Consider the following 57255-nt stretch of genomic DNA (forward strand, 5'->3'; position numbering starts at 1 on the left):
TGACGAGGGTCACAGCTCTCCCAGGTAGGACGGGTCGACGCGGGCCGCCACGGGGTGGGGCGAGGGCGGCATGATCGAGCCTAGCCGCGCCTGCGCACCGCAGCAGAGCACGACGACGCGCCGCGACACCCCGCGACGAAGCGGGTACGCGGCGCGCGGACGGGAGTGCGGCGGTCAGCCGAGTGCGCGCAGGCGCTCGGCCAGGACGTCGCGGAAGAAGTCGAGGAACCCGTCCGGATCCGGCCCGGCGTTCTGCAGCACGATGTGGTCGAAACCGGCGTCGACGTACGTGCGGACCGCCTGGACGTACGTGTCCGGGTCGGGGCCGACGGCGAACTGCGCGCGGACGTCGTCCGGGGTGACGGTCCGCGCGGCAGCCTCGAAGTTGATCGGGTTCGGCAGCTCGCTCATCACCTTCCAGCCGGTGACCGCCCAGCGGCTGGTCTCCCAGGCGGCCCGCACCGCCTGCTCCTCGTCGGTGGCCCAGGCCATCGGGACCTCCGCGTAGCGCGGCCCCTGACCGCCGAGCCGCTGGTAGTTCTGCACCAGGTCGGCCACCGGCTCGGTGGCGAACAGCCCGTCGCCCAGCTCGGCGGCGATGGCCACCGACGCGGCACCGCTGGCGGCGACGGCGATGACCGGCGGACGGTCCGGCAGGTCGAACACCCGCGCGTCCTCCAGGTGCAGGTGCTTGCCCTCGTACGAGTGGTAGCCGCCGGACCAGAGCAGCCGGATGATGTCCAGCGCCTCGCGCAACCGCTCGTGCCGCCCGCGTGCGCTCGGAAACCCCTGGCCGACGACGTGCTCGTTGAGGCGCTCGCCGGCGCCGACGCCGAGCGTGAACCGGTTGTCGGAGATGATCGCAAGGGTGGCGGCGGCCTGCGCGATGATCGCCGGGTGGTAGCGCACCGTCGGGCAGGTCACCCCGGTGGCCAGACCGATCCGGTCGGTACGCGCGGCGACGGCGCCGAGCACCGTCCAGGTGAACGAGGAGTGGCCCTGGTCGTCCAGCCACGGGTGGAAGTGGTCGCTCATCTCGACGAAGTCGAATCCGACCTGTTCGGCCCGGACCGCCTGTCGGATGATCTCGGTCGGCCCGAATCCCTCGCTGGCCAGCTTGTACCCGATCCGCATCGACTCCCCCGCCCCCGACCCGTGCCCTCCCGACCACTGTCGCACTGTCCGGCCGCCCGGGTGGAGGAATCGGAACACCCCTCGGAGACCGGCGACCGGCCCGTGCGGTGCTCCCGACGGGTGGGGAAACTCCGGATTCCTCCGCGCCGAGCGGACTCTACTGTCGATCGCACCGCCGCTGACCCGACCTGACCGGACCACGCCACCGCTCGGCGGCCGGAAGGGCGGGTCGTACCCCCGGCGGCGAGGAGTCCCTGGTGCGCAAGCTTGTCTCGGCCGTCCTCACGGTGGTGCTGCTGCTGACCGCCACGGCCTGCACCGGCAGGTCACCGGTCGACGCGTTGCGCGTGCTGGACGAGGACCCGTACAGCGAGTCCGCGCTGCGGTACGGGATGGCACCCGTGCCGCACCCCGATCTGACGTACCAACCGGACGTGGTCCTCGTCGGCGGCGGTGGCCGCGCGGTGCGCTCGGTCACCGCCGACGGCCTCACCTGGCGGATCGACGCTGCCGCGCCCCGCGCCGACGACCTCGCGCCCGGGAAGGTCATGTTCGTCACCGGCCGTGGGGTCGGCCGGGTGCTCGACCTGCGGCGCGAGGGTGGGGACCTGCTGGCCACGATCGGGCCGGTGACCGTCACCGACGTGATCCGCGACGGCACGCTGGCCCGGCAGGACATCGCGCTCGACGATCCGGTCGCCTACCAGGCCGGTGAGCCGATCTGGACGCTCGACGAGGAGGAGGCCGACGCGGCGCTGGCCACCCCGTCGGGCCGGGCCGGTCGCCACGGACCGCTACGGGTCGCGCCGACGCCGCCCCGGCCGGCGCAGCCGGCACCGGTCCGGGGTGGTGGCGAGGTCAGGTCGGTCGTGGCGAACTTCTCCACCGGAGTCAGCCTGCGCAGCGGGGCCGAGGTGAGCTTCCACTACGACCGCGACGGCACCAAGCTGTCCGGCCGGGCGGCGCTCACCTTCGACCAGCCCAAGGCGAGCTTCCATCTGGACGTCAGGGGTGGCAGCGTGACCCGGGCCGAGCTGTCGATCACCGGCAGCTTCGGCATCCGGTACGCGTTCGAGGCGGGCATTCAGGGAGGGCCGAACATCAAGGCGGTGCTGCCGATCCCGGTCGAGTTCGCCATCCCGATGGGCACCGTGATCGGCGTGCCGCTGGCGCTGACGATCAGTCAGACGGTCAAGGTCACCACCGCGTTCGGCGCGAAGGCCGGGACGCTCAAGGGCAACGGCGAGTTCTCCCTGGCCGGCTCGCTCGGGTACGGGTACGCGGGCGGTACGTTCGACCCACAGGTCAGCAAGAACTTCCAGCGCACGGAAAGCCTGATCAACTCGCTGCGCGGAGTGCCGGTCGGCGTGACGGGCCTGCTCACCGAGCACCGGGTCCGGTTCGACCTGGGGTTCAGCGCGTTCGTGCTCAAGGCCGGCCTCTTCTTCGAGGTATCGACGGCGTACGGGACGACGATGGGGTCGGCGCTGGGCGCGCCGCTGGCGGTGTGCCGTGGCGTGGGCATCGGCATCCGGGCCTCGTACGGCGTCGGCTACACGATCCTGGCCCCGGTGGCGAAGGTGATCAACAAGTTCCTGCGGTTGCTGAACGTCACGCCGATCGACCCGTCCGGCCGGTTGGGGCCGCCGCCGTACCGCATCCACAGCGCCGAAGAGGTCATCCCGCCCGGCACCACGCTCTGCGGCACCCCGAAACCGTCCGCCGACTGAGCCGCCTCCGACATCTGTCGAGGCATCGGAAACAATTGCGGGAAACTGCTCCGACAATCGCCGAACCACTTTCCGACAATCGTCGGACCATCTCCCGACAACTCCTGGCCGTGCGCGCGAAAATAGTCGGCCACACGTTCGGAGTGCAGCTTCCCGGTCGACTGTTGAGGAATTCTTGAGACTTCCCGCCGCCACCCGGCGAGCCCTCCCGAAAATCGGTCGGAATGCTTTCGGAAACACGGTTCCGACATTCGGCCGCAAACGGTGGCCGATCTCTCCGCCGTGCATTGCTACCGGCTCTGACCTGTGCTTAGGTGACGGACTAGATCCACCCGATCACTGTGGAGGACATTCATGCGCTCAGCTATGGCGGCATCGCCAACACGTCGGGTCAAGCGTTCTGTCGCGGTCGCCGCCGCACTACTCATCGGCGCTCCCGGTGCCGTGGTGGCACTCACCGGGCCGGCGGTCGCCCAACCCCTCGAATCGCACTGCGGAAACGAGACCGGCAACAAGTCGGTGCAGGGCTTCATCAGCCACGAGGAACTCCGTCGGAGCCTTCGGCAGATCGAACACACCAGCAACGGCAAGGTCCGCGTCGACGTGGCCGGCCATTCGAACCACGGTCGCGAGATCTGGACCGCCCGGGTCGGCGAGGGCGACCGGGTCGTCCTGATCCAGAGCCAGATCCACGGCAACGAGATGCACGGTACGGCCGCGGTGCTCGACGCCCTGCGGACGCTGGGCAACAACTCGAAGCGGTCCGAGGAGATCCGCAAGGCGGTCACCGTGGTGGCCATCCCCAAGCTCAACCCGGACGGCAGCGAGTTGGACACCCGGCAGAACGCCCGTACCTGGGCCGACGTCGTCGCCGACTTCCCGCAGTTGGCCGACGCCCGGACCGCCTGGAACTACAACACCCGGGTCGGCGGGTTCGACGTGAACCGCGACTTCAACCCCAACCTCGACTACGTGCCCAGCCCCGGCGACTTCCCGGGCAACAGCGCCTCCGTCGGCTGGTACATCACCCCGGAGGCCCAGACCGCCCGGGACGTCTACCGATCGCTGGAGCGGGAGTTCGGCACCGTCGACGTCTTCGCCGACCTGCACAACCAGGCCGCCTGCTACACCGGTGTGGGGATGGACGACTACACCACCCTGTCGATCTCCGGACGCTTCATCACGGACCCGGCGCAGCACGGCAACTGGCCGAAGTTCGACTACGACGCGTCGCGCCGGGTGAACGTCGCGGTCTACGACGCGCTCCAGTCCGGCAACTCCCCGCAGAGCAAGGTCACGCTCTACCCGCAGAACACGAACCTGCCCGGCACCGCGCTGGGTTCGTTCGCGCTGCGCGGTAGCGCCACCATCCTGTTCGAGACGCGTGGCCAGACCCAGTCGTGGGGCCAGAAGCAGCACGGCATGCTGACCAAGCAGGTCGAGGACGGCCTCTTCGGCATCGTCGACTCGATCACCGACGGCACCCTGGACAACATCGACCCCGCGCGCTACGACCTCATCCCCGCTCGGATGAACGTCCCGCGGAGCTGACCCCGCCGAGATGACCGGCGTCGTCCCGACCCAGAAGGCCGGGGCGACGCCGGACGCGTGTGGCGGGGGCGACGCCACGCGCCCATGGCCGGGGCCGACGCCGAGGGCGCGTGGCCGAGGCGACGCCGGGCGTGCATGACCGGCCGCCGCGCCGGAAACCGGGCTGCGGTCGACGCGGTGGACGGGAAGACTGGCCGCCGTGAACGTGTCCAGCGTGGCGGAACTGATCGACCTCGTCTCCTCCGGGGCCGACCTGCGGTATCTGCGGTTCTGGGGTCACCAGCCGCAGCGGGACGGCAGCGTCGGGGTCGGCTGCCTGAGCCAGTGGTGGCCCGCCCGGTTCACCGTCGACGGACACGAGTTCGCCACCGCCGAGCACTACATGATGTGGTCCAAGGCGACGCTGTTCGGCGACGACGACCTGGCCGACCGCGTCCTGACCGGGGCCGATCCGCGCCGGGCCAAGTCGCTCGGGCGGCAGGTCCAGGGCTTCGACCAGGCCACCTGGGAGGCCCATCGGTTCGCGATCGTGGTCGACGCCGGCGTCGCGAAGTTCGGCCAGCATCCCGACCTGCGCGCCTTCCTGCTCGGCACCGGCGACCGGATCCTGGTCGAGGCCAGCCCCGTCGACCGGATCTGGGGCATCGGGCTCACCGCCGACGATCCCCGGGCCGCCGACCCGGCCCGATGGCAGGGTCTCAACCTGCTGGGCTTCGCCCTCGGGTCCGCTCGCGAGCGCCTGCGGACCGAGTTCCCCCGAACCTCGCGTGGACGTGCGTCCCCGTCGATGGGTTGACCCAACTGTAAGACATCTTTACAGTCCTGTTTCGACGCGTGTCGGCAGCTACCCCACGACGACAGAGGGAGTGGAATGTCCAGACTGCGTACTGCGGTGTCCGGAGTCCTCGCCGCCACACTCGCCATCGCCGGCGTCCTGGTCGCCGCCCCCGGCGCACAGGCCGCGACCGCGAACTTCGCCAAGGTCCAGGAGTGGGGTGGCGGCTACGAGGCCCGCTTCACCGTCCGCAACGACACCGCCACCACCATCACCAGTTGGCGGGTCGACTTCGACCTGCCGGCCGGCTCCACCCTCGGCAGCTACTGGGACGCCCTGCTGACCAGCAGCGGCAACCGGCACAGCTTCACCAACCGCACCTGGAACGGCACCCTGACCGCCGGTGCGTCGACCACGTTCGGTTTCATCGTCACCGGCAGCGGCACGCCGACCAACTGCACCGTCAACGGCGGCTCGTGCAGCGGGGGCAGCGCCGACACCCAGGCGCCCAGCGTGCCCGGCAACCTCCGGGTGACCGGCACCAGCACGTCGAGCGTGGCGCTGGCCTGGAACGCCGCGACCGACAACGTCGGGGTCACCGGCTACGACGTCTACCGGGGCAGCACGCTCGCCACCAGCGTCGTCGGCACCACCTCGGCCACCGTCGGCGGCCTGAGCCCCGCCACCGCGTACACCTTCTCGGTCCGGGCCCGCGACGCCGCCGGGAACGTCTCGGCGGCGAGCACGACGGTCTCCGCGACCACCGCACCCGGTACGGTGACCGGCACCCCCGCCTCGATCAACGGTCAACTGCGGGTCTGCGGCGTGCAGCTCTGCAACCGGTACGGCCGGCCGATCCAGTTGCGCGGCATGAGCACCCACGGCATCCAGTGGTACTCGCAGTGCGTCAACAACGCCTCGCTGGACGCGCTCGCCTACGACTGGAACGCCGACGTGCTGCGCATCTCCATGTACATCCAGGAGGGCGGCTACGAGACCGACCCGCGCGGCTTCACCGACCGGGTGCACGACTACATCGAACGGGCCACCGCACGCGGCATGTACGCCATCGTCGACTGGCACATGCTCACCCCGGGCGACCCGAACCACAACCTGGCCCGGGCCCGTACCTTCTTCACCGAGATCGCCCAGCGCCACAAGGACAAGACCAACATCCTGTACGAGGTGGCCAACGAGCCGAACGGGGTGAGCTGGGCGTCGATCAAGAGCTACGCCGAGCAGATCATCCCGGTCATCCGGGCGCAGGACCCGGACGGCGTGGTGCTGGTCGGCACGCGCGCCTGGTCGTCGCTGGGCCTGTCCGAGGGCTCCTCGGAGACCGAGATCGTCAACAGCCCGGTGAACGCGTCGAACATCATGTACACGTTCCACTTCTACGCCGCCTCGCACGGCACGACGTACCTGAACGCGCTGTCCCGGACCGCCGACCGGCTGCCGGTCTTCGTCACCGAGTTCGGCACCCAGACCGCCTCCGGTGACGGGGCGAACGACTTCACCCGTGCCCAGCAGTACCTGGACCTGATGGCCACCAAGAAGATCAGTTGGGTGAACTGGAACTTCTCCGACGACTTCCGCAGTGGTGCCGTCTTCAACGCCGGCACCTGCAACGGCAGCGCGTACACCGGCACCGGTGTGCTCAAGCCCGCCGGGGTCTGGGTCCGCGACCGGATCCGTACCCCGGACAACTTCCCGACCAGCTGACGACGGCGCGAGGGCGGGGCGGCCCGACCGGGCTGACCCGCCCTCGCGATCGCCCGGCGTGTAAGGAGGGGTCCCCTGCTAACGCCTGGTGTATAGCAGGGGACCCCTCCTTACATCTCGGTCAGCCGCCGACGCCGGAGCGGGCGGCCGCCGACACGATCGGTCCACGCTGGCCCGGCGTGAGCACCCCGGCGGTGACCAGCCGGTCCACCACCTCGTTGACGTGCCGCACGAACTGACCACGGTTCGGCCACGGCTCACCGTCGAGGATGTGGTCGTTGATGGTGCAGGTGCCGGCCAGCGCACGGTTGGCCACCCGGCTGTCCACGCCACCGACCACCACGGTCGCCCGGGTGTCGGTGCCCACGCAGATCGGCATGGCGAGCGGCCCGCCGACCACCGGCAGCCGCAGCCGCGACGCCGCCAGGTCCACGCCGAGCACGGTGCCCGGGGCCGGTTGCAGGGTGAACTCCCGGTCGGTGGAGAAGACCATCAGGCCGATCCGGTAGCCCGCGGGCACGACCTGGTCGTCCGGCTGCAACGGTACGGTCACCTCGACGAACTCCCCCGGCACGAGCGGCTCGCCGCGGGTCAGCGAGTGGCGGTTCTGCGGGTCGGCCCAGCCCCGGGTGATGATGCTGGTGGTGCTGCCCTGGGTGCTGGAGGTGCAGCCCGACGCGCTGGTCCAGGGCAGGCGTACCAGCGCCACCGACAGGTTGACCGCCGGCTTGCTCGACCGCATCCGCAGCGTCACGGTGGCGGTGCCGGAGATGTGCACCGGGGCGGTGAGTTCCGGCGTCACGTAGAGCAGCCGCTGGTCCGAGACGGTGGTGGCGAGGGCGCCGGCGTTGCAGGCGGTGTCACCGGCGTCCACGAGCGACTCCACGCCCGTACCGGCCAGAGCCAGCGAGGTCAGCCCGCCGCTGGTGTCGCCGCCGGGCTGGAGGACCATGGTCACCGGTTGCGCGGCCGGGTTCGGGTAGTCCGGGTACGGGGTGAGCGTGCTGGTCCCGGTCTCGTTGCGGACCACCCAGGCCCGCGCGTCGTCCTCCACGCCGTTGCGGAGGTCGTACAGGTAGCGGCTGAACCACTTGTTGCGCATCTCCAGCGGCGGCGCACCACCGTGTCCGCCCTGGTGGAAGTACATCTGCACGGGAGTGCCCTGGGCCTTGAGCGCATCGGTGATCCGCACGCTGTGCTCGGGCATCACGTTCCAGTCGTTGAAGGCGTGCGCCATCAGGGTCGCCGCGCGTACGCCGCCGACGGCGTGCAGGTAGTCGCGCCCGGCCCAGAAGTCGTTGTAGTCGCCGTTTCGGCGGTCCTGGAAGCGGTTCAGCTCGTTGACCCGGACCTGCTCGACGCAGTACGCCCGGCGGTCCGGGTAGCCACTGTGGACGTAGTCGAACAGGTAGTCGATGTCCTCGCCGACCCAGCCACCCGGGTTCCGGACCAGGCCGTTGGCGCGGTAGTAGTGGTAGTACGAGGTGTTCGGCGCGATCGGGATGATCGCTTCGAGTCCGTCCACGCCGGTGGTGGCGGCGGCCAACGGCAGCGTGCCGTTGTACGACGTACCGGTCATGCCGACCTTGCCGGTGGACCAGCCGGTGGCCGCGACCTCCACGTCACCGTCGACGCTGGTGTAGCCCTTGGCCCGCCCGTTCAACCAGTCGATGACCGCCTTGGGCGCCAACGACTCGTTGCTGCCGCCGATTGTCGGGCAGCCCTGCGACAGGCCGGTGCCCGGCGAGTCGGAGTGCACCACGGCGAAGCCACGCGGCACCCAGGTGGCGACCTCGCTGGTGGAGACCGCCGTCCGGGTCGCGCGGTGGGCGATGCCCGGCGGCGAGGTCCGGGCTGGTGGCTCCTCCCCCAGCTCGTGCCGGACGGTCCAGAAATACTGCGCCTGGGTGGAGGCGGTGCCCGCGTAGTAGGGACTGGTCTCGTACACGATCGGCACCTTGAGGCCGTCGTCGGTCTGTCCCGGTCGGGTGACGTCCACGTGCATCCGGTCGCGCCGGCCGTCGCCGTCGGAGTCGAACTCCGTCTCCACCCACAACTGCTGCCGGACCCAGCCGGCGGAGTCGGCGAACTCGGGCACGATCTGGGCCTGGCCGTCGACGAAGACCGGCCCGACCTCCTCCGGGGCGGCGACCGCAGGTGTCGCGACCGTCAGGGACAGGACGAGTGCCGCCGCGCATGGCACCGCCACCAGGGCGGTGACCCGTCGACGCCCGCTTCGTCGCACCATCGTGAGCCCCTCTCCGTTGCTCGTCCGGGCGGCCCGAACGAGCGACGGAGCACCCGGCGCGGTCGGCGGTCCCGGCCGACTGTCGTCGACGGCACGCACCGACTCGATCCTTTGGTGAGCAGACGGTAACGGTCCGTGGAGAGTGGACGCTTGAGACACCTGACGGAACTCCGCAGGTCCGAGTACGACAGAACGTCGCCCCTCAGGGGTTGAGGTACGCCAATACGGCGAGGACCCGCCGGTTGTGGTCATCGGAGGGCGGCATGTCGAGCTTGGTGAAGATGTTGTTGATGTGTTTGCTGACGGCCTTCTCGGTGATGTGCAGCTTGCCGGCGATCGCGGCGTTGGAGCGGCCCTCGGCCATCTCGCCGAGCACCTCCCGCTCCCGGACGGTGAGCGCCGCGAGGGGCTCCCGGCGGGCCAGCAGTCGAGAGATCACCTCGGGGTCCATCGCGGTGCCACCCTGGGCGACCCGACGGACCGCGTCGACGAACTCGCCGACGTGGGACACCCGGTCCTTGAGCAGGTAGCCCACGCCGCCGTGCGGGGTGCTGAGCAGTTCCCGGGCGTACAACGGCTCGACGTGTTGGGACAACACCAGGATCGGCAGCCCGGGGATGCGGGTACGGGCGGCGATCGCGGCGTGCAGGCCCTCGTCGGTGAACGTCGGCGGCAGCCGTACGTCCACGACCGCCACCTCAGGCCGGAGGCTGACCAGGGCGGGCAGCAGGGCAGGTCCGTTGTCGACGGCCGCGACGACGTCGAAGTCGAAGGCTCGCAGGATCCGGGTCAACCCGTCCCGAAGGAGTGCGTGGTCCTCGGCGATGACAACACGCACGGCAACTCCATGGTGACGACGGTGGGCCCGCCGACCGGGCTCGACACGGTCATCGTGCCATCGAAGGCGGCCAGGCGGCGTTCGATGCCTCGGAGGCCGGAACCGGCGCCCGGGTCGGCACCACCGATCCCGTCGTCGGCGACCACCATGGTCAGCGTGCCGTCGGTGTGCCGCAGGGACGCCGCCCCGGTCCGCGCCCGACTGTGCCGGACCAGGTTGGTCAGCGTCTCGGCCACGGCGAAGTAGGCGGCCGACTCGACCGGCGTGTCGAGTCGGCCGGGCAGGTCGACATCGACCGTGATCGGGACGGGAAGGCCCAGCGCCAACGCCCGCACCGCGCCGTCGAGCCCACGCTCGGCCAGCACCGGCGGATGGATGCCGCGGACGAGATGGCGCAGCTCCACCAGGGCGGTACCGCTGGACTCCCGCGCCTCCGCGAGCATCTCACGAGCCGCGCTCGGGTCACGGTCGATCAGCTCGTCGGCCAGGCCGATCATCATGCCCAGGGAGACGAGACGAGCCTGGATGCCGTCGTGCAGGTCACGCTCGATGCGACGCAGCTCGGCGGCCTGGGCGTCGACGGTGTCGGCCCGTGTGACGGTCAGTTCGGTGACGCGCAGTCGCAGCTCCGCGGCCTTGGTCGGGGCGAGCAGCAGCCGGGTGAAGTACGCGTCGACGCGGCGCAGCCACGGGGCCAACCAGAGCCCACCGGCGAGGATGGCGGCGCCCTGCGGCACACAGACCAGCCCTTCCACGACGGTGTCGACGGACCAGACGAGGCCGTAGCCGTACCAGTCGGTGCCGAGCCAGATCCACACCGGCACCAGCGTCAGGCCCAGCACGCCGTAGAGCGGCACGGCCAGGGAGATCAGGCCGAGGGCGGTGGACACCACCGCGCCGGGCAGGAGCCAGGCGAGATCGCGCCAGGTGGCCGGGTCCGTGACGATCCAGCGGAACCGCCGCCACCCGCCGGGGACACCGCGTGCCGGGGGCGGACGGTAGGGCCGGGACACCGGGACACCGGCGCGGGCGGCCAGCCGGCGTTCGAGATCCGCGCGGTGGCGGACCAGCGTCATCGTCCACGGCAGCAACGCCATGCCGAGGAACGGCACCGGGACCAGGGCCAGTGCCACCAGCGACACGCCGAGCAGCACGAGGTTGGTCACGGCCAGACCGACGGCGGCCAGACCGGCGAGTACGGCACGCAGGCCCCGCCACGCCCACGCGTACGCCCGCTCGTCGCCGTCGACCCGGTCCATCGTCACATTGTGCCTGCGTGTCAGGCGCTTCTCGGTGGTGCTAGCACCCCGTCGTAGGGTGGGGGCAGAACTCCTGACGGGTGCGTCCCGTATGCGGTCTGCTGGGACCATGACGACCGCCACGACGCCACCGCGCCCGACGAGCGGCAGCGATTTCGCCGTCCTGTCCCGCCGGATCACCGACGCCGGGTTGATGCGACGCCGGCCCCTCTACTACGCCCTGAGGTTGGGTGTCGTCGGGCTCATGTTCGTCGGTGGTTGGACGGCCTTCTTCGCCCTCGGTTCGTCGTGGTGGCAGATGACCACCGCAGTCTTCCTCGCCGTCACGTTCGCCCAGGTCGCGCTCGTGGCACACGACCTGGCACACCGCCAGGTGTTCCGGACCAGGCGTCCGAGTGCGTTCGCCGGGCTGGTGGCCGGCAACCTCGGCGTCGGGATGAGCTACGGGTGGTGGATGGACAAGCACACCCGCCACCACAACAACCCCAACCACGACGATCTCGACCCGGACGTGGCCCCGGAGGTGCTCGTCTGGGCCGCGGAGGCGTCGCTGGGCCGCCGTGGGCTGCGCGGATTCATCGTCCGGCACCAGGCCGTCCTGTTCTTCCCCCTGCTCACGCTGCTCGCCGTCAGTCTCAAGGTGTCCAGCGTCAAGGCGTTGCGAGACGGCACGGTCAAGCGGCCGGGTGTCGAGGCCACCCTGCTGCTCCTGCACGCCGCCGGCTACCTCACGGCCCTGCTGCTCGTCCTCACCCCGCCGCAGGCCGTGGTCTTCCTGCTGCTGCACCAGGCGATCTTCGGCGTTTACCTCGGGATGACCTTCGCGCCCAACCACAAGGGGATGCCGCATCCGACCGGTTCCGAGGACTATCTGCGCAAGCAGGTGCTGACCTCGCGCAACGTCCACGGCAGCCGGCTGGTGGACGCGGCCCTCGGCGGCCTGAACTACCAGATCGAGCACCACCTGTTCCCCGGCATGCCGACGCCGAACCTGCGCCGGGCCCAGCCGATCGTGCAGGCGTACTGTGCCGAGATCGGTGTCCGCTACGAGCAGACCGGCCTGGTCGACTCGTACCGGCAGGCGCTGCGCCACCTGCACGAGGTGGGTGCCCCCGCCCGGGCCGCACACGCCTCCCGGTGACTCCCCGGCCGGGGCGTAGGCGTCGGGGGGCGGGGTAAGCAGCGGGTTCGGAGATTCCCCGACCATCGGGCCACTGCCCGCCGGGAGGAGAGATGGTGTCTCAGGACTACCGCAAGAGCCCCGACGTGATCTCGGACCTGACGCCCGAGCAGTACCGGGTCACCCAGGAGTCCGCGACCGAAACGCCCTTCGCCAACGAGTACTGGGACAAGTTGGACCCCGGTCTCTATGTCGACGTGGTGTCCGGTGAACCCCTGTTCGCCTCCGTCGACAAGTACGACAGCGGCACCGGTTGGCCGACGTTCAGCAAGCCGGTCGAGTCCGGGAACCTGGTCGAGATCCCGGACCGCAGCCTCGGCGTCACCCGCACCGAGGTCCGGTCCGCGCACGGCGACAGCCACCTCGGCCACGTCTTCGGCGACGGTCCGATCGAGACCGGCGGGCTGCGCTACTGCATGAACTCGGCCGCGCTGCGCTTCGTGCCCCGCGACGACCTGGAGCGCGAGGGCTACGGGGCGTACCTCGACCGGTTCGCTGCCCGGCGGTGAGCTGACCCGGCACGAGGACATCCCGTTCGCCCGCGACAGTGGGAACAGGAGGCAGAGATGGCCGTCAAGACCGAAGCCCGACCGCGTACCGCGCAGATCCGGCCGTTCACGGTCGAGATCCCGCAGGCGGAGCTGGACGACCTACGCCGCCGGATCGCCGCCACGCGGTGGCCGGAGAAGGAGACCGTCGCCGACCAGTCGCAGGGCGTGCCGCTCGCGACGATCCAGACGGTCGCGCGCTACTGGGAGCGGGAGTACGACTGGCGTGGCGTCGAGGCACGGCTGAACGGCGTCCCGCAGTTCATGACCGAGATCGACGGGCTGGACATCCACTTCATCCACGTCCGCTCGAAGCACGAGGACGCGCTGCCGCTGATCATCACGCACGGCTGGCCCGGCTCGGTGATCGAACAGCTCAAGGTCATCGGCCCGCTCACCGATCCCACCGCCCACGGCGCAAGCGCCTCGGACGCCTTCCACGTGGTGATCCCGTCCATGCCCGGGCACGGCTTCTCCGGCAAGCCGACCATGCCGGGCTGGGGTCCGGAGCACATCGCCAGCGCGTGGACCGAGCTGATGCGGCGTCTCGGGTACGACCGCTTCGTCGCCCAGGGCGGCGACTGGGGCGCGATCATCTCGGACCTGATGGGGGTGCAGGCCCCGCCGGAGCTGGCCGGTATCCACACCAACATGCCGGGAGCCGTACCGGCGGATCTCGACAAGCTGTTCCAGTCCGACATGAGCGGGGCGAACGACGCCCTCGGCTCGCTGCCGTCGAACCTCTCCGCCGAGGAGCGGCGCGCCTGCGAGCAGCTCGACTTCGTGTGGAAGCACGTCGCGTACGCCCTCATGATGGGCACCCGGCCGCAGACCCTGACCGCGCTGGCGGACTCGCCGGTCGGGTTGGCCGCGTTCCTGCTCGACCACGACGCGCGCAGCCTGGACCTCATCTCGCGGGTCTTCGCGGGTGGGCCGGGCGGCCTCAGCCGGGACGACGTGCTGGACAACATCACGTTGTACTGGTTGACCAACACCGGTGTCTCGTCGTCCCGGCTCTATGCGGAGAACGCACTCTCGTTCTTCGCCACCAAGGGAGTACGGGTGCCGGTGGCGGTCAGCGTCTTCCCGGACGAGTTGTACGAGGCGCCGCGTAGCTGGGTGGAGCAGGCGTACCCGGACCTCGTCTACTACCACCGGCTCGACCGGGGCGGGCACTTCGCCGCCTGGGAACGGCCGATGGCCTTCGCCGAGGAGCTGCGCGCCGGATTCCGGCCGTTGCGCTGATCGACCGTCGTCCCATCGCCGCGACCGGTGCCCTCGGGCGCCGGTCGCGCGCGTACGCCCAGCCCGGGCCCGCGGCTCGACTCAGGCCGGCAGGGCCTGGCGGGACGGCCAGGGCCGGGTCGGCGGGTACGCCAGGCTCGCGACCGGTCGTGTGCGGACGCCTGCGCCCTCGGTCATCCGCGCCGCCTCGGCCGGTGGCGTCCCTTGCCCGGCGGTCGGGTCAGTGGCCGGGGCTCGCGGTGCAGGGGTCAGACTCGGCGTCGGCGCGCAGGCGTGCCACCGCTCGGGCGAGGAGTTCGTGCCGGCGGCGGTCTCGACGCACGTGCACGACGATGCGACGCCGGACGACGGGACGGACCACCGGTCTCGACACCGCGCCCTCCGGCAGGTCCACCACGGCCAGGCGCGGCAGCAGCGTGACACCGACACCGGCCGCCACCAGTCGCAGGGCCGCCCGATGGTCGTCCAGCCGGGCGGCGAACCGAGGCGTGAACCCGGCGCTGCGGCAGGCGCTGGAGATGATCTGCCCGATCGGGCTGTCGTAGATGTCGTGGTCCACCCACGGCTCGCCCCCGAGATCCCGCAACGCGATCTCGGGGGCGTCCACGAGCGGGTGCCCGGCCGGCAGCACGGCGACGAGTTCCTCCACGGCGAGTTCGTGCCGGTGGTAGCCGTCGAGCCGTACCTCGACGCCGCCGGCCGGCTCGGTGCGGATGTCCAGGTCCGGCTGCCGGCGGCCCCGACCGTCGACCGGCTCGTTGAGGCTGATCTCCACGGTGAGGTTCGGTCGGTACTGCCGAACGGTCCGCACCAGCTCCGGGATCCACCGCTCGGCCGCCGAGGCGAAACAGGCGATCGCCAGGTGCTCCCCCTGGCCGCCGCGCAGGTCCGCGACGACCCGTTCCAGCCGCTCGAAGTCGGCGACCAGCGTCTGCGCCTGGTCGGCGAGGTGGCGGGCGGCGTCGGTGGCGACGATGCCCCGTCCCTGTTTCACGAAGAGGACCAGGCCGGTCTCCCTGGCCAGCTCGGTCATGTGCTGACTGATCGTGGCCGGAGCGTAGTTGAGGTTCCGGGCGGCCTGGTTGATCGATCCGGCGGCCAGGACCGCCCGCAGCACCACCAGACGTCGAGGGTTGAGCATGGGCCGACCGTACGGCGACGACGAATGATCAGCGATCTTTGTCTGCTTGTCGCCCGCACGGGGCCGTCGCAGGATGACCGGCAGGGACGGCTCCGCCGCCCGGTGCGTACGAGAGGACCGCTGATGGACACGACGTTCTGGGACCAGGCGGACCGCCTGCTGATCCGTTACGGGGCCAGCTTCACCCCCCGGATCATCGAGCGCGCCCGTGGGGCGTACGTCTTCGACCGCGAGGGCAGGCCGATCCTCGACTTCACCTCGGGACAGATGAGCGCCATCCTGGGCCACGCGCACCCGGACATCGTCTCCACCGTCTCGTCCGCGGTCGCCTCACTGGACCACCTCTACAGCGGCATGCTCAGCCCGCCGCTGCTCGCACTGGCCGAGCGGCTCGCCGCCACACTGCCTCCCTCACTGGGCAAGACGCTGCTGCTCACCACCGGCGCCGAGGCGAACGAGGCGGCGATCAAGATGGCCAAGCTCCACACCGGCCGGTACGAGATCGTCTCGTTCGACCGGTCCTGGCACGGCATGACGCAGGGGGCGGCGTCGGCGACGTTCTCCGCCGGGCGGCGCGGCTACGGTCCGCCGATGCCGGGCAACCTCGTCCTGCCCACACCGAACGCCTACCGGTCGCCGTTCCGTACGGCCACCGGCGCACACGACTGGGAGGCCGAACTCGCGTACGGCTTCGCCCTGGTCGACCAGCAGTCCGCCGGAAGCCTCGCCGCGTGCCTGGTCGAGCCGATCCTCTCCTCGGGCGGCATCATCGACCTGCCGCCCGGATACCTGCGCCGACTCCGGCAGATGTGCGACGAGCGCGGGATGCTGCTCATCCTGGACGAGGCACAGACCGGGCTCGGCCGCACCGGCGCGATGTACGCCTTCGAACGCGACGGCGTCGCCCCGGACATCCTCACCCTGTCCAAGACCCTCGGCGCCGGACTGCCGGTGGCCGCCGTAGTCACCAGCGCCGAGATCGAGCAGGTCTGCCACGAACGGGGATTCCTCTTCTACACCACCCACGTCTCCGACCCGCTGGCGGCGGCGGTCGCGCTGACCGTGCTCGACGTCATCGCCCGGGAGGACCTGGTCCGGCGGGCCGCGCAGCTCGGCGAGCAGCTCACCGAGCGGCTCCAGACCCTGCGGGACGAGCACGAGGTGGTGGGCGACGTCCGGGGCCGGGGCCTGCTCCAGGGCCTCGAATTGGTGACCGACAAGGTGAGCCGGACGCCGGCCGACGCGCTGGGCACCCGGGTCACCTCAGCCTGCCTCGACCGGGGTCTGCACATGAACATCGTCCAACTGCCCGGCATGGGCGGCATCTTCCGGATCGCCCCGCCGCTCACCATCAGCGACGACGACCTGCACGCCGGCCTGGACATCCTCGACGCCGCGCTCACGGCGGCCCTACGCGAGCGGTGAGGGCGCGCCGCCAGCGACCGCACGAGACCGACAGGCCGCGCTGGCGGTCGGGACACCGTCCACAGCGGCGGGAACGTCGGCGCTGGACTCCGAGCACGGCGGGCAGGACGCCGAACAGGGCGAGGAAAAGCCTGCGCACTAGGCTTGCCGGCATGTCTGAGCCAACGCCCGAGCCGCGCAGGGTCGGCCAGCTGGTATGGGCCCCCGACGAAGTGACCGCCGGCATCGGAAGTCAGGTGCAACCGCAGGTCGGTCGGGGGCGCCGGGCGTTGCAGACCGGGCTGGCGGCCTTCCTCCTGACGTGGGTGCCCACCCTCTTCATCCTCCTGGCGGCCACCTTCGCCGCACCGTCGCTGACCGACGACGCCGGCATCGGTCGGGTCGCCCTCTGGGCGTTGCTGATCGCCGTACTGTTCGCGGTCACGGCGGCGGTGAGCACCCTGTGGTCCAAGCCCGACCAGGCCGCGGAGGAACCCTCGGGTCTCGTCGTCGCGCTGCGGGTCGCACGCGGGGCGTTGCTGACCGGTGTGGGCGCGGGTGCCGTGCTGGCGTGGCAGGGTCTGTCGGTACGGCAGGCCCTCACTCTTGCCGTGGTCCTGGCGCTCATCCTGCGCGTCCTGCCGGTGGTCGCCGCGCGGACGCTGCAACGACGCCGCGCCTCTGAGCCCGAACCACCCGCCGCCTCGACGCCCTGACCACCCGGCCGCCCCGAGCGCACCAGCCCAGTTGCAGGATGAACTGCGCGAAGCCGACCGAGAGCGCGTCGCCAGCCGCGTGAGGCGAAGCGCCATGAGGCGGCCCGCAGTAAGCCGGGCCGCCGTGAGCCCGGCCGCCGTGAGCCGGGCCGCCGTGAGCCGGGCTTCTAGATCAGTCGGCACCCGGTCGGCCTGGGAGAGTGTTCAACCGGCTGGCACGGTTGCCTCGCCGCTGAGCCCGCTTCGCCGTGTGAGTTGATCGGTCGGACCAGCCGCTGTGGTGGTCGGGCCAGCTCCGAAGTTACAGCCTTCACCAGAACGGACAAAGTTCCCGAACTGGCGACTGGCGGGAAAGACCCACACAGGCACGTTCGCAGGTGGGTCGATTTGTTGCTGCCATAGCGACAACAAATCGACCCACCTCCCGATCTCTGCATCCCCCGGCCCGCCCAGACGCAAGGAAGGGTCCCCTGTTAACACCACCAAGCGTTAACAGGGGACCCTTCCTTGCACGCCCGGCGCTCTTGCTCGGCGGAGCGCGACCGGCGGTCGATCATCGGCGTGGAGCACGCGTGGCGGCCCACGCGGGCAGTCGACACATCTCGCGGGGCAGGACGGTGCCGTGGTGGATGCGTGTCGACGTCTGCTGAGCGGGAAGGCGCGAGGTACCGCGTCGCGACACGCGCCGACGAATCCGCAAGCCCCTTGACGACGTACAACCGATCAGTTGTATATTGGGTTTGTGACGGAGGCGAGTGAGGATCGGGCGGACGCCCTGTTCCACGCGCTCGCCGACCGCACCCGGCGGGACATCCTGCGCCGTGTGCTGGCCGGGGAGCACTCCGTCTCCGCGCTCGCCGCCAATTACGACATGAGCTTCGCCGCCGTGCAGAAACACGTCGCCGTGCTGGAGAGGGCCGGCCTGCTGACCAAGCGACGCAGCGGTCGCGAGCAACTGGCCAGCGGCGACGTGCAGGCGGTGCGGTCGGTGGCGTCCATGCTCACCGAGCTCGAACAGATCTGGCGCGGACGCATCGCCCGCATCGACATGCTCATCGCATCAGAAACCGACCAGGAGGACTGAAGAGTGCCCGTCACCGACGTCAAGCAGGACCTCGACAACCTGAGCCTGACCATCACCGCCGACTTCGCCGCGCCCGTGGAGCGGATCTGGCAGGTGTACGCCGACCCACGCCAACTGGAGAAGATCTGGGGGCCGCCGACCTATCCGGCCACCGTGGTCGACCACGACCTCACACCCGGCGGGCGGGTGACCTACTACATGACCAGCCCCGAGGGCGAACGCTTCGCCGGGTACTGGCTGGTCACCGCCGTGGACGCGACCCGCAGCTTCGCCTTCGAGGACGGCTTCGCCCACGACGACCTCACCCCCAACCCGGACATGCCGGTCTCCAAGAGCGTCTTCACCTTCACCGCGCACGACGGCGGGACCCGGGCGACGTACGTGAGCACGTACCCGTCCGCCGAGGCGCTCCAGCAGGTGCTGGACATGGGCATGGTGGAGGGCGCGACCGGGGCGATCAACCAGATCGACGGCCTGGTCGCCTCCTGACCGACGCGGGGAGCCGGCACCGACGCGGGAGCCGGCACCGACGCGATCCGATGTTAGGAGGGGTCCCCTTCTATACCGTAGGCGTTAGCAGGGGACCCCTCCTTTCACCAAGGCCGCGTGGTTCACTACTCCCCCGGGGGTACGAGTGCGAGGGGGTAGCGGGTGCGGGTACTCATCCTCGGGGGCACCGCCGAGGCACGTGATCTCGCCGCTCGGCTCGTCGACCGACCGGGGCTGTCGGTGATCTCCTCGCTGGCCGGGCGGGTCGCCGATCCCCGCCTGCCGGTCGGTGCGGTACGCGTCGGCGGGTTCGGCGGCGCCGACGGGCTGGCCAGGTGGCTCGACACGCACCGCGTCGAGGTGCTGATCGACGCCACCCACCCGTACGCGGCCCGGATCCGGACCTCCGCCGTCACCGCCGCCGCCCGGGTCGGCGTACCTCACCTGCGGCTGGAACGACCGGGCTGGACGGCGCGGCCGGGCGACCGCTGGCACCGCGTACCCGACGTGGCCGCTGCGGTCCGGGAACTGCCGGCGCTCGGGCGGCGGGTCCTGCTCACCACCGGACGGCAGAGCCTCGCGGCGTTCCGCCCGTCGACCGGGCTGTGGATCCTGGCCCGGGTGGTGGACGCGCCGGACGAGCCGCTGCCGGAGCACATCCGGCTGCTGCGCAGCCGGGGCCCCTACACGCTCGCCGGTGAACTGGAGCTGATCCGCACCCATCGCATCGACGTGGTGGTGACCAAGGACAGCGGCGGCCGGCTCACCGAGGCGAAACTCGACGCGGCCCGGCAGCTCGGACTACCGGTCGTGATGATCGACCGGCCGGTCCCCGCCGTCCACCCGACGACGGTGTCCAGGGTGGACGAGGCGGTGGACTGGGTGTCGACGCTGCCGATTCAGCCGGGATAGGTGCGGGGCGTCCAGACCACCACGGAGTCGTCGCCCCGGGTGCTGACCTGGGTGGTCGACGAACCGATGATGAGCAGGCACCGCATGTCGACCGTCTCCGGGTCGAGATCGCCGAGCGTGACCACGGTGATCGACTCGGTGGCCCGGCCCACGTCCCGGGCCAGGACCACGGGCGTCTTCGGGTCACGGTGGCGCAGCAGCGTCTCCCGGGCCGCGCCGACCTGCCAACGACGGCTGGCCGAGGCCGGGTTGTAGAGCGCCAGGACCAGGTCGGCCGCAGCGGCGGCGGCCAGCCGCGCCTCGATGACCGGCCACGGCTTGAGCCGGTCCGACAGCGACAGCACCGCGAAGTCGTGTCCGAGCGGGGCACCGACCCGGCTCGCCGCCGCCTGCGCCGCAGTCAGGCCCGGCAGCACCCGCACCGGCACCCCGGCGAATCTCGCCTGGCCGGTCGCCACCTCGTAGACCGCGCTGGCCATGGCGAACACGCCGGGGTCGCCGGAGGAGACCACCACCACCCGGGCCCCGCCGAGCGCCAGTTCCAGGGCGTGGGCGGCCCGTTCGGTCTCCACCTGGTTGCCCGAGGTGTGCCGCTGCTGACCGGGACGCACCGGCACCCGGTCCACGTACGGGCCGTAGCCGACCAGGTGCTGGGCCTCGCGCAGCGCCCGCGCCACCTCGGGGGTGAGCCAGCGGGGTCCGGCCGGGCCGAGCCCGACCACGACCACCTCCCCCGCCGACGCCGGTGCCGGGGCAGGTAGGTCGTCCCGGCTGGCGGCACTTGTCGGGCTCGGCAGCAACGCCAGCGAGAAGTACGGCACCTCGTCGGCGGACACGTCGGCCAGCGGGGCGTGCCGTCCGCGTGGTGAGGTGGCCCGTTCCACGTACCACGTCTCGGGCAGCCGACCCGCGTCGTCCAGGGCGGCACGGACGTTGTCGAAGGTCCGGCCCAGCTTGAGGACGGCGGCGGCGTCGGTGTCGGCGAGCCGTCGGGCGAGTTCCTCGGCGGGCAGCGTGCCGGGCAGGACGGTCAGCACCTCGTCGCGTTCGACCAGCGGCCGACCCAGCACGGCGGAGGCGGCGCTGACCGAGGTCACCCCCGGCACCACCTCGGCCGGGAACCGGTGCGCGAGCCGTTCGTGCAGGTACATGTAGGAGCCGTAGAACATCGGGTCGCCGGCGCAGAGCACCACCACGTCGCGTCCGGCGGCCAGGTGGACGGCCAGCCGTTCGGCGCTGTCGTCGTAGAAGCGGCGGATCACGCCCTCGTAGCCGGCCGGGTCGTCGGTGCCCTCGGTGGTGACCGGGTACACCAGGGCCTCGTGCACGTGGTCCTCCCGCAGCAGCCCGGCCACGATGGAGCGGGCGATGCTGCGGCCGTGCCGGGCCGAGTAGTACGCGACCACGTCGGTCTCGGCGATCAGCCGGGCCGCCTTGACCGTCAACAGTTCCGGGTCGCCGGGTCCGACCCCGACGCCGTAGAGGGTGCCGGGCTCCACCATGGTCACTCCACCTCGCTCGCGATGCCGTTCACCGCCGCCGCGGTGACGGCGCTGCCACCCCGACGACCCTGCACGACCAGGTACGGAATCCCGGCCGAATGGTCGGCCAGCGCCTGCTTGGACTCGGCCGCGCCGATGAACCCGACCGGTACGCCCACCACCGCCGCCGGCCGACCCGCGCCCTCGTCGATCAGCTCCAGCAGCCGGAACAGGGAGGTCGGGGCGTTGCCGATGGCGACCACCGCGCCGTCGAGCCGGTCCCGCCACAACTCCATGGCGGCGGCGCTGCGGGTGGTGCCCAGCTGCCGGGCCAACTCCGGCACCGCCGGATCACGCAGCGTGCACACCACCTCGTTGTCGGCGGGCAGCCGGCTGCGGGTGACACCGGCGGCGACCATCGCCGCGTCGCAGAGCACCGGCGCACCGGCGGCCAGTGCCGAGTACCCGGCGACGACCACTTCGGGGTGCGCGTCCACGTCGTCGACCAGGTCGACCATGCCGCAGGCGTGGATCATCCGCACCACCACCCGGGCGACGTCGGCGGGGAACCGGGACAGGTCGGTCTCGGCGCGGATGGTGGCGAACGAGCGGCGGTAGATCTCGGCGCCCTCGCGGACGTAGTCGTAACTCATCGTGGTCTCCGTGCCTGTGCCACCCGCTCGGACAGCGGGCCGTGGTGATCCTCTCGGGGACCGGCGACACGGTAACCGGCGCCGGTGGCCACCGCCAGAGCGACCGGGCCGGAGGGGCGGCCGCAGCACCGGTCACAGCCGGCCCAGTGCAGGGGAAGCGCGTCGGCGGCGGGCGGCGCGGCGGCGGTCAGGGCGGCGGTGGCGTCGGCGCGGACGTCGGCCAGCGCGCTACCGCAGCCGGGTCGGCCGGCGCAGGCGGTCACCCCGACCCAGGGCGAGGCGGGGTCGACGACCAACCCGGCCCCGCTCAGCGCCGGCACGGCCGCCTCGGGTGCGGCGACCACGACGACGGTCCGCCACGGCGTGACCACCACCGGTCCGTCGGTCAGCGTCGCGACCGCATCGGCCTGCGCGGCGGTGAGCCGGCCCAGCGGTGCGGCGGCCACCACGAATCCGGCCGGATGTGGACCGACCGGCGGCGGGCCGCCATGCGGCGGGCCCACCGGCTCGGCGTGCGGCCCGCCCAGTGCCGCGACGACGGCGGCGGGTGCCTCGGGCAGGTCGGCCACCCGCCACACGTCCCGCCGCCCGGCGCGCTGACGCAGGAAGGCTCGGGCGGCGGTGACGATCGTCGCGGCGACCTGGTCGGCGTCGGCCCGCAGCCCGACGTCGCGCCCCGCCACCAGCAGCGCGCCGGTCTCGGCCAGCCAGCACAGGTCCGCGCCGAGGGCGGCGACGTCACCCCGGCCGTCGTCGACGGCGATCAGGAAACGACCGCTGAGGTCGGCCAGCTCGGGACAGGCGCAGAGGGCCTCGTCGACCCGGGCCACCACCGGCCGTACGTCGGGCCGGCCACTGTGGTCCAGACCACTCAGCGGCGAGGCGACGATGTTGCGGACCGTCTCGTGGCTGGCGCTGGGCAGCAGCCCCGAGTCGACCAGGACGGCGGCGACCCGGTCCACCGCCTGCTGGTCGCGGATGCCGCGGAGCTGCACGTTCGCCCGTGAGGTCAGCTCCAGCGTGCCGTCGGCGTCACCTCGGGCGGTGGCCGCCAGCCGGCGTAGTTGTGACGTGCTCAGTCGACCGCCGGGGAGCCGTACGCGCACCAGCAGTCCGTCGGCGGCCTGGTGGGCCCGAAGCGCCCCGGGACACCGGTCGGCGCCGGAACGACCGGGCGGGGTGGAGACAGCAGGCACCCGTTCATCGTAGAGTCGGAGTCTCGGCACGGAACGCGCCGAGATCAGCATCACGCGGTCGGCGCGGAGGAACCCGGTGCGAGTCCGGGGCGGTCCCGCCACTGTCACCGGTCCGGCCCCGTGCCGGCCCGCGAGCCAGACACTCCGGTCGACCGCGACCGACGGCCACGGGCGCGGACCCGGGGAGGAGTCAACCATGCCCGGTGACGGCGTGATCCTACTACTGTCCACCTCGGACACCGACCTGCTCAGCGCCCGGTCCAGCGGTGCGGCGTACCGGCTGGCGAACCCGGCCCGCGTCGGCGAGGAGCCGGAGGCGCTGGCCGACCTGACGGCCGGCGTGGACCTCGTGGTGGTCCGCATCCTCGGCGGTTACCGGATGTGGCAGCGTGGCCTGGACACGCTGCTCGGCGGCGACGTGCCGGTGGTCGCCCTCGGCGGTGAACAACTGCCCGACGCCGACCTGATGGCCCGCTCCACGGTCGCCCAGGGCATCGCCGCGCAGGCGCACGCCTACCTCGCGCAGGGCGGTCCGGACAACCTCCGCGAGTTGCACGCCTTCCTCAGCGACACGGTGCTGCTGACCGGTCACGGCTTCGCGCCGCCGCTCACGCACCCCGACTGGGGCGTCATGTCGCGTCCGGCACCGACGGTGACCGGGCCGATGGTGGGCATCCTCTACTACCGGGCCCACCAGCTCAGCGGCAACACCGCCTTCGTGGAGGGGCTCTGCGCAGCCGTCGAGCAGGCCGGTGGCGTACCGCTGCCGGTGTTCTGCGCGAGCCTGCGCGCCCCCGAGCCGGACCTGCTGGCCACGCTCGGCCGGGCCGACGCGCTGCTGGTCACGGTGTTGGCGGCGGGGGGCACCCGGCCGGCGGAGGTCTCCGCCGGAGGCGCCGATGAGGCGTGGGACGTCGGCGCGCTCGCCGAGCTGGACGTGCCGATCCTCCAGGCGCTGGCGCTGACCCAGGACCGGGCGTCCTGGGCGGAGAGCGACGACGGGCTCAGCCCGCTGGACGCGGCCACCCAGGTGGCGGTTCCGGAGTTCGACGGACGGCTGATCACGGTCCCGTTCTCGTTCAAGGAGACCGACGCCGACGGGTTGCCGCACTACGTCGCCGATCCGGAGCGCGCCCGCCGGGTCGCCGGCATCGCGGTCCGGCACGCCCGGCTGCGGCACGTTCCGCCGGCCGAGCGGCGGATCGCGGTGGTGCTGTCGGCGTACCCGACGAAGCACGCCCGGGTCGGCAACGCGGTCGGTCTGGACACTCCGGCCAGCGCCGTACACCTGCTGCGGACGCTGTGCGGACAGGGGTACGACGTCGGACCGGTCGACGGCCCGGACGCGCTGCCCGGTCTGCTGCCCAGCGGAGAGGGCCAGGACGCCGACGGGGACCGTCTGATCCACGCCCTGATCGCCGCCGGCGGCCAGGACCCGGAGTGGCTCACCGAGGAGAAGCTGGCCGGCAACCCGGTCCGCGTCCCGGCCGCCACCTACCGCCGCTGGTTCGACGCGCTCCCCGACGACCTGCGGGAGGCGATGACCGAGCACTGGGGTCCCGCCCCGGGTGACCTGTTCGTCGACCGGTCCGCCGACCCGGAGGGCGAGATCGTCCTGGCCGGGCTGCGGGCCGGCAACGTGCTGCTGATGATCCAGCCGCCCCGTGGGTTCGGCGAGAACCCGGTGGCCATCTACCACGACCCGGACCTGCCGCCGACGCACCACTACCTGGCCGCCTACCGGTGGCTGGACGAGGAGTTCGGCGCGCACGCCGTGGTGCACCTGGGCAAGCACGGGTCACTGGAGTGGCTGCCCGGCAAGAACCTCGGCCTCTCCGCGAGCTGCGGGCCGGACGCGGTCCTCGGCGAGCTGCCGCTGATCTATCCGTTCCTGGTCAACGACCCGGGCGAGGGCGCGCAGGCCAAGCGGCGGGCGCACGCCACCATCGTGGACCATCTGGTGCCGCCGATGGCGCGGGCGGAGAGCTACGGCGACATCGCCCGGCTGGAGCAGTTGCTCGACGAGCACGCCAACATCGCCACCATGGACCCGGCCAAGCTGCCGGCCGTACGGGCGCAGATCTGGACGCTCATCCAGGCCGCCCGGCTCGACCACGACCTGGGGATGGAGCAGCGCCCACACGACGCCGAGTTCGACGACTTCCTGCTACACGTCGACGGGTGGCTCTGCGAGGTCAAGGACGCGCAGATCCGCGACGGCCTGCACGTGCTCGGGCACGCCCCGACCGGCGAGGCGCGGATCAACCTGATGCTGGCCATCCTGCGTGCCCGTCAGGTCTTCGGCGGGCAGGCCGACGCGGTGCCCGGTCTGCGGGCCGCGCTCGGCCTCGACGAGGGTGGCGCCGAACACACCGCCGAGGTGGACCGGATCGAGGCGGTGGCCCGACGGCTGGTCGAGGAGATGGAGCGGCACGACTGGTCCGTCGAGGCGGTCGACCGGGTACGCGTCGAGGTGCTCGGCGACGACCACCCGCACGGCGCGGAGGTCGGCCGGGTGCTGACGTTCGCCGCCACCGAGGTCGCGCCACGCCTGGCCGGCACCACCGGCGAACTCGACGCCGTCCTGCACGCCCTCGACGGGGGTTACGTGCCCGCCGGACCGAGTGGGTCGCCGCTGCGCGGACTGGTCAACGTGCTGCCGACCGGCCGCAACTTCTACACCGTCGACCCCAAGGCCATCCCCAGCCGACTGGCCTGGGAGACCGGGCAGGCGATGGCCACCAGCCTGCTGGAGCGCTACCGGCGGGACACCGGCGAGTGGCCCCGCTCGGTCGGCCTGTCGGCGTGGGGCACCTCGGCGATGCGGACCTCCGGCGACGACATCGCCGAGGTGTTGGCGCTGATCGGCGCGCAACCGGTCTGGGATCCGGCGTCCCGGCGGGTCACCGGCGTCGAGATCGTCCCGCTGGCCGACCTGGGACGCCCCCGCATCGACGTCACGTTGCGCATCAGCGGCTTCTTCCGGGACGCCTTCCCGCACGTGGTGCTCCTGCTGGACGACGCGATCCGGGAGGTGGCGGCGCTGGACGAGCCGGACGAGGAGAACTACCTCGCCGCGCACGCCCGTGCCGACAGCGCCCGGCACGGCGACGACCGGCGCGCCACCACCCGCATCTTCGGCTCCAAGCCCGGCGCGTACGGTGCCGGGCTGCTGCCGCTGATCGAGAGCGGGAACTGGCGCGACGACGCCGACCTGGCCGAGGTCTACACCGTCTGGGGTGGCTTCGCGTACGGCCGTGACCTGGACGGGCGGCCCGCCCGAGAGGACATGGAGTCGGCGTACCGGCGGATCGCGGTGGCGGCGAAGAACACCGACACCCGTGAGCACGACATCGCCGACTCCGACGACTACTTCCAGTACCACGGCGGGATGATCGCCACGGTGCGGGCGTTGACCGGGCAGGCGCCTCGGGCGTACATCGGGGACAGCACCACCCCGGACGCCACCCGGACCCGGTCGCTGACCGAGGAGACCGCGCGGGTGTTCCGGGCCCGGGTGGTCAATCCACGGTGGATCGCCGCCATGCGTCGACACGGCTACAAGGGCGCGTTCGAGATGACCGCCACCGTGGACTATCTGTTCGGGTACGACGCGACGGCCGGCGTGGTCACCGACTGGATGTACGAGCAGCTCGCGGAGAGCTACGTCCTGGACCCGGAGAACCAGCAGTTCCTGCGCCGGTCGAACCCGTGGGCGCTGCGCGGGATCGTCGAGCGGCTCACCGAGGCCGCCGACCGTGGGCTCTGGGCCAAGCCCGATCCGACGCTGATGGACGCGCTGCGGCAGGCGTACCTGGAGGTCGAGGGCGACCTGGAGGAGTCCGGCTGAGCGTTGCCGCCCCGGGGGACCACGCCGGTTTCCCGGGGCGGGCTCAGTCGTCGCGCCCGGACGGCTTCAGGCGTCGTGCCCGGGGCGGGTGCTGGCGTCGGCGAGCGGGGTGACGTCGGCGAACGCGGCGACCGCGCCGATCACGGTGACGGCGGGCGCGCACAGGTGGTGGGCGGCGGCGACGGCGGCGATGTCGGCCAGGCTTCCCCGCAGTACGCGTTGCCGATCGGTACCGCCGTTCTCCACGCTGACCGCCGCCGTGGCCGGGTCCATGCCGTGTCGCAGCAGCGCGGCGGTCACCTCGGGCAGCGTCTGCACCGCCATCAGCAGCACGATCGTGGTGCCGGAGCGGGCCACCCCGGCCCAGTCGACGGTGCTGCCCGGGTCGTCGGGCGGCAGGTGGGCGGCGAGCACGGTGAAGCCCTGGGTCAGACCGCGATGGGTCACCGGCACCCCGGCCAGCTCGGGTACGGCGACGGCGCTGGTCACCCCGGGCACCACCTCCACCGGCACCCCGGCGGCCCGGCAGGCCAACATCTCCTCCATGCCCCGGCCGAAGACGAACGGGTCGCCGCCCTTGAGCCGGACCACCCGGTGTCCGGCGCGGGCCTCGGTGACCAGGATCTGGTTGATCTGCTCCTGGGGGACGAACACGCCGCGCGGCACCTTCGACACGTCGACGACCCGGACGCCGGGCCGCAGGTCGCGCAGCACCGCGTGCGGCACGAGCCGGTCGGCCACCACCACGTCGGCCTCGGCGAGACGGTCCAGCGCCCGGCGGGTGAGCAGACCCGGATCGCCGGGGCCACCCCCGACCAGGGTGACCCGACCGACGGCAGGCGATTCGGCCGGGACGGGACCGGTCGCCCGGGACCCACGCGGGGCCGGAATCTCGCCGGCCGCCGGGCCCGCGACAGCCGAGCCAGTGGCAGCGGAGCCCGCATCAGCCGGGACGGTGGCGGAACCACCGGGTTCCGGGTCCGCGACGGCCGAGGCGGTGGCGGGAGTCCGGGCTTCCGGGTGCGGGTTGGCCGGGACGACAGCGGGGGTACGCGGTGCCGCGCCGGTGGTGTGCCGGTGCACGGCGGTGGCGAAGCGGGCCGCCAGGCTCGGGTGTCCGGCCCAGTGCACATGCAGGTAGGAGGCGTGCACGGTGCCGGACACGACGCCGTCGGGCACCGGCGCGGCGGTGCCGTGCGCGGCGGACGGTCGGGGCCGGAACCGCCACGCGGGCGCGGTGTCGGGTTCGGCGTCGACCCGGGTGCGGTGGAACTCGTGGCCGGTGACCTGCTGGTCGGCGCCGGTGAGCACGCTGTCCGTGGCGGCCCGTGCGTCCCGGTAGCCCAACGTCAGCCGGTCGGTCATCCGGGCACGCACCGGCAGGACCCCGGTCATCGGCGCGCCGTCGAGGTCGCGGGCCAGATAGAGCAGCCCGGCGCACTCGGCGACGGTCGGGACGCCACGCGTGGCGGCGTCGGCCACCGCCCGGCGCAGAGGTGCGTTGTCGGTCAGGCCGGCGGCGTACACCTCGGGGAAGCCGCCGCCGAGGTACAGCCCGGTGGTCCGCTCGGGCAGCGTCGTGTCGTGCAGCGGGTCGACCGTGGCCAGCCGCAGGCCGGCCGCCGCGAGGAGTTCGTCGGTCTCGGCGTACCGGAAGGTGAACGCCGGTCCGGACGCGACCGCGACGGTCCCGTCGACGGTGAGACCGTCAAGCTCGGCCGCCGGGTCCCAGGCCGGGCCGGGCAGCGCGGGTGCCCGGCGGGCCACCGCGACCACCCGGTCGAGGTCGACACCGGCGGCGACGTGGGTGGCGAGCGCGTCGACGGTACGCGCGGCGGCGGCGGCCCGCTCGGCGACCGGCACCAGGCCGAGGTGCCGGCTCGGAGTGTCCAGGGTGGCGTCCCGGCCCAGCGACCCGAGCACCGGCACACCGGTGACGGCCAGCGCGTCACGGATCTCCGCCTCGTGGGTCACCGAGCCGACCTTGTTGAGGACCACTCCGGCGACGGCGAGCTGCGGGTCGAAGGTGGCGAAGCCGTGCACCAGCGCGGCGATGCTGCGCGAGGCGCCGGAGACGTCCACCACGAGCAGCACCGGGGTACGGGTCAACCGCGCCACGTGGGCGGTGGAGGCGAACCCGGCCCGGCCGACCGCGCCGTCGAGCAGGCCCATCACGCCCTCGACGATCGCGATGTCGGCGGGTGCCCCGACGGTGGTGCCGTGCCGTAGCAGCGGCAGGATCCGGTGCTCGCCCTGGAGGAACGGGTCGAGGTTGCGGCCCCGGCGGCCGGTGGCCAGCTCGTGGTAGCCGGGGTCGATGTAGTCCGGGCCGACCTTGTGGCCGCTGACGGTCAGGCCGCGTCGTCGCAGCGCCGCCATCAGGCCGGTGGCCACCGTGGTCTTGCCCTGTCCGGAGGCGGGAGCGGCGACGATCAGCCGGGGCGGGAGGCTCACCATTCGATGCCCCGCTGGCCCTTCTGGCCGGAGTCCATCGGATGCTTGATCTTGGTCATCTCGGTTACCAGGTCCGCCGCGTCCACCAGCCGGGGGTCGGCGTCCCGCCCGGTCACCACCACGTGCTGGTGGCCGGGGCGTTCCCGCAGCGTCTGCACCACCTCGTCGACGTCCACCCACCCCCACTTCATCGGGTAGGTGAACTCGTCGAGCACGTACAGGTCGTGGGCGGAGGTGGCGAGACGACGCTTGATCTCGGCCCAGCCCTCCGCGGCCTGTGCCGCGTGGTCGCTCTCGGTGCCCTGGGTGCGGCTCCAGCTCCAGCCGGCGCCCATCTTGTGCCAGGAGACCGGGCCACCCTGGCCGGTCTGCTCGTGCACCGTGCCGAGGGCGCGCAGCGCGTGTTCCTCGCCGACGGTCCACTTGGCGCTCTTGACGAACTGGAACACCGCGATCGACCAGCCCTGGTTCCAGCCGCGCAGGGCGAGCCCGAAGGCGGCGGTGGACTTGCCCTTCGACGGTCCGGTGTGGACCATCAGCAGCGGCCGGTTGCGGCGTTGCCGGGTGGTCAGCCCGTCGTCCGGCACGGTGACCGGTTGGCCCTGTGGCATCAGGCGGCACCCCTCTCGGTGCGGACGACGGTGTGGGCGCGGACCGCGTCGGTGAGCGCGTCGGCGGCGACCCCCTCCAGCGGCAGGTACTGCGCGCCGAGCGTGGTGGCCAGGTCGGCGGCGAGTCGCATGCGTACCCGGCCCTGCTCGCAGTCGACGACCACGGTGCTGGTGCCGGCGGCGGCGAGCAGCCGGGCCGCGTGCCGGGCCCGGGCCACCGCGTCCGGGCCGGTGGTGGCGCGGCCGTCGGTGACCAACACCAGCAGGGGACGCCGTCGCGGGTCGCGGATGCGTTCCACCCGTAGCACCTCGCGGGCCCGCAGCAGCCCCTCCGCCAACGGGGTGCGGCCCCCGGTCGGCAGCGTGGCCAGCCGGGCGGCGGCCACCTCCACGCTGGCGGTGGGCGGCAGCGCCACCTCGGCGTCGGTGGCGCGGAACGTGACCAGGCCGACCTTGTCCCGGCGCTGGTAGGCGTCGAGCAGCAGGGACAGCACCGCGGCCTTGACCGCGCCGACCCGCTGGCGGGCGCCCATCGAGCCGGAGGCGTCCAGGCAGAACAGGATCAGGTTGCCCTCGCGGCCCTGCCGCACCGGCAGCCGCACGTCGCCGGGGTGGACCAGGATGCCGGGACCCTGGCGGCCCCGGGCCCGCTGGTGCGGCGCGGCGGCCTGCAGGGTCGCCACCAGGTGGGGCCGTCCGGTCGTCGCGCCGTCCGGACGCCGCGCGCCGACCGTGCGGCCGGTGGTGGTGCGGGCCGGCGAGCGGCGGCCGGCCACGCCGAGGCCGCTGCCGGGGACCTGTAACAGCCGGGCCCGGTACGGCGCGCCGGCCGGCACCGGGGCGGGTACGGTCCGCTCCCCCTCGGTGCCCGGGGCGGGCGGGGTGTCCGGGCGGGAGCGGTACGGGCGCTCGTCGGCGGATTCACCCTCGGGGTCGCCCGGGCCGCCGCCGTCGGGCGGGCTGTCCGGGTCGTCGGGGCCCGGTGGACCGTCCGTGGGCGGATCCGGCTCGTCCTCGGGCGGCCTCGGCTCGTCCAGCCCGGCGTCGTGCAGCGCCCGGTCGAGGTCGGCGGCGTCCTGCTGGGGCGGGTCGAAGGGGTTGCGGCGGCGGCGGTGCGGCAGGGCCAGCCGGGCGGCGACGCGGACGTCGCCGACGCCCACCTCGGTGCGCCCGCACCAGGCGGCGTGGGCGATGGCGGTCCGCGCGATGACCAGGTCGGCGCGCATTCCGTCGACCTCGGCGGCGGCGCAGAGGGCGGCGATGCGGGTCACCGTCGCGTCGTCGAGGCGGACCGTCGGCAGCAGCGTGCGGGCCCGGGCGACCTGTGCGCCCAGCGCCGCGTCGGCGTCGGCGTACCGGGCGGCGAAACCGTCCGGGTCGGCCTCGTACGCCAGTCGTCGGCGCATCACCTCGGCGCGCACCTGCGGGTCCCGGCTGGCGGCGACCTCGACGGTCAGGCCGAAGCGGTCCAGCAACTGCGGGCGCAGTTCCCCCTCCTCGGGGTTCATGGTGCCCACCAGCACGAACCGGGCCGCGTGGGTGACCGAGACGCCGTCGCGCTCCACCGTCGCGCGGCCCATCGCCGCCGCGTCGAGCAGCACGTCCACCAGGTGGTCGTGCAGCAGGTTGACCTCGTCGACATAGAGCAGGCCACGGTGGGCGGCGGCCAGCAGACCCGGGTCGTACGCGGTGACGCCCTCGCGCAGCGCCCGTTCCAGGTGCAGCGCGCCGAGGAGGCGGTCCTCACCGGCGCCGACCGGCAACTCCACCAGGCGGGCCGGACGCGTACGGGCCGGCGGGTCGGCCGGGTGCGGCCCGTCCGGACAGTCCGGGTCCGGTGCCACCGGGTCGCAGGAGAAGCGGCAGTCGGTCACCACGTCGACCGGGGGCAGGAACGCGGTCAGGGCCCGCACGGCGGTCGACTTCGCGGTGCCCTTCTCGCCTCGGACCAGCACACCGCCGATCGCCGGGGAGACCGCGCACAGGTTCAGCGCCAACGCCATGTCGTCCATGCCGACGACGGCGGAGAAGGGGTACGACCGCACGGCCACACCTTTCACCTCGCGTGGGTCCTCGCCCACGGCCGGTCACCGACCACGTCGACGCAGCGGCCGACGTGGCACGACGCAGCGAGTGTCTGGCTTCCGGTGGCCGGCGCGGTGCCGGACCGGTCACAGTGGCGGGACCGCCCCGGATTCGCCGACCCCGTTCGGGCCGACTCACCGGTGTTCCCCACCGCGCCGTCGTCGCCGATGATGTCACACCGACCCCCCGGGGCGGCAGGGTCGCGGATTGCTGGACTACCGTTGCGCCGCGTGAGGTCCATGACATCCCCGGTCGCCGTGGTCGGCGTCGGCGCGGACGGCTGGGCGGGGCTCGGCGAGCGTGGACGCCACGCGGTGCGGCAGGCAGAGGTCGTGCTGGGCGGCCGGCGGCACCTGGACCTGCTGCCGGAGAGCGTGCCGGCGCAGCGGGTCGCCTGGCCGACGCCGCTGCTGCCGGCCCTGCCCGACCTGCTCGCGACGCACGCCGACCGGCGGATCTGCGTCCTGGCCAGCGGCGACCCGATGTGGTTCGGCATCGGCACGCACCTGGTCCGGCTGCTCGGCGCCGACCGAGTGCGCGTGGTCAGCCATCCCTCCTCGATCACGTTGGCGTGCGCGCGGATGGGCTGGCCGGTGGAGCGGGTCATCGTCCGCAGCGCGGTCGGCCGTGACCTGGACGAGGTCCGCCGCGACCTCGCCCCGGGCCGGCTGCTGCTGGTGCTCAGCGCCGACGCCGCCACTCCCGCCGCGCTGGCCCGGCTGCTCACCGACGCCGGGTACGCCGACAGCGAACTGACCGTGCTGGCCGCGCTCGACGCCGACACGGAGCAGCGGGTCGACGGCCGGGCCGGGCAGTGGTCCGCCCCGCCCGGCGCGCCGCTGAACGTGGTCGCGGTGCGGGTCGTCGCCGTACCCGGCACGCGGGTGCTGTCCACCGTGCCCGGTCTGCCGGACGCCGCCTTCGCGCACGACGGTGCCCTGACCAAGTGGGAGGCCCGCGCGTTGGCCCTGTCCCGGCTCGCACCCACCGGCGACGACCTGCTCTGGGACGTCGGCGCCGGCAGCGGCAGCGTGGCCGTCGAGTGGCTGCGCAGCGACCCCAGCACGTCGGCGGTGGCGGTGGAGGGGCGTGACGACCGCGCCGACCGGATCGTCGCCAACGCCCGGAATCTCGGCGTACCCCGGTTGCGGGTGGTCCGGGGCCGGGCACCGCAGGCCCTCGCCGACCTGCCCGCACCCGACGCGGTCTTCGTCGGCGGTGGGCTGACCGCACCGGGGGTGTTCGACGTGGCCTGGGACGCGCTGCGTCCCGGCGGGCGACTCGTCGCCCACGCGGTCACCCTCGAAGGCGAACGCGAACTCACCGACCAGATGGCCCGGCACGGTGGGGACCTGACCCGGTTGTCGATCGAACGCGCCGAGCCGCTGGGCGGTTTCACCGGGTGGAAACCCGCCCGCGCGCTGGTGCAGTGGGCGGTGAGCAAGCCATGACAGTGCACTTCATCGGCGCCGGACCGGGCGCCGCCGACCTGATCACCGTACGCGGGCAACGCGTCCTGGCTCGCGCCCAGGTCTGCCTGTACGCCGGCAGCCTGGTCCCCGCCGACCTGCTCGCCACCTGCCCGCCCGACGCCCGGCTGGTGGACACCGCCGAACTGACGTTGGACGAGATCGTCGCGGCGATGGTCGAGGCGCACCGAGACGGGCACGACGTGGCCCGCCTCTGCTCCGGTGACCCGGCCGTGTTCAGCGCGGTCGCCGAGCAGACCCGGAGGCTGGACGCGGCCGGGGTGCCGTACGAGATCGTGCCGGGTGTGCCGTCGTACGCGGCGGCGGCGGCCACGTTGCGCCGGGAGCTGACCGTGCCGACGGTCGGGCAGACGGTGATCCTCACCCGGACCCAGGCCCGGTCGACGCCGATGCCGCCCGGGGAGACCCTGGCCGAGCTGGGCCGCAGCCGCGCCACGCTGGTGCTGCACCTGGCGGTGGCGCGGACCCGGCAGATCGCCGGGGAACTGGTCGAGCACTACGGGTCGGACTGCCCGGTGGCCGTGGTCGCCAACGCCAGCCGACCCGACGAGGTCGTGCTGCGCGGCACCCTGGCCGACATCGCCGACCAGGTGGAGGCGCACGGCATCCGCCGGACCGCGGTGATCATCGTCGGTGCCGCGCTGGCCGCCGACTCCTTTCCGGACAGTTACCTCTACTCCCCCGGCCGGGACCGCAGCGCCAAGCGTCCGACCGGGTCGGCGGAATGAGCGGGGTGAGCGCGGTGCGGACGATCCTGGTGATCGGCATCGGGGCGGGCGACCCGGGTCAGCTCACCCTCGCCGCGGCCGAGGCGATGCGCCGGGCCGACGTGTTCTTCCTGCTCGACAAGGGCGCGGAGAAGCACGACCTGATCGCGTTGCGGCAGGAGTTGCTGGCCCGTTTCGCCCGGCCCGAGCACCGGGTGGTCGAGGTGCGCGACCCGGACCGGGACCGGACCGCAGACGGGTACGTCACGGCGGTGGACCAGTGGCGACGGGACCGCGCCGACCTGCTGGAGGAGGCCGTCGCCGCGCACCTGCCCGACGGGGGCTGCGGCGCGTTCCTGGTCTGGGGCGACCCGGCGCTGTACGACAGCACGCTGGCGGTGGTGGAGGAGATCCAGGCGCGCGGGCGGGTCGCGCTGGAGCACACCGTGATCCCGGGGGTCAGCAGCGTGGCGACGCTGGCCGCACGGCACCGCGTCGGGCTCAACCGGGTGGGTCGGGCGTTCCTGGTCACCACCGGCCGACGGCTGGCCGAGCGGTTGCCCGCAGACGTCGACGACATCGTGGTGATGCTGGACGCGAACTGCTCCTTCACCCACTACCTGGACGAGGACTTCGACATCTTCTGGGGCGCCTACCTGGGCACCACCGACGAGATCCTCGTCGCCGGACGGCTGTCGGAGGTGGCGGAGCGGATCGTGGAGACCCGCCGGGAGGCCCGCCGCCGCAAGGGCTGGATCATGGACACGTACCTGCTGCGTCGCCGAGACCCGGCCGCCGAGGCGTGACCGGGCCGCCGAGGCGTGACCGGGCCGCCGAGGCGTGACCGTGACGCCATGCGACGGGCCCGGGCGCGGGTGCGAGGGTGCCTCTCGCCGACCCACGCCCGGGCGGTCACGTCGTCACCGGCAGGTCAGTAGCTGACCGTCGTGGCGGTGGCGGTGTCCGTGACGATCGCGATGCCGGCGCTGGTGCCGAGCAGTTCGGCCCCGGCCCGCAGCAGCCCGACGGCCTGCGGGTAGGACTTGATGCTGCCGGACGCCTTGACCCGGCTCCGGCCGGCGGCCCGGGACACCAGGTAGCCGATGCTCTCCGGGTTGGCGACCTCGACAGTGCCGCTGCTGGCGTTCTTCAGGTACGCCGCACCGGCCTCGATGGACAGTTCGACGGCCGCCTCCCGCTCGGCCTCGGTCAGCAGCGGCAGCTCCAGCATCACCTTGATCGGCACGCCGGAGGCGCGGACGACACCGGCGATGTCCTCGCGGAACTCGTCGTACATGCCGCTCTTGAGCCAGCCGACCTGCACACCGATGTCGATCTGGGCGGCACCGGCGCGGACCAGGCTCTCCGCCTCGAACGCCTTGCCGGCGCTGGTGGTCACGCCGACGGTCGGGAAGTCCAGGGCGGAGGCCACCTGCACGTCGGTGCCGCGCAGCACCTCGGCGACGACCGGCACCCAGGAACCCGGCACCATCGCCGCGTTGAAGCCGTGCGCGAGCGCCTCCTCGGCGTGCGTGATCATGCGGTCCCGGGTGGTGCCCACCTCGATCAGGGTGTGCTGGATGTACGGCGCGAGGGCGGCCGGGGTCAGGTCGGCCGGCAGGGCCGTCGTGGCGGACGTCATGGCGGGGATCTCCTTTGTGCGGACGTGCGGCACCCGGCGGCCGGCGTCGCGCGCCTCGGCCGCCGCAGTGGCGGATCTGGGGATGGTCAAGGACCGGGTGAACGGGAGCGGCACACCGCTCGGTCGGGTCACGACCAGTCGATCAACACCTTCCCGACGTGGCCGGCGTCGGCCGCGGCCAGCGCCTCGGCCGCCTGGTCGGCGGGGAAGGGCGGGGCGAGCAGGTGCGCGAGCGCGGGCAGGCCACGGGCGGCCCGGAGCACGGCCGGGAACTCCGGCTGGGTGAAGACCCAGCTACCGAGCACCCGCAACTCCTTGCGGATCACGTCCACGCCGGGGTCGATCTCCATGCTGTTGTTCGCGCCCAGCAGCACCACCGTGCCGTGCGGCCGGGCCAGCTTCATCACCTGCGCCTGCGCGGCCGGGTTCGCCGAACACTCGAAGACGATCTCCGGCCCACGGCCCTCGGTGACCGCCGCGACGGTGGCGACCGGGTCCTGACCGCGCGGGTCGACGACCACCGCCCCGAGCGTCTTGGCCAGGTCCCGCCGCCCCTCGATGGGGTCGACCGCGTAGACCTCGGCCCCGGCGGCCACCGCGAGGGCCACCACGCAGCAACCCACGGGTCCGAGACCGAACACGGCGACCCGGTCGCCGACGCCGACGCCGGACTTGCGGACCGCCGAGTACGCGGTGCCGAAGTTGCAGGCGATCAGCGTCGCCAGCCCGTCGCCGACGTCGTCGGGCACCGGCAGGACGCCGGTCGCCGGAGCGGTGACGTACTCCGCGTCGGCGCCGCCCCGGTGGTTGCCGAGCGTCCGGCGGTCGGCGCAGAACATCGGCTCGCCGCTGCGGCAGAAGACGCACTCGTCGCAGCCGGAGTGCTGGTAGACGATGACCCGGGTGCCCTCGGCCGGTCCGACGCCGGAGGCGGCGGCGGTGGCGATCACGCCCACCGCCTCGTGGCCGGGCACCGTGTGCAGGCGGTTGTCGAGTTCCGCCGCCGGCTTGCGGTAGTGCGGCAGGTCGCTGCCGCAGACCGCCGACGACGTCACGCGTACCAGCACCTCGTCGGGGGCCGGCACCGGGCGCGGCACACTGCGTACGACCGAGGTGCGGTCACCGGTCAGCATCAGTGCCCGCATCGACGGTTCTTCCGTGGGGTGGGCTTCCATCTCGCGTTCTCCTCGGATGTCGCGTGTCACGCCAGGTCCGCCAGGTCGAGGTACCGGCGGTACAGGGCGTCGTAGACAGGGACGGTGGTGGGGTCGGGCAGGTGGCGGCGGGCGGCGGGCCGGGACCCGGCGGCGTGCGCCAGGTCCGGGTACCGGCCGAGGCCCACCCAGGCGGTGAGGGCGGCACCGCGCAGCGGTGCGGCCTGCGGGTCGCCCGCCGGTACCTCGATGACGCGGCCGGTGACGTCGGCCAGGATCTGGCCGAAGACGTCCGAGCGGGCACCTCCGCCGATCGCGGTCAACGTCGGTCCGGCCAGCTCCGGCGGCAGGTGTCGCAGCACGTCACGGACCTGGAGGGCGATGCCCTCCATAGTGGCCCGGACGAGGGCGCCCGGTCCGTGGGTGAAGTCGAAGCCGTCGATCCGGCCGCCGGCCGCCGTCCAGTGCGGGGTGCCGACGCCGGCCATGGTGGGCGCGAAGAGCAGGCCGCGCGCGCCGGGTTCGACCTGCCGGGCGTCGGCTGACATCCGCTCGTACGCCGGGTCGTCGTCGCCGTAGCGCAGCAGTTCCCGCAGCCAGCGCAGGGCCGACCCGCAGGCCGGGATGGTGCCCTCGACCGAGACGCAGCCCTCGACGACGTGGGCGGCGCGGACGAACCCGGCGGGGTCGGCGACGTCGCCGACGGCGGCCGGGAAGACCATCGTCGCCGAGGTGCCGAGGTTGACGGTGGCGGCGCCGGGACGGACTCCGCCGCCGCCGGCCGCCGAGCACTGCTGGTCGCCGCCGCCGACGTAGACGGGCAGCCCGCGCGGCAGGCCGGTGGCGTCGGCGATCTCGTCGCGCAGGGCACCCGCGACGTCGGTGGCCGCGCGCAGCTCGGGCAGGCGGTCGCCGTCGAGGTCGAAGGCCGCCAGCAGGTCCTCGCTCCACCGTCCGGCGTGCAGGTCGAGCAGGCCGTACCAGGAGGCGCAACTGCGGTCGACCTGCGGTCGGCCGCCGGTCAACCGCGTCAACAGCCACTCCTGGACGCCGACGAAGACGGCCGACGCGGCGTACGCCTCGGGGGCGTGTGCCCGCAGCCAGACCAGGGTGGCCAGGGCCGGCATGGTACTCAGCGGCATCCCCGACACCCGGCTGTAGGTCTGCGCGTCGACGGCCGCCCGCATGGCGTCCAGCTCGCTCGCGCCCCGCTGGTCCATCCAGAGCACCAGCGGGGTGACCGGCCGCAGGTCGGCGTCGAGTCCGGCGACGGAGGCCCGCTGGGTGGACAGGGTCAGCGCGACCACCCGGTGCCCGGCCTGGTCGGCCATGGCCCGCACGGCGCGCAGCTCCCCGACGGTCACCTCCCAGATCGCCGGAAGGGACTGCTCGGCCCGGCCCGGCTGCGGGTGGTCGACGGCCAGTTCCCGGCTGTGCTGACCGTGCACCTCGCCCCGCTCGTCGACCAGGGCGCAGCGGATCCCGGTGGTGCCGGCGTCCACCACACACACGACGTCGGTCATCCCTTGACCGCCCCGAAGCTCATGCCGGTGACGAGTTGCTTCTGCGACACGAAGAGCACGACGGCCACGGGCAGCACGGCCAGCGTCCCGGCGGCCATCATCGGGCCGATCGCCACCGACTGGAACTGCATGAACCCGAGCATCGCCACCGAGACCGTCTTCGCCTCGCCGCTGGCCAGGGTCAGCGCGAAGACGAACTCGTTCCAGGAGAAGATGAAGTTCAGCACCGCCGCCGCGGCGACGCCGTTGCGCACCATCGGCCACGCCACGCTGACGAACTTCCGGGTCTCCGAGCAGCCGTCCAGGTCGGCGGCCTCGAAGACCGCCGCCGGCAGGTCGGCGAAGAAGCTGCGCAGCAGGAAGAACGTCACCGCGAGGTTGACCACCGTGTGCATCACGGTCAGCGCCCACACCGTGTCGATGCCGCCGAGTTGGCGGAACAGCACGAAGTACGGGATGACCACGACGACTGCGGGGAGCATCCGGGTGGACAGCACCCAGAACTCGAAGTCGGCGCGGCCCCGGAACTTCATCCGGGCGCAGGCGTACGCGGCCGGGGTGGCGGCGGCGATGGCGATCGCCGAGGACACCACGGCGACCAGGACGGAGCGGCCGATCGCCGACATGAAGTCCGCGTCGCCGAACAGGTCGACGAAGTTGAACATGTAGAGCGGGGCCAACCAGTCCGGCGCACCGCCACGGATGTCGCTGGGTGCGGCGAAGCCGACGCGGAGCATGAAGGCGAACGGCAGGACCGACCAGAGGATGAGGCCCCAGATCGCCACGGTCCGCAGGACCCGGCCTTTGCGCGTCTCGTGCACTAGTGCTCCAACCGTTGCAGCGCGGGCGCGGCGAACCGCTTGCCGAGGATGAAGAGGACGACGAGCAGCAGCAGGCCGAGCGCGGACGCCTCGCCGATGTGCAGGTCGTTGAAGGCGGTCCGGTAGATGCGGACGACGAGCGTCTCGGTCGCCGCGCCCGGTCCTCCCCCGGTGATGATCCAGATCGAGTCGAAGGTGCGGATCGCGTCGATCGCGCGGATCGTCACGACGAAGGCCACCAGCGGCTTGAGCATCGGCAGCGCGATGCGGACCAGCCGCTGCACGGCGTTCGCGCCGTCCAGGGCGCCCGCCTCGAACGTCTCGTCCGGCAGCGACTTGAGCCCGGCGAGCATGACCAGCGTGATGAACGGCGCCCACTGCCAGATGTCGACCACCACGAGGGCCACCACGGCCAGCATCGGCTCGGACGTCCAGCCCGGTGTGGGCAGCCCGAGCGCACCCAGGGTCGCGTTGATCTGCCCACCGTCCGGGTTGAGCATCAACCGCCAGGACAGGTACGCCGCCACCGGCGTGGCGCCGAAGGGCAGCACCAGCAGGGCCAGGTAGAGCCGGCTGCCGCGCAGTGGCCGCCAGAGCAGCGAGGCGGCGAGCGTACCCAGGGCGAACTCGGCGACCACCGCGACCACCACCATGCCGACGGTGAGCAGCACCGCCCGCAGCAGACCGGGCTCGGAGAGCGCGTCGGCGAAGTTGGCCAGGCCGGCGAACCCCTGCTCGTCCGGGCGGGTCAGGTCGTTGCGTCGCAGCGACCCGACCAGCACCGACACGAACGGATAGAGGGTGAACGCGAGCAGCAGCACGGTCATCGGCGCGAGCATGCCGACGAGGAAGAGTCGCCGGCCCCGGTCCTCGCGGGGGCGGCGCGGCGGGCCGCCGGTGCGACCCGGACGCGTCGGCGGCGTCGGGTCGGCGGCCTGCCGTGCGAGCACGGCTGTTCGATCTGCGGACATCACAACCTCGTTCGGCCTGGACTGCTCCGGCAGTCGTCCACGGAAGTGGGGCGGGACGTCATCGGCCGGCCCGGGCCATCGCCGCCGCCGCGTCCGACATGGCCCGCTTCGGGTCCTTGCCGTCCACCAGCACCTTGATCAGTTCGAGGGAGAGCGCGTCGGCCTCGCTCGGGAAGGTCGGCCGGGCGTAGGGCACCCGCTCCGGCTGTACGGCCTGGAGGTTGGCGACGATCTCCTGCGACATGTCGCCCGGATAGAAGGAGAGGAAGTCCTCGTTCGACCAGACCGACTCGCGGGCCGACGGGCTGCCCGACTCAGCGCTGACCGCGGTGGCGGTCTCCTTGCTCATCGCCCAGGCGTAGAAGAGCGCCGCCTGCTCCTTCTTGCGCGACGCCTTCGGGATGCCGGCCATCCAGTACCAGTAGTTCGGTGCGGCCGGGGCGGACGCGCTGCCGGGCCAGCGGGACACCGCGATCTGGTCGGTGTGCTGGCTGCTGCTCTTGTCCAGCACCACCGACAGCAGTCCGCTGGCGTCGGTGTAGAGAGCCGCCCGACCCTCGTTGACCGAGCCGGTGGCCTCCAGCCAGCTCATGTTGGACGCGCCCTTCGGGCCGTACCGGTTGAGCAGTTGCTGCACGTACAGTTCGGTCGCCGCGACCGCCTCGGGGCTGTCCACCGCCGGGGTGTCGCCGGCGTAGAACTCGCCGCCCTGGGTGAGGAAGTAGTTCGTCCAGGTCCAGACGATGTCGAGTCCACGGCGACCGCGCCCGGCGAACGGGCGCTCCATGCTCGTGGCGAGCTTCGCGCTGGCGTCGACCAGGCTCTCCTGGGTGGGGAAGCCAGTGATGCCGGCCTGCGACGCCAGGTCCTTGCGATAGATCACCACGCCGGCCTCGGCGGAGAGCGGCAACGCCATCAGCTCACCGTTGAGGCTGCTGGCCCGGCGGGCCGGCTCGAAGAAGTCGTTCGGGTCGAACCAGCCGGTGTTGACCAGGTCGCCGCCGCCGAAGTACGCGTCCAGCGGTTCCAGCCAGCCCGCGTTCATGTACTGCCCGGCCTGCAGGTTGCCGACCATCAGGGCGTCGTAGGTGGTGGCACCGGAGGAGAGGGCCACCAGGGCCTGCTGGTAGTAGCTGTCCTCGGAGAGCGTGTTGGCCTTGAGCGTCATGCCGGTCAGCGCCTCGAACTCGGCGAAGCGCTTGCTGACCGCGGAGGTCCACCAGTGCTCGCAGAGCAGCAGGTTGAGCGTCTCGCCCTTGAAGCGGTCCCAGGACATGCCGGAGCCGTCGAAGGTCGCGCCGGCCGCTGCGGCGTTTGCGGTGCCGGTCTCGCCCTCGCGGCCGGCGCAGGCGCCGAGCGCCACGGCGCCACCGATCCCGAGCACGCCGGTCAGCAGGCCGCGCCTGGACAGCCGGAAGGGAGCCTCGTTGCGCATGATGTCTCCTCAGGGCAGCGTGCGACGACGGCGGTGGCGAACCACCGTCGGCACGAGTGGGGGTGGGGTGTGGAGGGGGAAGGACGTGGTGGGGCGGGGCGTCCTACCGCTTGATCCAGGAGGAGATCCGTACGCGGTCGCCGCGCACCCAGACGTCGGAGTACTCGACCGAGTTTCCGTTGGCCTGGTAGGAGATCTGCTCGAGGTAGAGGACGGGGACCCCGGGACGCAGCGACATCGCGGTGCTGACGTCGTCGTCGGGAAGTATCGCGGAGAAGGTACGCCGGACCGAGTCGACGGTCACGCCGTAGTCGTGTTCGAGCACTCCGAACAGCGACCGCTCCTGGAGGACCTGCGGTGACAGGTCCGGACACAGGGCGGTGGGCAGGTAGTTGTCCAGCAGATAGACCACCTCGCCGCCGACCGATCGGGTCCGGCGGATGGCCAACACGCTGAGGTCGTCGGCCCGCAGGCCGAGGTGGGCGGCGATGTGCGCGGGGGCCTGCACGACACGGGCGGAGAGCACCTGCGTGTGGTACTCGACGCCCTCGCGGTCCAGGCTCTGCGCGGTGGAGATCAGCTCCTGGGCGAACTCCTGCTCCAGCATCTGTCCCCGGACGAAGGTGCCCTTGCCCCGGGTCTGCTTGAGCAGGCCGGCCTCGATCAGCGTACGGATGGCCCGGCGGACCGTGCCCCGGGATACGTTCAGCGCGGCGGCCAGCTCGGGTTCGGCGGGGAGCTTCAGGTGTTCCGGCCACTCCCCCGACTCGATGCGCTGTCGCATGAGTTGCGAGATCTGCTCGTGCAGCGCCTCGGCCTCGGCGGGCGAGACCTGTCGGGTGAGTGCCCTGAGGGCGGCGGGGTTCAGTTCCTGGGTCGTCGCCACGCCTGCTCCTCGTCGCTTGTTCAGTGATCGCTTGTTCAGTGATGTCCGCATTAGTCTGTGGACATCACTGAACATAGGGCCGAACGATCACGTGGTCAAGCCCCTGACCTGAGGAAACTTGGCGCGGGCCCAGCTCACGGGCCCGGGCGGTGGTACAGAACGACGGACGGGGTGCCGGCCAGTGGCCGACACCCCGTCACGGACGATCACGTCAACTCGCGGAGCAACTCGCGGTCGGCGTGGTGTTGTTGCCGTTCTTGTAGAGCGTGACGCCGAAGTTGTTGCCGTTGCCGTTCGGCCGGGCGGTCAGGGTGCCGCTGGAGCCGCTGATCGAGGCGTTCCAGCTGTTCTGCACGCTCTGGCCACCGTTGGTGCGGATGGAGACGGTCCAGTTGTTGCTGCCGCTGACCGAGAAGTTCACGTTGAACCGGTCGCTCCAGTCCTCGGCCCGACTCACGCTGACCGAGCAGCCTCCGCTGCCGGGCGGCGGGGTGGTGGGGTTGGTGACGCCGCCACTGTTCACCGTGATGTTGGAGCTACCGCTGCTCTGGTACCCCTCGGTGGCCATGATCTGGTAGTAGTGGTTGCCCAGGTTCATGCCCCGGGCGGCCCACGCGTCGAAGTGGTTGCCGGTGGTGATGGTGCCGCCCACCCGCTTCGACGTCCGGACGCTCCAGTACTGGTAGAAGGTCTGCGTGCCGTCGATCGACGGCTGGTTGACCCGCTGGGTGCGGTAGATGTCGTACGTACCGCCGTCGGTGTTGATCGTGCCCATGGAGTTGGCGCCCGGCGGACGCCAGCTGCCCCAACTGTCCACGATGTAGTACTCGACCAGCGGGCTGCGGGTCCAGCCGTACAGGGTCAGGTACGAGTTGCCGTTCGGGCTGAAGGTGCCCGAGTAGGTCACGTTGCGCCGCGTACCCGGGTTCCAGCCCTTGCCGGCGACGAAGTTGTTGACGTTGCTCCACTGGGTGCTGTACTGACCGCCGTTCCCCATCGTCATGGAGACGTTGCCGCTGTCCTTCCAGAACGAGAAGAAGTACCCGTTGTGGTTCCCCTCCTGGTTGGACGTCACGGTCTGGGCGTGGGCGGGGCCTGTCGTGATCGCCACGGTTCCGGTCGTGATCAGCGCCACGGCACAGGCCGCGCCGATGAGCGACCGGAGGCGTCTGCGGCGTCTCGGTTGCACGAGGCCGTCGGGCATGCTTCCTCCTCGGGACGGCTGGCCTGAGGCCAGCAGTGCGCTACGCGCCGACCGCCGCTCGGCGGCCCGGGCGACCGCCGTCGACGGTCGGCGTGTGGCGCATTCGGTGGTGGTGGCGTACCGGTCGTGCCGCACGGTGACCGGCGGAACTGGTGGCGAGGTCGACGACGATCGAGCTGCGTCGATGGCCATCAGTATTGGCCGATTTCCCTGGACACGTCAACAACTTCCGGAAACACTCCCGACATCTCCGGCGGGCCGGAGCAGCCGACCCTCGCGATGTTGATCCTGTTCAACCACGTTGTGAGCGCGTCACCTCGGACGATAACCACCGCAACTATCGGTGTCACCCCGGACACGCCCGACCCACACCATCGGAAGTTCCAGTGGGTTTCCGGGCGACGATCGGGGTACATGTCGCGCATGTTCGAGGGATTCACCGACGAACGGATCGACGTCGGGGACGTGGAACTGCGGGTACGGCACGGCGGGCACGGGCCGCCGGTCCTGCTGGTGCACGGGCACCCCCGGACCGGGGCGACGTGGCACCGGGTCGCCCCGCGCCTGGTGGACCTCGGGTACACCGTGGTCTGCCCGGACATGCGCGGCTACGGGCAGTCCGGCAAGGCACCGATCCGGCCCGACCACTCCCAGCAGTCCAAACGCGCGGTCGCCGGGGACATGGTCCGGTTGATGCGGGCGCTGGGCCATCCGACGTTCGCCGCCGTCGGCCACGACCGAGGCTGCTACGTGGCGCTCCGCCTGGCCCTGGACCACCCCGACGCGGTCGACCGGCTGGTGGTCGTCGACGGCGTACCGATCAGCGAGGCCCTCGCCCGCTGCGACGCGACCTTCGCCCGGCGGTGGTACCACTGGTTCTTCTTCGCCCAGCCGGACACGCCGGAACGCGTCATCGGCGCCGATCCCGACGCCTGGTACGGCGACAAGGCCCGGCCGGAGACCATGGGCGTCGAGAACCACCGGGAGTTCCGGCAGGCCGTCCACGACCCGGCCACGGTCCGGGCAATGCTGGAGGACTACCGGGCCGGCCTCGGCGTCGACCGCGAGCACGAGGAGGCCGACCGGCGGGCCGGGCGTACCGTCCGCTGCCCCACGCTGCTGCTCTGGACGACCCGCGACGACCTGGCCGACCTGTACGGCGACCCGCTCGCCGTGTGGCGTCCGTGGGCCGACGACCTGCGCGGGCACCCGATCGAGTCCGGTCACCACGTGGCCGAGGAGAACCCGGTCGGGCTGACCGAGGCCCTGCACCGCTTCCTCGGCTGACCGGCGGGTGCCGCCCGGCCGGACCCGGCGCCTACCCGGACGCGGTGTCGCGCGACCCGTGGCGGCGATCGTGGTCGGCCCGGCGCGCCACCGGCAACGCGTCGGGCCGGTCGGCTTCGGGCCGGTCGATGCGCCCGACCGGCGCGACGACCAGGTCATGCATCCGCCAGTCGAGGTCGCGGGCGAAGGCACCCAACTCCTCCAGCCGGTCGACCAGCCGATCGGTGCCGGGGACCGGCACCACGAGCAGCTCACCGACGAAGACGTGCCCCTCCTCCCGCAGACGCAGCCAGGCGTCGGCGACCCAGTCGTGGTCGCGTATGGCGGTGAGCAGCCGGTCGTGCAGCGGATGCGGACGGCTGCCGTCGACCACCCGGGGCCGGTCGTCCATCAGGTCCGCCACCGCACCGCGTGACGTGCGAGTGCCGTCCCGGACGATGTCCCCGCCGATCACCAGGGCGGCGACGGCGTCGGCCCACCAGAGCCCCGCGCCGATGCCGAGGATGCCGAGGATCGCCGCGCCGGCGGTCAGCCAGTCGGCGCGGTTCATCTCCGCGTCGGCGTAGAGGACCTTGTCGTGCAGTTGGTCGGCGATGCGGCGCTTGGCCCGGCCGAGGAGGATCGCCGGCAGCATGGTGACGAACAGGACGCCGATCATGAGCCAGCCCAGCCAGATCCGGTGACCGAACACCTCGATCATCCCGATCGGCGGTCGTTCCCGGGCGATCAGCCGGGTGAGCGAGTCGTAGACGACGTAGCCACCGAGGCCGAGCAGCGCCACCGAACCGGCCAGGAACGCGACGCTGACCGAACGGTGGTAGCCGTACGGGAAGCGGTCGTTCGGCGCCCGGTTGCGGTAGCGGGCGGCGACGAGGAACGCCAGCGGAGGCACCAGGCCGAGCATGTCCTCGATCCAGGCGGCCTTCATCGCCTGCGACTGCCCGAGGGTGAGCGCCAGCGCGGCGATCGCCACCACGAAGAACGCGATCGTCCACCACTCCAGCCGGATCGCGCGCCGGTGCAGCGCGGCCTTGTCCGGCGGCAACTCGAACCGGTCGTACACCCTCATGTCGTCCCCGCGCCCCGCTCCGCGTCGGTCAACAACCTCTCGACCTCGGCGTGCGACAGCGCCAGCAGGAACCGTTCGACCTCGACCTGCCAGCCGTTCTCCCCCGGCGGCACCGCCCACACGTGGTCGTGTTCGGCCAGGTCGTGACCGGTCTCCCGCAGTCCCAACTCGGCCAGACGCCACTGGCCGACGACCACCGGCAGCCCCTCCCGGCCGGTCACCTCCGGCACCGGCACGGGCAGCGCGTCCTCGCCCCGCAGCGCGGCGACCTCCGCCGTGCCCGCCGACACCGCCACCCGCGCGCGGGCCAGGTCCTCCGGCGGGGGTACGCCGTCCGGCACCGCCACGACCGTCCGCATCGTCACGTACGGACGGGTCAGCGCGGCCTGCTCGGTCCAGGGTGCCGCCGCGTCGAGTCCGCCGACCACCAGGTCCAGCACCCGGTCCTTCAGTGCCGCCATCAGCGTCGACTCCGACCCGGGGTACCACTCCACGCGCGCGTCCAGCCGCTGCGCCAGGCGCTGCACCAGCACGGCCTCGGCCCCGGTCACCGTGCCGTCGTCGGCGACCCGGGTCCAGGGTGGCGACTCGGTCACCCCGACCCGCAGGGTCCCGCCCCGCACGTCCCGTGCCGTGTCGGCCGCGTCCCGCGGCCACTGGCAGCCGGTGAGCAGCAGGAGCATCACACCGACGAGCGCGCTGGTCCGCCGCATCGATCCTCCTCCGGTCGAGCCGCACGCACCTGATACCCCGGCGTCACCGATCGCACCACCCGAGGGCCAAGATCTTCGGCGGTACCGGCGTCGGGCGTGCTCAGGACGGCGAGGTGCCGGTCCCGGAGCGTCGCACCTCGGCGAGTCGGCGACGAGCGCCCTCGGCGGCCGGGTCGCCCAGGTCGTCGAAGATGGTGGCGGCCAGTCGCCAGGCCGCCACCGCGCCGTCGAGGTCGTCCATGGCGGCACGGGTGTCGCCGAGACGGGTCAGGGTCTCCGCCTGGTGGTAGCGGTCAGCGGAGTCGCGGAACAACTCGATGGACTGCTCGTAGCAGCTCACCGCCGACTCGTACTCCCCCAGTCCGTGGTAGGCGAAGCCCAGGCTGTCCAGCGTCGCCGCCTGTCCGTTGCGGTCGTCGATCAGCCGTTGCTGGGCGAGCGCCTCGGTGCAGTCGGCGATGGCCTGCCGGTGGTTGCCCAGCACGGCGTGGAGGTAGCCGATCGCGTTCAGCGCCCGCCCCTCGCCCGCCCGGTTGCCGACCAGCCGATAGAGCCGCAACGCCTCGTGGGCGTGCGTCAACGCCTCGTCCCGTCGGCCGAGCACGAAGCAGTGCTCGGTGTAGTTGTGCAGCGTCTGCGCCAGACCGTCCTGATCGCCGAGCTTCTCGTACAGCGTGATCGCACGCTGGAGGCGCTCGCCTGCGGTGTCGTACTCGCCCAGCCGGTAGGCGGCCCGGCCGAGCAGGCGGTTGGCGGTGGCCTGTGCCTCCAGGTCACCGAGACGTTCCGCCGACTCCAGCGCGGCCTGCTGGGCGGTCGACTGGTCCTGCCAGAGCCCACCCGGCGCGAGGAAGGTGGTCAACGCCCAGGCCAACCGCCACGCGTACGCGTCGAAGCCGGTGGCGGTGGCCTGCCGGACCACCCGGAGCAGCACGTGCCGTTCGGCGGTGAACCAGGCCAGCGCGGCGTCCTGGTCGACCATCGGCACGCGGACGTTGCCGGGCAGCGCCGGTAGCGCGGTCACCGGCGGCCACTGCGGCTGCACCAGACGACCGGCCGGCTCGGCGCTGTGCAGATAGTGGTCGTACAGCCGGCGGTGGGCGGCCCACCGCTGGTCGGCCGGCTCGTCCGCCTGGGCCAGCTCGGCGGCGTACGAGCGCAGCAGGTCGTGGAAGGCGTACCGGTCGGGGCGGTGCTCGGTCAGCAGGTGCAGCCGGGTCAGCTCGGTGAGCACCGGGGCGACCGCGACACGCGGCCAGCCGAGCAGCGCGGCGGCGGCGGAGCCGCTCAGTTCCGGGCCCGGGTGCAGGCCGAGCAGGCGGAACAGGCGTGCCGCGTCCGGACTCAACGCCTCGTACGACCAGGAGAACACCCGCCGTACGTCACCGTCGGCGAGCATCGCGAGCCGGGTCTCCGGCGCCCGCAGCTCGGCGACGACCGCCTCCAGCGGGAACGTCGGTCGGGTGGCCACCCGGGCCGCCACGATGGAGAGCGCGAGCGGCAGTCGACCGGCTGCCTCGATCATCTCGGCCACGGCGGCCGGCTCGGCGTCCAGGCGGCTGCCGTCGACCCGGCTACGCAGCAGGTGCGTCGACTCGGTGTCGGTCAGCACGTCGAGGGTCAGCAGTCGGGCGCCCTCGGCGGCGACCAGCGTGCTGAGCTGGTCCCGACTGGTCACCACGACGGCGCAGCGGCCTGCGCCCGGCAGGAGCGGGCGCACCTGGTCGGCGTCGCGGGCGTTGTCCAGCACGATGAGCATTTCGCGGTCGGCCAGCAGGCTGCGGTACAGGCCGGTGCGGGCGTGCTGGCTGCTGGGTATGCGGACCAGCGGTACGTCCAGCGCCTCCAGGAAGCCGAGCAGGGCGTCGGCCGGGGAGACCGCCTCGCCCTCGTCGTAGCCGCGCAGGTTGACATAGAGCTGCCCGTCGGGGAAACGGTCGGCGACCCGGTGCGCCCAGTGCAGCGCCAGGGTGGTCTTGCCGACCCCGGCCATCCCGCACACCACCGTGACGACCACGGAGGTCGGTCCGCCGGCCGGGTGCCCGACGACCGCGTCGAGGCGGGCGAGTTGCTCCCGCCGGCCGACGAAGTCCGGCGTGGTGAGCGGCAACTGCGCCGGGCGGGTACCGGCGACGGGCGCGGGTTCGGCAGGCGGCGGCGGGCAGCGGTGGTGCAGGATGTCGTCGTACAGGCGGGTCAGCTCGGGCCCCGGGTCCATCCCGGTCTCCTCGGCGAGCACCTGCCGGGCCTGCCGGAAGGCCGCCGTGGCCCCGGCCGCGTCCCCGCTGTGATAGAGGCCCGTCATCAGGTGCGCCCAGGCGCGCTGCCGCAACGGATGCCGTTCGAGCAGGGCCCGGAGTCGCGGGATCACCTGCGCCGCCGCGCCGAGCGCGAGTTGGGTGCCGGCGTGGTCCTCCTCGGCCAGCAGGCGCCGCTCGGCCACCTGTCCCACCCAGCGCGACAACGCCCGGGGCAGCGGCAGCCCGGCCAGGACGGGGCCGCGCCACAGCGCCAGCGCCTGCGCCAGTTCGGCCTCGGCGCGTACCGGATCACCGCAGGTCGCGGCGGTGCGCCCGCGTGCCGCGGCGGCGTCGAAGCGGTCCAGGTCGCGCTCGTCCGGCTCCACCCGCAGCAGGTAGCCACCGGCGGTGGTGACGATCCGGCCGTCGCAGTCGATCGCCTGCCGCAGCCCGCGCACATAGGTGCGGATGTTCGCCCCGGCGGAGGCCGGTGGCTGGTCGCCCCAGAGCACGTTGACCAACTCGTCGGCGGGCACGGCCTCGCCGGGTCGGGTCAGCAGCAGGGCCAGCAGCAGCCGTTGTTTGACCGAGCCGAGGTCGACGGGATGCCCGTCCCGGGACACCGACAAGGGGCCGAGAAGGTCGAACCGGAGAAGCATCAGTCACCTCAGCCGACGGCCTGAGCCATTGGACCGCACCCCATCCGAACCGCGTCGCCGCACAGCCGGACCGACCGATCGACGGTAGTCGCGCACAATTCGTTTGTACGCCAATTGTGCGCGACGGATACGCCGGAGACCGTACCATCGGCCGCCAATCGATGATCTTCCCAAACGGTGGCGGTCGAGGTGCGCATGCGGGAACGGATCCAGGTCGCCCAGAGTCGGGAGGTGACCTTCGTCGACGTCTGCTCGGTGGTCGTCGGCTCCTCGCCCCGGTCGACGGTGGCCGGCACCGGCCGGATCCAGCAGCTCGCCGAGTCGGTCGAGGTGATCCCGCCGATCCTGGTGCAGCGGTCCACGATGCGGGTCGTCGACGGTGCGCAGCGGCTGGCGGCGGCCCGGCTGCGCGGCGACCGGCAGATCGCGGTGACCTTCTTCGACGGCTCTGACGACGACGCCTTCGTCGCCGCCGTGCACGTCAACGTGCGGCACGGGCTGCCGTTGACCGGCCCGGAGCGGGCCGCCGCCGCCCGGCGGATACTCTCCTCGCACCCGGAGCGCTCGGACCGGTGGATCGCCTCGGTCTGCGGGGTGGCCCCGCGTACGGTGGCGACACTGCGGCGCTGTTCACCCGATGACCGTGCACATCCGAACATCCGGGTGGGCCGGGACGGACGCCAGCGACCTCTGTCCGCGGCGGACGGTCGGCGGCGGGCCGCGGAGCTGATGCGTCGCCGACCGGAGGCCAGCCTGCGCGAGGTGGCGCGGGAGGCCGGGATCTCGGTGGGCACCGCCTTCGACGTCCGCCGGCAACTGGCGACCGTGGCGACCGTCGCCGGGGAGGGCACGGCGGTGACCTCGGCGGGCGTCCCGTCCGGGCCGGATCCCGCCGACCCCCTCGGACCGCTGCTGCGGGCCGGGCTGGAACGGCTTACCAACGACCCGTCGCTGCGCTACACCGAGCGCGGGCGGGCGCTGCTGGGGCTGGTCTCCGCGACGCTGGTACTCGTCGAGCAGTCCGACGCGGTCGCCGACGCCACGCCGGGCCACTGCCGCGACGTGCTGCGCAACGTCGGGGAGGCATGTGCCCGCGCCTGGCACGAGTTCACCGACCGGCTCGGCGACACCGATCTGACCGAGCGGGCGGCTTGAGCACCGGCCGCAGCCGGGACGGTCGGGACGAGGTGGTCACCGGCATTCTGATCTTCTCCGGAGGTGTCGATGAGTGAGACCCCGCCGCCCCGGCACGGCCCGTCCGGCGACCGGGCCGCAGGCCTGGTGCAGGCGGTCCGACGGCGGACGTCGGTGGCCGCTCTCACCGTTCCCCAGCTGCCGATCCCGGCGTCCCGGCTCGCCGGCGAGGATGTGGACCATCTCCTGCGGACCCGACGGCCGGTGCGGCGCTACCTCGGCGACCCGCTGCCCCGCGCCGACGTGCTGCGGGTCTGTCAGGCCGCTGCCGACGCCGCGCGGCCGGTCGCACCGGAGGACACCGACGGCGCGCGGTGGCTGGTGTTCGCCCGCGCGGTCACCGACACCAGCCCGGGCGTCCACGAGTACCGCGACGGCGAGCTGGTGGACGCGTCCGGACCACCGGCGGCCGAGGCGATGACCGGGCTGGCATCGGGCCCGTGCGCCACGGTGCCGTGCGTGCTGGCTGCGGTGTGGGACCTGGACGCCGCCCCGGCCGGGCAGGACGTCGACGGCCGCCTCGACCTGTTACTGCGTACCGGCGCCAGCCTGCACGCCGCGTATCTGCTTGCGGTGCGGCGGGGTTTCGGCGGCGGCCTGTTCCGGGGCCCGCACCAGGCCCTGCTGTCCGGCGTCGGCGGCCGGGACGACCTGGCGGCCCGGCCGTTCCTGGCGCTGGCCTTCGGTCGGCCGGACCCGCGAGACGCTCTCGACGACCTCGCGGTGACGCGCCGGACGAAATAGTCACCTCGGCGACGGTCGATGTTGCCGGACCGGGTCCGGGCGTGCTGGAATGGCTCATATCGCCGCAGCGCGGGGGCAAACGCGCTGGGAACGGCCAGCGCACGGGAGCAGCGCTATGCCGGCAGCGCGCCGCATCGGCAGACGGTCGCGCGCCGCATCGCCAGGCCATCACCACGACGACGGGCACATCTCCGGGTAGGTGTCCCCGCCGAACGTGTGTCCCCCCGGTACGAGTCCGCGAGGCGTCGCGGCCGGAGATGCCGGGGGCGTCCGACGCGATCTGCCGACGCACCAGAACCGGCGACGAGGTGAGAAGCAGTCATGATTTCCCGACAGAGTGTGGCGGGGTGGTACCGGAACCGCTTCGTGTGGGTGGCGGTGATCGTGCTGACCGTCTCGGCCACCGCAGTGGCACTGGTCAACGCCGCCGAGACGGACACGAAGCCGACGGACCTGCGCGGGCAGCTCATGACCTGGATGCGCGCCACGCTGGAACAGGCGGACCCGGGGCAGCACAACCACGCCGGCCACGCGCCCCAGCAGGCGGCCGACGGGCAGGAGACGCCACCGGCGGTGGTCTGCGGAGTCCACGTGTACGGCTTCGAGCCGGCCGAGGTGACCTCGATCGCCGACGTCCAGACCGTCTACGGCTTCCACCTCTGCGGGGTGGCCGAGGAGAAGCGCACCTGGGACTGGGCGGTCAAGCTGGCCGGTCCGGTCATCATGGACCGTTCCACCAACCCACCCGGCATCCAGGTGGTCGAGGCGACCGAGGACGTCATCTTCATCGACCGGCTGCGGCAGATGTTCCCGGCGAAGTACGCCGACCTGGCGCAGAAGGAGGCGCTCGAGCCCGGGGAGATGGCCGACCTGCGTCGCCGGTACGACGCGGCGGCCGGGCTGTGACCCGTACCGGCTGATGCGGCGGCCCCGCCCACGGCGGCCCGCCGCTGCCGTGGGTCAGAGCGTGCCCGGCCGGTCCGAGCCCACCAGCGGGCGCCAGGCGCGCAGCGACACGACGCGGACGCCCGGGGTGGTGAAGTACGGGTCCTCGGCCATCAGCCGGCGCACCGTCGCGGCCTCGGCGGCGAAGATCAGCAGTGCGCCGGAGTCGTCGTCCCAGGGGCCGGCGAGCAGCAACATGCCCTGGTCGTGCCAGGCGCGCAGGCGTTGCCGGTGGTCGGGACGCGCCGCCAGGCGGGCCGGGTCGGCGGTGAAGGAGAGTTCCACACAGATCACGGCGGGGACGCTACGGACCGGACCGACGGTCGGCTGTATCGCGGGATACTCTGCGGAACGTGGCCACCGAGAACCTGTCGGCGGTGCCGTTGTTCTCGATGCTCGACGCCGACCGCATCGAGCGGCTCGCCGCCCAGTGCCCGCTGCGCGAGGTGCCGACCGGCACCGTCCTGGCCCGGTGCGGCGACCCGGCCGGGCACCTGATCGTCGCGGAGCGAGGCACCGTGGTCGCCGGGTACGACACCCGCCACGGGACACGGGTCCGCTTCGCCACGGTCACCGGCCCCTGTGTGGTGGACAAGGCCGCCACATTGCATGGTGGCCCGCACACCGCCACCTGGACTGCGGTGACCCGATGCCGGGTCCGGTTCCTGCCGGCGGACGCCCTCCGGGCTCTCATCGACGAGGTGCCGGCACTGCGCGACCACGTGCTGCGGCACCTGTCCGGGCAGGTCAACCGGGACCGCCGGGACCGGGTCCGCCGCGCCGCTCCGCAGCCGGTGGCCCGGATCGCGGACTGGATCGCCGAGCACCGGCCCACGCCGGGCAGCCGGATCCACCTGCCCGGCGCCCAGCAGGGGCTCGGCGAGGAGGTCGGCCTGTCCCGGGTCACCGTCAACCGGGCGCTGCGGGTCCTGGTCGAGGCGGGTGCCATCCGGGTCGAACCCGGCGTCGTCGTGGTGGTGGACCCCCGACGGCTCACGGCCGCAGCCGCGCAGCGCTAGCAACGGTCCGGTGCAAGGAAGGGCCCCCTACTAACGCCTCGTGCATAGGAAGGGACCCCTCCTCACACATCGCTGTCAACCTCCGACAGGCCGATCGCCACCGGTCCACTTTCCGAAAGTTTCCGGAAGTTCTGGTCACGACAATCGGCCCGACATAACATGCACGCGCTTGGATGCATCCGGTACGCCTCCAGCGAAGCACCCCGCCACCAGCCACAATCGCGTAAAGGGATCACCGATGCGCCTCTGGAAATCCTCCCGCCGATCGCGACAGCGATCGCGACTTCTCGCCGTCCTCTGCACCACGACACTCGTCGCGGCCGTGGCCGTCGCACCCGGTCCGGCCGCCGCCGCGCAGACCGTCCTCTCCTCCGACTTCGAGTCCGGCTCGTACGCTCCGTGGGGGGCGCGGGGCGACGTCACCCTCGCCATCGCGGCGGAGGGCCACGACAGCGACAACAGCCTCTCGGTCACCGGGCGTACGGCCGACTGGCAGGGCCCGGCGACCAGCGCCACCGCCCTGTTCACCCCCGGTACGCGCTACTCGGTCAGCGCCTGGGTGAAGCTCCCGGCCGGCACCGAGGGCACCGCCGGTGTGCACTTCACCGTGGAGTCGACGCCGGCCGCCGGCGGTGACAACACGTACACCTGGATCGGCGACAGCGTGCCCGCCACGGCGGGCGAGTGGGTGCGGATCGGTGGCGACTACACGCTGCCCACCGGGCTCAGCGCGGCCACCCTCTACGTCGAGGCGGAGGGGACCACCCCGTTCCTGGTGGACGACGTGCTGATCACCGCGCCGGACGGCGGGACCGGACCGACGCCGGGCACCGTGGTCGTCGACACCGACTTCGAGGACGGGTTGGACGGTTGGGGGCCGCGCGACGGCGGTCCAGGCGCCCCGAGCGTCACGCTGACCGACGTCGCGCACGGCGGGGAGGCGGCGGCGTTGGTCAGCGACCGGGTCAACCAGGGCGCCGGGCTCGGCCGGGACGTGACCGGGCTGGTCGAGCCCGGCGTGACCTACGAGTTCAGCGCCTGGCTGCGCTTCGCCGAGGGCCAGCCGACCGACGAGGTCTGGCTCAGCCTGGCCAGCACCAGCGGCGGCAGCCAGTCGTTCGCCACCCTGGCCCAGTTCACCACCGTCACCAACACCGGATGGACGCAGGTGACGGCCCGCTTCACCGTGCCGGCGGCGGACAGCGCGTACCTGTACTTCGAGACCCGCTGGCAGGGCGCGGACGTACCCGGCAACACCAGTGACTTCCTCGCCGACGACATCGTCGTCCGGGTGCCCGAGCCGCCGGTGGTGGAGGACCTCACCGGCATCCACGAGACCACCGACTTCCCGGTCGGGGTGGCGATCGACGGCCGGGAGACCGAGGGTGCCGCCGCGCAGCTGCTGACCCGGCACTTCAACCAGATCACGGCGGAGAACCACATGAAGCCGGAGGCCTGGTACGACGACGAGGGCACCTTCCGCCCGCACGACCAGGCGCTGACCCTGATGGACTTCGCCCGCGACAACGACCTGAAGGTCTACGGTCACGTGCTGGTCTGGCACAGTCAGACGCCGGCCTGGTTCTTCCAGGACTCGGCGGGTCAGCCGCTGAGCACGTCCGCCGCCGACCAGCAGGTGCTGCGCGAGCGGCTGCGCACGCACATCTTCGCCGTCGCCCGGTCGCTGAGCGAGCGGTACGGCGCCTTCGGCTCCGACACCAACCCGCTGTACGCCTTCGACGCGGTCAACGAGGTGGTCAGCGACAGCGGCGAGTACGCCGACGGCCTGCGCCGCAGCGAGTGGTACCGGATCCTCGGCGAGTCCTTCATCGACCTGACCTTCGCGTACGCCGACGAGGCGTTCAACGACGTGTACGCGGTCGACGGCACCGACCCGGTGACCCTGTTCATCAACGACTACAACACCGAGCAGAGCGGCAAGCAGGCCCGCTACAAGGCGCTGGTGGAGCGGCTGATCGCCCGGGGCGTACCGGTGGACGGGGTGGGCCACCAGTTCCACGTCTCGCTGGCCACGCCGGTCAGCAGCCTGGAGGCGGCGCTGGACGCGTTCACCGACCTGCCGGTGACCCAGGCCGTCACCGAGCTCGACGTCACCACCGGCACCCCGGTCACCCAGGCGAACCTGATCGAGCAGGGCTACTACTACCGGGACGCCTTCCGGATCTTCCGGGAGCACACCGACGACCTGCTGGCCGTCACCGTGTGGGGGCTGACCGACGGGCGTTCCTGGCGGTCCGGCAACGGCGCGCCGCTGCTGTTCGACGACAACCTGCGCGCCAAGCCCGCCTACCACGGCGCGGTCGACGGTGAGCTGCCCGCCCGGCTGCGCACCGCCACCGTCTTCGCCGGGGACGTACCCCTGACCGCCGCCGCACCGACGGACCTGACCTGGCGCACGCTGCCACTACATCCGGTGGAGGAGGCGGCCCGGTTCCAGTTGCGCTGGGCACCGGACCACCTCACCGCGTACGTCACGGTCACCGACGCCACGGTCTCCGCCGACGACCGGGTCGAGTTCGCCCTGGACGGCGAGACCTACCGGGTCCGGCGGGACGGCACCGGTGACGTGCCGGCCGTGGCGGCGGCCCGAGACGGCGGCTACCACCTGGTCGCCCACCTGCCGCTGACCGAGGCCACCCGGGGGGACACGCTCTCCCTCGACGTCCGGGTCACCGACGACGGCACCACCTCCGGCTGGAACACCCCGGGTGCGGTCGGCACGCTGACCCTGGTGGAGGAGTTGTCGTACCTGGAGGTGCGCCGGGCCTCCAGCGCGCCGGTGGTCGACGGCACGGTGGACGAGGTCTGGAGCCAGGCGAGCACGGTGACCACGGCCAAGCAGGTCTCCGGCACCGACGGGGCGGTGGCGCAGGTCCGCACGCTGTGGCGGGACCAGACGCTCTACGTGCTGGCCGAGGTCACCGACCCGGAGGTGGACGTCTCCGGGTCCGACCCGTGGACCCAGGACTCGGTGGAGATCTACGTCGACGCCGGCAACGCCAAGAACGGCTCCTACCGCTACGACGACACCCAGATCCGGATCAACGCCGACAACGTCGTGTCGTTCGGCACCGGCGACGAGGCGTTCCAGGCGGGACGGCTGACCAGCGCGGCCGTACGGACCTCGACGGGCTACACCGTCGAGGCCGCGATCAGCCTGCTGGAGTACGGCGGCCTCGACACGTTCCACGGCCTGGACTTCCAGGTCAACGACGCCTCCGGCGG

At 72.5% G+C, this 57255-nt stretch carries 46 protein-coding genes, 1 pseudogene and 1 riboswitch (2 of these 48 running past the window's edge); of the genes and pseudogenes, 22 read left to right on the forward strand and 25 right to left on the reverse strand.

Annotation, left to right across the window (positions count from 1 at the left end):
• Together ACZ31C_RS18755 and ACZ31C_RS18760 are read right to left on the reverse strand one after the other, a co-directional pair.
• Window positions 1-13, reverse strand: partial view of an NAD(P)-dependent alcohol dehydrogenase gene (locus ACZ31C_RS18755; protein WP_465796367.1) — the beginning only. 1034 nt of this gene lie to the left of the window's left edge; only the first 13 of its 1047 coding nucleotides appear in the window; it begins with the start codon at window positions 11-13; the stop codon falls past the left edge of the window.
• A 161-nt stretch (window positions 14-174) separates the two neighbouring features.
• Window positions 175-1134 carry a TIGR03557 family F420-dependent LLM class oxidoreductase gene (locus tag ACZ31C_RS18760; protein WP_465796368.1) on the reverse strand — a complete coding sequence of 320 codons (960 nt, stop codon included), beginning with the start codon at window positions 1132-1134 and terminating at the stop codon, window positions 175-177.
• A 257-nt stretch (window positions 1135-1391) separates the two neighbouring features.
• On the opposite strand from ACZ31C_RS18760, the gene ACZ31C_RS18765 reads away from it, so the two are divergent.
• The 4 genes from ACZ31C_RS18765 to ACZ31C_RS18780 all read left to right on the forward strand — a co-directional run bounded on the left by ACZ31C_RS18765 (window position 1392) and on the right by ACZ31C_RS18780 (window position 6912).
• Window positions 1392-2864 carry a hypothetical protein gene (locus tag ACZ31C_RS18765; RefSeq protein ID WP_465796369.1) on the forward strand — a complete coding sequence of 491 codons (1473 nt, stop codon included), beginning with the start codon at window positions 1392-1394 and terminating at the stop codon, window positions 2862-2864.
• Window positions 2865-3230: 366 nt separating this feature from the next.
• A complete protein-coding gene (locus ACZ31C_RS18770) occupies window positions 3231-4415 on the forward strand; it encodes a M14 family zinc carboxypeptidase (RefSeq protein ID WP_465796370.1) in 1185 nt (394 codons plus the stop codon).
• Between the two features lie 199 nt (window positions 4416-4614).
• Window positions 4615-5211: an NADAR family protein gene (locus ACZ31C_RS18775; RefSeq protein WP_465796371.1), complete on the forward strand. Its 597-nt coding sequence runs from the start codon at window positions 4615-4617 to the stop codon at window positions 5209-5211.
• Window positions 5212-5286: 75 nt separating this feature from the next.
• Window positions 5287-6912, forward strand: a complete 1626-nt coding sequence (locus tag ACZ31C_RS18780) for a cellulase family glycosylhydrolase (RefSeq protein WP_465796372.1) — start codon at window positions 5287-5289, stop codon at window positions 6910-6912.
• 121 nt (window positions 6913-7033) lie between these two features.
• Here the strand turns inward: ACZ31C_RS18780 and ACZ31C_RS18785 are convergent, their stop codons facing one another.
• The 3 genes from ACZ31C_RS18785 to ACZ31C_RS18795 form a co-directional block, all read right to left on the reverse strand.
• The gene (locus ACZ31C_RS18785; RefSeq protein WP_465796373.1) at window positions 7034-9160 is read right to left on the reverse strand and encodes a Xaa-Pro dipeptidyl-peptidase; all 2127 of its coding nucleotides are present in this window, start codon (window positions 9158-9160) and stop codon (window positions 7034-7036) included.
• Window positions 9161-9362: 202 nt separating this feature from the next.
• A complete protein-coding gene (locus ACZ31C_RS18790) occupies window positions 9363-9998 on the reverse strand; it encodes a LuxR C-terminal-related transcriptional regulator (protein WP_465796374.1) in 636 nt (211 codons plus the stop codon).
• Entirely contained in the window at window positions 9950-11257 is a 1308-nt protein-coding gene (locus tag ACZ31C_RS18795; RefSeq protein ID WP_465796375.1) for a sensor histidine kinase, read from the reverse strand. The genes ACZ31C_RS18790 and ACZ31C_RS18795 overlap by 49 nt, the downstream gene beginning before the upstream one ends.
• A gap of 109 nt (window positions 11258-11366) precedes the next feature.
• Between ACZ31C_RS18795 and ACZ31C_RS18800 the strand changes: the two genes are divergently transcribed.
• From ACZ31C_RS18800 to ACZ31C_RS18810, 3 genes are all read left to right on the forward strand, one after another.
• Complete coding sequence (locus tag ACZ31C_RS18800; protein WP_465796376.1) at window positions 11367-12398, forward strand: fatty acid desaturase family protein; 1032 nt, start codon at window positions 11367-11369, stop codon at window positions 12396-12398.
• 92 nt (window positions 12399-12490) lie between these two features.
• The gene (gene msrB, locus ACZ31C_RS18805; protein WP_465796377.1) at window positions 12491-12946 is read left to right on the forward strand and encodes a peptide-methionine (R)-S-oxide reductase MsrB; all 456 of its coding nucleotides are present in this window, start codon (window positions 12491-12493) and stop codon (window positions 12944-12946) included.
• A gap of 57 nt (window positions 12947-13003) precedes the next feature.
• A complete protein-coding gene (locus ACZ31C_RS18810; protein ID WP_465796378.1) occupies window positions 13004-14230 on the forward strand; it encodes an epoxide hydrolase family protein in 1227 nt (408 codons plus the stop codon).
• Window positions 14231-14450: 220 nt separating this feature from the next.
• On the opposite strand, the gene ACZ31C_RS18815 is transcribed toward ACZ31C_RS18810, so the two are convergent.
• Window positions 14451-15371: a LysR family transcriptional regulator gene (locus tag ACZ31C_RS18815; RefSeq protein ID WP_465796379.1), complete on the reverse strand. Its 921-nt coding sequence runs from the start codon at window positions 15369-15371 to the stop codon at window positions 14451-14453.
• Between the two features lie 123 nt (window positions 15372-15494).
• On the opposite strand from ACZ31C_RS18815, the gene ACZ31C_RS18820 reads away from it, so the two are divergent.
• The 5 genes from ACZ31C_RS18820 to ACZ31C_RS18840 all read left to right on the forward strand — a co-directional run bounded on the left by ACZ31C_RS18820 (window position 15495) and on the right by ACZ31C_RS18840 (window position 19976).
• The gene (locus ACZ31C_RS18820) at window positions 15495-16796 is read left to right on the forward strand and encodes an aspartate aminotransferase family protein (RefSeq protein WP_465796380.1); all 1302 of its coding nucleotides are present in this window, start codon (window positions 15495-15497) and stop codon (window positions 16794-16796) included.
• Between the two features lie 152 nt (window positions 16797-16948).
• On the forward strand, window positions 16949-17491 hold the full coding sequence (locus ACZ31C_RS18825) for a hypothetical protein (RefSeq protein ID WP_465796381.1): 543 nt from the start codon (window positions 16949-16951) through the stop codon (window positions 17489-17491).
• A gap of 742 nt (window positions 17492-18233) precedes the next feature.
• Entirely contained in the window at window positions 18234-18575 is a 342-nt protein-coding gene (locus tag ACZ31C_RS18830; protein ID WP_465796382.1) for an ArsR/SmtB family transcription factor, read from the forward strand.
• Between the two features lie 3 nt (window positions 18576-18578).
• A complete protein-coding gene (locus tag ACZ31C_RS18835) occupies window positions 18579-19064 on the forward strand; it encodes an SRPBCC family protein (protein ID WP_449946962.1) in 486 nt (161 codons plus the stop codon).
• 162 nt (window positions 19065-19226) lie between these two features.
• Window positions 19227-19976 carry a cobalt-precorrin-6A reductase gene (locus tag ACZ31C_RS18840; protein ID WP_465796383.1) on the forward strand — a complete coding sequence of 250 codons (750 nt, stop codon included), beginning with the start codon at window positions 19227-19229 and terminating at the stop codon, window positions 19974-19976.
• On the opposite strand, the gene ACZ31C_RS18845 is transcribed toward ACZ31C_RS18840, so the two are convergent.
• From ACZ31C_RS18845 to ACZ31C_RS18855, 3 genes are read right to left on the reverse strand one after another with little or no spacing between them, the layout of a single operon-like run.
• Window positions 19964-21478, reverse strand: coding sequence for a precorrin-2 C(20)-methyltransferase (locus ACZ31C_RS18845; protein WP_465796384.1), 1515 nt, complete (start codon window positions 21476-21478; stop codon window positions 19964-19966). The genes ACZ31C_RS18840 and ACZ31C_RS18845 overlap by 13 nt on opposite strands.
• Before the next feature lie 2 nt (window positions 21479-21480).
• Window positions 21481-22110, reverse strand: coding sequence for a precorrin-8X methylmutase (locus tag ACZ31C_RS18850; protein ID WP_465796385.1), 630 nt, complete (start codon window positions 22108-22110; stop codon window positions 21481-21483).
• Window positions 22107-23306 carry a precorrin-3B synthase gene (locus ACZ31C_RS18855; RefSeq protein WP_465796386.1) on the reverse strand — a complete coding sequence of 400 codons (1200 nt, stop codon included), beginning with the start codon at window positions 23304-23306 and terminating at the stop codon, window positions 22107-22109. Before ACZ31C_RS18855 ends, ACZ31C_RS18850 begins: the two co-directional genes overlap by 4 nt.
• A 66-nt stretch (window positions 23307-23372) precedes the next feature.
• Window positions 23373-23451, forward strand: a riboswitch (cobalamin riboswitch).
• A gap of 51 nt (window positions 23452-23502) precedes the next feature.
• Here ACZ31C_RS18855 and cobN point away from each other — a divergent pair.
• Window positions 23503-27156 (forward strand): cobaltochelatase subunit CobN, encoded by a 3654-nt coding sequence (cobN, locus tag ACZ31C_RS18860; protein ID WP_465796387.1) that lies wholly within the window; start codon window positions 23503-23505, stop codon window positions 27154-27156.
• Between the two features lie 66 nt (window positions 27157-27222).
• Here cobN and cobA read toward each other — a convergent pair whose 3' ends face one another.
• The 4 genes and pseudogenes from cobA to ACZ31C_RS18880 all read right to left on the reverse strand — a co-directional run bounded on the left by cobA (window position 27223) and on the right by ACZ31C_RS18880 (window position 32233).
• The gene (gene cobA, locus ACZ31C_RS18865; RefSeq protein WP_465796540.1) at window positions 27223-28239 is read right to left on the reverse strand and encodes a uroporphyrinogen-III C-methyltransferase; all 1017 of its coding nucleotides are present in this window, start codon (window positions 28237-28239) and stop codon (window positions 27223-27225) included.
• Window positions 28231-29613, reverse strand: a pseudogene (locus ACZ31C_RS18870) (cobyrinate a,c-diamide synthase); the annotation flags it as partial. The pseudogene ACZ31C_RS18870 and the gene cobA, both read right to left, overlap by 9 nt.
• On the reverse strand, window positions 29607-30221 hold the full coding sequence (gene cobO, locus ACZ31C_RS18875; RefSeq protein WP_449946951.1) for a cob(I)yrinic acid a,c-diamide adenosyltransferase: 615 nt from the start codon (window positions 30219-30221) through the stop codon (window positions 29607-29609). The gene cobO and the pseudogene ACZ31C_RS18870, both read right to left, overlap by 7 nt.
• On the reverse strand, window positions 30221-32233 hold the full coding sequence (locus tag ACZ31C_RS18880; protein ID WP_465796541.1) for a magnesium chelatase subunit D family protein: 2013 nt from the start codon (window positions 32231-32233) through the stop codon (window positions 30221-30223). The genes cobO and ACZ31C_RS18880 overlap by 1 nt, the downstream gene beginning before the upstream one ends.
• A 312-nt stretch (window positions 32234-32545) precedes the next feature.
• On the opposite strand from ACZ31C_RS18880, the gene cbiE reads away from it, so the two are divergent.
• From cbiE to cobF, 3 genes are read left to right on the forward strand one after another with little or no spacing between them, the layout of a single operon-like run.
• On the forward strand, window positions 32546-33757 hold the full coding sequence (gene cbiE, locus ACZ31C_RS18885; protein WP_465796542.1) for a precorrin-6y C5,15-methyltransferase (decarboxylating) subunit CbiE: 1212 nt from the start codon (window positions 32546-32548) through the stop codon (window positions 33755-33757).
• Window positions 33754-34524 (forward strand): precorrin-4 C(11)-methyltransferase, encoded by a 771-nt coding sequence (gene cobM, locus ACZ31C_RS18890; RefSeq protein WP_465796388.1) that lies wholly within the window; start codon window positions 33754-33756, stop codon window positions 34522-34524. Before cbiE ends, cobM begins: the two co-directional genes overlap by 4 nt.
• On the forward strand, window positions 34521-35309 hold the full coding sequence (gene cobF / locus ACZ31C_RS18895; protein ID WP_465796389.1) for a precorrin-6A synthase (deacetylating): 789 nt from the start codon (window positions 34521-34523) through the stop codon (window positions 35307-35309). The genes cobM and cobF overlap by 4 nt, the downstream gene beginning before the upstream one ends.
• Before the next feature lie 125 nt (window positions 35310-35434).
• On the opposite strand, the gene deoC is transcribed toward cobF, so the two are convergent.
• The 8 genes from deoC to ACZ31C_RS18935 all read right to left on the reverse strand — a co-directional run bounded on the left by deoC (window position 35435) and on the right by ACZ31C_RS18935 (window position 44139).
• Window positions 35435-36145 carry a deoxyribose-phosphate aldolase gene (gene deoC, locus ACZ31C_RS18900; RefSeq protein WP_465796390.1) on the reverse strand — a complete coding sequence of 237 codons (711 nt, stop codon included), beginning with the start codon at window positions 36143-36145 and terminating at the stop codon, window positions 35435-35437.
• Window positions 36146-36273: 128 nt separating this feature from the next.
• Window positions 36274-37320 carry a zinc-dependent alcohol dehydrogenase gene (locus tag ACZ31C_RS18905; protein ID WP_465796391.1) on the reverse strand — a complete coding sequence of 349 codons (1047 nt, stop codon included), beginning with the start codon at window positions 37318-37320 and terminating at the stop codon, window positions 36274-36276.
• Between the two features lie 26 nt (window positions 37321-37346).
• Window positions 37347-38822 carry a xylulokinase gene (locus ACZ31C_RS18910; protein WP_465796392.1) on the reverse strand — a complete coding sequence of 492 codons (1476 nt, stop codon included), beginning with the start codon at window positions 38820-38822 and terminating at the stop codon, window positions 37347-37349.
• On the reverse strand, window positions 38819-39643 hold the full coding sequence (locus ACZ31C_RS18915) for a carbohydrate ABC transporter permease (RefSeq protein ID WP_350696964.1): 825 nt from the start codon (window positions 39641-39643) through the stop codon (window positions 38819-38821). The genes ACZ31C_RS18910 and ACZ31C_RS18915 overlap by 4 nt, the downstream gene beginning before the upstream one ends.
• Entirely contained in the window at window positions 39643-40614 is a 972-nt protein-coding gene (locus tag ACZ31C_RS18920) for a carbohydrate ABC transporter permease (protein WP_176093783.1), read from the reverse strand. Before ACZ31C_RS18920 ends, ACZ31C_RS18915 begins: the two co-directional genes overlap by 1 nt.
• A gap of 58 nt (window positions 40615-40672) precedes the next feature.
• Window positions 40673-42049 (reverse strand): ABC transporter substrate-binding protein, encoded by a 1377-nt coding sequence (locus ACZ31C_RS18925; RefSeq protein ID WP_465796394.1) that lies wholly within the window; start codon window positions 42047-42049, stop codon window positions 40673-40675.
• 103 nt (window positions 42050-42152) lie between these two features.
• A complete protein-coding gene (locus ACZ31C_RS18930; protein ID WP_396747124.1) occupies window positions 42153-42935 on the reverse strand; it encodes a GntR family transcriptional regulator in 783 nt (260 codons plus the stop codon).
• 211 nt (window positions 42936-43146) lie between these two features.
• Entirely contained in the window at window positions 43147-44139 is a 993-nt protein-coding gene (locus ACZ31C_RS18935; RefSeq protein ID WP_465796395.1) for a glycoside hydrolase family 11 protein, read from the reverse strand.
• A gap of 414 nt (window positions 44140-44553) precedes the next feature.
• Here ACZ31C_RS18935 and ACZ31C_RS18940 point away from each other — a divergent pair, with 414 nt between their 5' ends.
• The gene (locus tag ACZ31C_RS18940) at window positions 44554-45426 is read left to right on the forward strand and encodes an alpha/beta fold hydrolase (protein ID WP_465796396.1); all 873 of its coding nucleotides are present in this window, start codon (window positions 44554-44556) and stop codon (window positions 45424-45426) included.
• A gap of 31 nt (window positions 45427-45457) precedes the next feature.
• Here ACZ31C_RS18940 and ACZ31C_RS18945 read toward each other — a convergent pair whose 3' ends face one another.
• The 3 genes from ACZ31C_RS18945 to ACZ31C_RS18955 all read right to left on the reverse strand — a co-directional run bounded on the left by ACZ31C_RS18945 (window position 45458) and on the right by ACZ31C_RS18955 (window position 50107).
• Window positions 45458-46495 (reverse strand): cation diffusion facilitator family transporter, encoded by a 1038-nt coding sequence (locus ACZ31C_RS18945; protein WP_465796397.1) that lies wholly within the window; start codon window positions 46493-46495, stop codon window positions 45458-45460.
• Window positions 46492-47208, reverse strand: coding sequence for a substrate-binding periplasmic protein (locus ACZ31C_RS18950; protein ID WP_465796398.1), 717 nt, complete (start codon window positions 47206-47208; stop codon window positions 46492-46494). Before ACZ31C_RS18950 ends, ACZ31C_RS18945 begins: the two co-directional genes overlap by 4 nt.
• 100 nt (window positions 47209-47308) lie before the next feature.
• Window positions 47309-50107 (reverse strand): AfsR/SARP family transcriptional regulator, encoded by a 2799-nt coding sequence (locus tag ACZ31C_RS18955; RefSeq protein ID WP_465796399.1) that lies wholly within the window; start codon window positions 50105-50107, stop codon window positions 47309-47311.
• Between the two features lie 177 nt (window positions 50108-50284).
• On the opposite strand from ACZ31C_RS18955, the gene ACZ31C_RS18960 reads away from it, so the two are divergent.
• From ACZ31C_RS18960 to ACZ31C_RS18970, 3 genes are all read left to right on the forward strand, one after another.
• Window positions 50285-51262 carry a ParB/RepB/Spo0J family partition protein gene (locus tag ACZ31C_RS18960; RefSeq protein WP_465796400.1) on the forward strand — a complete coding sequence of 326 codons (978 nt, stop codon included), beginning with the start codon at window positions 50285-50287 and terminating at the stop codon, window positions 51260-51262.
• 69 nt (window positions 51263-51331) lie between these two features.
• Window positions 51332-52045, forward strand: a complete 714-nt coding sequence (locus tag ACZ31C_RS18965) for a hypothetical protein (RefSeq protein ID WP_465796401.1) — start codon at window positions 51332-51334, stop codon at window positions 52043-52045.
• 321 nt (window positions 52046-52366) lie between these two features.
• Window positions 52367-52951, forward strand: a complete 585-nt coding sequence (locus ACZ31C_RS18970) for a hypothetical protein (RefSeq protein WP_396747140.1) — start codon at window positions 52367-52369, stop codon at window positions 52949-52951.
• Between the two features lie 54 nt (window positions 52952-53005).
• Here ACZ31C_RS18970 and ACZ31C_RS18975 read toward each other — a convergent pair whose 3' ends face one another.
• Entirely contained in the window at window positions 53006-53284 is a 279-nt protein-coding gene (locus ACZ31C_RS18975) for a YciI family protein (protein WP_465796402.1), read from the reverse strand.
• A gap of 59 nt (window positions 53285-53343) precedes the next feature.
• Between ACZ31C_RS18975 and ACZ31C_RS18980 the strand changes: the two genes are divergently transcribed.
• Together ACZ31C_RS18980 and ACZ31C_RS18985 are read left to right on the forward strand one after the other, a co-directional pair.
• Window positions 53344-54009: a Crp/Fnr family transcriptional regulator gene (locus ACZ31C_RS18980; RefSeq protein WP_465796403.1), complete on the forward strand. Its 666-nt coding sequence runs from the start codon at window positions 53344-53346 to the stop codon at window positions 54007-54009.
• Between the two features lie 322 nt (window positions 54010-54331).
• Window positions 54332-57255: the 5' portion of an endo-1,4-beta-xylanase gene (locus tag ACZ31C_RS18985; RefSeq protein ID WP_465796404.1), read on the forward strand. Its footprint extends 361 nt past the window's final position; only the first 2924 of its 3285 coding nucleotides appear in the window; the start codon lies at window positions 54332-54334; its stop codon lies beyond the right edge, outside the window.

It is taken from the genome of Micromonospora sp. NPDC023869, from assembly GCF_055559695.1.

Bases quoted from the DNA above. Each gene is read 5' to 3' on its own strand.
- ACZ31C_RS18940 (WP_465796396.1), top strand. From the start codon at position 44,554: ATGTCGCGCATGTTCGAGGGATTCACCGACGAACGGATCGACGTCGGG.
- ACZ31C_RS18970 (WP_396747140.1), top strand. From the start codon at position 52,367: ATGATTTCCCGACAGAGTGTGGCGGGGTGGTACCGGAACCGCTTCGTG.
- ACZ31C_RS18825 (WP_465796381.1), top strand. From the start codon at position 16,949: ATGTCTGAGCCAACGCCCGAGCCGCGCAGGGTCGGCCAGCTGGTATGG.
- ACZ31C_RS18945 (WP_465796397.1), bottom strand. From the start codon at position 46,495: ATGAGGGTGTACGACCGGTTCGAGTTGCCGCCGGACAAGGCCGCGCTG.
- ACZ31C_RS18810 (WP_465796378.1), top strand. From the start codon at position 13,004: ATGGCCGTCAAGACCGAAGCCCGACCGCGTACCGCGCAGATCCGGCCG.
- ACZ31C_RS18920 (WP_176093783.1), bottom strand. From the start codon at position 40,614: ATGTCCGCAGATCGAACAGCCGTGCTCGCACGGCAGGCCGCCGACCCG.
- ACZ31C_RS18795 (WP_465796375.1), bottom strand. From the start codon at position 11,257: ATGGACCGGGTCGACGGCGACGAGCGGGCGTACGCGTGGGCGTGGCGG.
- ACZ31C_RS18880 (WP_465796541.1), bottom strand. From the start codon at position 32,233: ATGGACGACATGGCGTTGGCGCTGAACCTGTGCGCGGTCTCCCCGGCG.
- deoC (WP_465796390.1), bottom strand. From the start codon at position 36,145: ATGACGTCCGCCACGACGGCCCTGCCGGCCGACCTGACCCCGGCCGCC.
- ACZ31C_RS18780 (WP_465796372.1), top strand. From the start codon at position 5,287: ATGTCCAGACTGCGTACTGCGGTGTCCGGAGTCCTCGCCGCCACACTC.
- cobF (WP_465796389.1), top strand. From the start codon at position 34,521: ATGAGCGGGGTGAGCGCGGTGCGGACGATCCTGGTGATCGGCATCGGG.
- ACZ31C_RS18925 (WP_465796394.1), bottom strand. From the start codon at position 42,049: ATGCGCAACGAGGCTCCCTTCCGGCTGTCCAGGCGCGGCCTGCTGACC.
- cobM (WP_465796388.1), top strand. From the start codon at position 33,754: ATGACAGTGCACTTCATCGGCGCCGGACCGGGCGCCGCCGACCTGATC.
- ACZ31C_RS18815 (WP_465796379.1), bottom strand. From the start codon at position 15,371: ATGCTCAACCCTCGACGTCTGGTGGTGCTGCGGGCGGTCCTGGCCGCC.
- ACZ31C_RS18955 (WP_465796399.1), bottom strand. From the start codon at position 50,107: ATGCTTCTCCGGTTCGACCTTCTCGGCCCCTTGTCGGTGTCCCGGGAC.
- ACZ31C_RS18845 (WP_465796384.1), bottom strand. From the start codon at position 21,478: ATGGTGGAGCCCGGCACCCTCTACGGCGTCGGGGTCGGACCCGGCGAC.
- ACZ31C_RS18965 (WP_465796401.1), top strand. From the start codon at position 51,332: ATGAGTGAGACCCCGCCGCCCCGGCACGGCCCGTCCGGCGACCGGGCC.
- ACZ31C_RS18760 (WP_465796368.1), bottom strand. From the start codon at position 1,134: ATGCGGATCGGGTACAAGCTGGCCAGCGAGGGATTCGGGCCGACCGAG.
- ACZ31C_RS18800 (WP_465796376.1), top strand. From the start codon at position 11,367: ATGACGACCGCCACGACGCCACCGCGCCCGACGAGCGGCAGCGATTTC.
- ACZ31C_RS18850 (WP_465796385.1), bottom strand. From the start codon at position 22,110: ATGAGTTACGACTACGTCCGCGAGGGCGCCGAGATCTACCGCCGCTCG.
- ACZ31C_RS18910 (WP_465796392.1), bottom strand. From the start codon at position 38,822: ATGACCGACGTCGTGTGTGTGGTGGACGCCGGCACCACCGGGATCCGC.
- msrB (WP_465796377.1), top strand. From the start codon at position 12,491: ATGGTGTCTCAGGACTACCGCAAGAGCCCCGACGTGATCTCGGACCTG.
- cobN (WP_465796387.1), top strand. From the start codon at position 23,503: ATGCCCGGTGACGGCGTGATCCTACTACTGTCCACCTCGGACACCGAC.
- ACZ31C_RS18905 (WP_465796391.1), bottom strand. From the start codon at position 37,320: ATGGAAGCCCACCCCACGGAAGAACCGTCGATGCGGGCACTGATGCTG.
- ACZ31C_RS18950 (WP_465796398.1), bottom strand. From the start codon at position 47,208: ATGCGGCGGACCAGCGCGCTCGTCGGTGTGATGCTCCTGCTGCTCACC.
- ACZ31C_RS18770 (WP_465796370.1), top strand. From the start codon at position 3,231: ATGGCGGCATCGCCAACACGTCGGGTCAAGCGTTCTGTCGCGGTCGCC.
- ACZ31C_RS18785 (WP_465796373.1), bottom strand. From the start codon at position 9,160: ATGGTGCGACGAAGCGGGCGTCGACGGGTCACCGCCCTGGTGGCGGTG.
- ACZ31C_RS18935 (WP_465796395.1), bottom strand. From the start codon at position 44,139: ATGCCCGACGGCCTCGTGCAACCGAGACGCCGCAGACGCCTCCGGTCG.
- cbiE (WP_465796542.1), top strand. From the start codon at position 32,546: ATGACATCCCCGGTCGCCGTGGTCGGCGTCGGCGCGGACGGCTGGGCG.
- cobO (WP_449946951.1), bottom strand. From the start codon at position 30,221: ATGCCACAGGGCCAACCGGTCACCGTGCCGGACGACGGGCTGACCACC.
- ACZ31C_RS18820 (WP_465796380.1), top strand. From the start codon at position 15,495: ATGGACACGACGTTCTGGGACCAGGCGGACCGCCTGCTGATCCGTTAC.